The 57,671-nt window shown below is 42.0% G+C and carries 46 protein-coding genes, 1 pseudogene and 1 CRISPR repeat array (1 of these 48 running past the window's edge); of the genes and pseudogenes, 36 read left to right on the top strand and 11 right to left on the bottom strand.

Translation table 11 applies throughout. The features are described from left to right. Positions 1-465 carry the 3' portion of a UDP-N-acetylmuramate--L-alanine ligase gene (gene murC, locus H6G40_RS07130; protein ID WP_002736561.1) on the top strand. It extends 963 nt beyond the left edge of the window, so 465 of the gene's 1,428 nt are visible here — the last part of the coding sequence; its start codon lies off the left edge, out of view; the stop codon is at positions 463-465. A 99-nt stretch (positions 466-564) separates the two neighbouring features. Further along, entirely contained in the window at positions 565-1,443 is an 879-nt protein-coding gene (gene murB / locus H6G40_RS07125) for a UDP-N-acetylmuramate dehydrogenase (RefSeq protein ID WP_123230545.1), read from the top strand. Between the two features lie 216 nt (positions 1,444-1,659). On the opposite strand, the gene H6G40_RS07120 is transcribed toward murB, so the two are convergent. The 6 genes from H6G40_RS07120 to H6G40_RS07095 all read right to left on the bottom strand — a co-directional run bounded on the left by H6G40_RS07120 (position 1,660) and on the right by H6G40_RS07095 (position 4,272). Continuing rightward, positions 1,660-2,070 carry a type II toxin-antitoxin system VapC family toxin gene (locus H6G40_RS07120; RefSeq protein ID WP_002803249.1) on the bottom strand — a complete coding sequence of 137 codons (411 nt, stop codon included), beginning with the start codon at positions 2,068-2,070 and terminating at the stop codon, positions 1,660-1,662. Then, positions 2,067-2,327, bottom strand: a complete 261-nt coding sequence (locus H6G40_RS07115; protein WP_002736321.1) for a hypothetical protein — start codon at positions 2,325-2,327, stop codon at positions 2,067-2,069. The genes H6G40_RS07120 and H6G40_RS07115 overlap by 4 nt, the downstream gene beginning before the upstream one ends. Positions 2,328-2,645: 318 nt before the next feature. Further along, the gene (locus H6G40_RS07110) at positions 2,646-3,038 is read right to left on the bottom strand and encodes a hypothetical protein (protein ID WP_002791850.1); all 393 of its coding nucleotides are present in this window, start codon (positions 3,036-3,038) and stop codon (positions 2,646-2,648) included. Then, entirely contained in the window at positions 3,035-3,412 is a 378-nt protein-coding gene (locus H6G40_RS07105; protein ID WP_002778608.1) for a DUF433 domain-containing protein, read from the bottom strand. The genes H6G40_RS07110 and H6G40_RS07105 overlap by 4 nt, the downstream gene beginning before the upstream one ends. Before the next feature lie 213 nt (positions 3,413-3,625). After that, positions 3,626-4,003, bottom strand: coding sequence for a clan AA aspartic protease (locus tag H6G40_RS07100; protein ID WP_069474944.1), 378 nt, complete (start codon positions 4,001-4,003; stop codon positions 3,626-3,628). Beyond that, on the bottom strand, positions 4,000-4,272 hold the full coding sequence (locus H6G40_RS07095; protein WP_002736754.1) for a hypothetical protein: 273 nt from the start codon (positions 4,270-4,272) through the stop codon (positions 4,000-4,002). Before H6G40_RS07095 ends, H6G40_RS07100 begins: the two co-directional genes overlap by 4 nt. 411 nt (positions 4,273-4,683) lie before the next feature. On the opposite strand from H6G40_RS07095, the gene H6G40_RS07090 reads away from it, so the two are divergent. The 10 genes from H6G40_RS07090 to H6G40_RS07045 all read left to right on the top strand — a co-directional run bounded on the left by H6G40_RS07090 (position 4,684) and on the right by H6G40_RS07045 (position 14,547). Beyond that, a complete protein-coding gene (locus H6G40_RS07090) occupies positions 4,684-5,502 on the top strand; it encodes a hypothetical protein (RefSeq protein WP_002736154.1) in 819 nt (272 codons plus the stop codon). Between the two features lie 698 nt (positions 5,503-6,200). Beyond that, positions 6,201-7,934, top strand: a complete 1,734-nt coding sequence (locus H6G40_RS07085) for a peptide ABC transporter substrate-binding protein (RefSeq protein ID WP_069474943.1) — start codon at positions 6,201-6,203, stop codon at positions 7,932-7,934. Further along, positions 7,935-8,891: an ABC transporter permease gene (locus tag H6G40_RS07080; RefSeq protein ID WP_190537465.1), complete on the top strand. Its 957-nt coding sequence runs from the start codon at positions 7,935-7,937 to the stop codon at positions 8,889-8,891. A gap of 2 nt (positions 8,892-8,893) precedes the next feature. Beyond that, positions 8,894-9,256 (top strand): VOC family protein, encoded by a 363-nt coding sequence (locus tag H6G40_RS07075; RefSeq protein ID WP_002780396.1) that lies wholly within the window; start codon positions 8,894-8,896, stop codon positions 9,254-9,256. A gap of 18 nt (positions 9,257-9,274) precedes the next feature. Next, entirely contained in the window at positions 9,275-10,003 is a 729-nt protein-coding gene (locus H6G40_RS07070; protein ID WP_002757062.1) for a cytochrome c biogenesis protein CcdA, read from the top strand. Between the two features lie 50 nt (positions 10,004-10,053). Then, on the top strand, positions 10,054-11,397 hold the full coding sequence (locus H6G40_RS07065; protein WP_190537463.1) for a cytochrome c biogenesis protein: 1,344 nt from the start codon (positions 10,054-10,056) through the stop codon (positions 11,395-11,397). Between the two features lie 128 nt (positions 11,398-11,525). Further along, entirely contained in the window at positions 11,526-12,383 is an 858-nt protein-coding gene (locus tag H6G40_RS07060; RefSeq protein ID WP_190537461.1) for a DNA-formamidopyrimidine glycosylase, read from the top strand. A gap of 33 nt (positions 12,384-12,416) precedes the next feature. Continuing rightward, the gene (locus H6G40_RS07055) at positions 12,417-13,472 is read left to right on the top strand and encodes a potassium channel family protein (RefSeq protein WP_069474940.1); all 1,056 of its coding nucleotides are present in this window, start codon (positions 12,417-12,419) and stop codon (positions 13,470-13,472) included. Between the two features lie 93 nt (positions 13,473-13,565). After that, complete coding sequence (locus H6G40_RS07050; protein ID WP_069474939.1) at positions 13,566-13,787, top strand: DUF4278 domain-containing protein; 222 nt, start codon at positions 13,566-13,568, stop codon at positions 13,785-13,787. Positions 13,788-14,085: 298 nt separating this feature from the next. Continuing rightward, positions 14,086-14,547, top strand: a complete 462-nt coding sequence (locus H6G40_RS07045) for a PPC domain-containing protein (protein ID WP_002778638.1) — start codon at positions 14,086-14,088, stop codon at positions 14,545-14,547. Here H6G40_RS07045 and cobS read toward each other — a convergent pair. Further along, positions 14,544-15,302, bottom strand: a complete 759-nt coding sequence (gene cobS / locus H6G40_RS07040) for an adenosylcobinamide-GDP ribazoletransferase (RefSeq protein WP_004158958.1) — start codon at positions 15,300-15,302, stop codon at positions 14,544-14,546. The genes H6G40_RS07045 and cobS overlap by 4 nt on opposite strands. A 314-nt stretch (positions 15,303-15,616) precedes the next feature. Between cobS and H6G40_RS07035 the strand changes: the two genes are divergently transcribed. After that, entirely contained in the window at positions 15,617-15,997 is a 381-nt protein-coding gene (locus tag H6G40_RS07035) for a DUF4430 domain-containing protein (RefSeq protein WP_069474938.1), read from the top strand. A 109-nt stretch (positions 15,998-16,106) separates the two neighbouring features. Here the strand turns inward: H6G40_RS07035 and H6G40_RS07030 are convergent, their stop codons facing one another. Beyond that, positions 16,107-16,676 carry a PIN domain-containing protein gene (locus tag H6G40_RS07030; protein ID WP_256094060.1) on the bottom strand — a complete coding sequence of 190 codons (570 nt, stop codon included), beginning with the start codon at positions 16,674-16,676 and terminating at the stop codon, positions 16,107-16,109. Between the two features lie 2 nt (positions 16,677-16,678). Next, on the bottom strand, positions 16,679-17,281 hold the full coding sequence (locus H6G40_RS07025; protein WP_256094059.1) for a helix-turn-helix domain-containing protein: 603 nt from the start codon (positions 17,279-17,281) through the stop codon (positions 16,679-16,681). A gap of 235 nt (positions 17,282-17,516) precedes the next feature. Here H6G40_RS07025 and H6G40_RS07020 point away from each other — a divergent pair, with 235 nt between their 5' ends. The 3 genes from H6G40_RS07020 to H6G40_RS07010 all read left to right on the top strand — a co-directional run bounded on the left by H6G40_RS07020 (position 17,517) and on the right by H6G40_RS07010 (position 19,720). After that, complete coding sequence (locus tag H6G40_RS07020; RefSeq protein ID WP_002797897.1) at positions 17,517-18,002, top strand: type II toxin-antitoxin system VapC family toxin; 486 nt, start codon at positions 17,517-17,519, stop codon at positions 18,000-18,002. A gap of 2 nt (positions 18,003-18,004) precedes the next feature. Continuing rightward, the gene (locus H6G40_RS07015; RefSeq protein ID WP_069474937.1) at positions 18,005-18,190 is read left to right on the top strand and encodes a hypothetical protein; all 186 of its coding nucleotides are present in this window, start codon (positions 18,005-18,007) and stop codon (positions 18,188-18,190) included. 342 nt (positions 18,191-18,532) lie between these two features. Next, positions 18,533-19,720: an RNA-guided endonuclease InsQ/TnpB family protein gene (locus H6G40_RS07010; RefSeq protein WP_190537459.1), complete on the top strand. Its 1,188-nt coding sequence runs from the start codon at positions 18,533-18,535 to the stop codon at positions 19,718-19,720. Positions 19,721-20,028: 308 nt separating this feature from the next. Here the strand turns inward: H6G40_RS07010 and H6G40_RS07005 are convergent, their stop codons facing one another. Then, positions 20,029-20,892 (bottom strand): WYL domain-containing protein, encoded by an 864-nt coding sequence (locus H6G40_RS07005; protein ID WP_069474935.1) that lies wholly within the window; start codon positions 20,890-20,892, stop codon positions 20,029-20,031. A gap of 99 nt (positions 20,893-20,991) precedes the next feature. Between H6G40_RS07005 and cas3 (H6G40_RS07000) the strand changes: the two genes are divergently transcribed. The 8 genes from cas3 (H6G40_RS07000) (at position 20,992) to cas5d (H6G40_RS06970) (ending at position 29,824) form a co-directional block, all read left to right on the top strand. Next, positions 20,992-23,157, top strand: coding sequence for a type I-D CRISPR-associated helicase Cas3' (gene cas3, locus H6G40_RS07000; protein WP_190537458.1), 2,166 nt, complete (start codon positions 20,992-20,994; stop codon positions 23,155-23,157). 169 nt (positions 23,158-23,326) lie between these two features. Continuing rightward, positions 23,327-23,746: a type VII toxin-antitoxin system MntA family adenylyltransferase antitoxin gene (gene mntA / locus H6G40_RS06995; protein WP_072924215.1), complete on the top strand. Its 420-nt coding sequence runs from the start codon at positions 23,327-23,329 to the stop codon at positions 23,744-23,746. Between the two features lie 90 nt (positions 23,747-23,836). Next, the gene (locus tag H6G40_RS23645; protein ID WP_259679038.1) at positions 23,837-23,959 is read left to right on the top strand and encodes a hypothetical protein; all 123 of its coding nucleotides are present in this window, start codon (positions 23,837-23,839) and stop codon (positions 23,957-23,959) included. Further along, complete coding sequence (gene mntA / locus H6G40_RS06990; RefSeq protein ID WP_123230550.1) at positions 23,952-24,410, top strand: type VII toxin-antitoxin system MntA family adenylyltransferase antitoxin; 459 nt, start codon at positions 23,952-23,954, stop codon at positions 24,408-24,410. The genes H6G40_RS23645 and mntA (H6G40_RS06990) overlap by 8 nt, the downstream gene beginning before the upstream one ends. Positions 24,411-24,495: 85 nt before the next feature. Beyond that, a complete protein-coding gene (locus tag H6G40_RS06985; RefSeq protein WP_002797931.1) occupies positions 24,496-24,639 on the top strand; it encodes a HepT-like ribonuclease domain-containing protein in 144 nt (47 codons plus the stop codon). Next, positions 24,632-28,093 (top strand): type I-D CRISPR-associated protein Cas10d/Csc3, encoded by a 3,462-nt coding sequence (gene cas10d, locus H6G40_RS06980; RefSeq protein WP_190537456.1) that lies wholly within the window; start codon positions 24,632-24,634, stop codon positions 28,091-28,093. The genes H6G40_RS06985 and cas10d overlap by 8 nt, the downstream gene beginning before the upstream one ends. Before the next feature lie 17 nt (positions 28,094-28,110). Beyond that, positions 28,111-29,112, top strand: a complete 1,002-nt coding sequence (cas7d, locus tag H6G40_RS06975) for a type I-D CRISPR-associated protein Cas7/Csc2 (RefSeq protein ID WP_069474929.1) — start codon at positions 28,111-28,113, stop codon at positions 29,110-29,112. 37 nt (positions 29,113-29,149) lie between these two features. Next, the gene (cas5d, locus tag H6G40_RS06970) at positions 29,150-29,824 is read left to right on the top strand and encodes a type I-D CRISPR-associated protein Cas5/Csc1 (RefSeq protein ID WP_052277822.1); all 675 of its coding nucleotides are present in this window, start codon (positions 29,150-29,152) and stop codon (positions 29,822-29,824) included. A gap of 105 nt (positions 29,825-29,929) precedes the next feature. On the opposite strand, the gene H6G40_RS06965 is transcribed toward cas5d (H6G40_RS06970), so the two are convergent. Then, positions 29,930-30,781: a helix-turn-helix transcriptional regulator gene (locus H6G40_RS06965; RefSeq protein WP_069474928.1), complete on the bottom strand. Its 852-nt coding sequence runs from the start codon at positions 30,779-30,781 to the stop codon at positions 29,930-29,932. Positions 30,782-31,325: 544 nt separating this feature from the next. Between H6G40_RS06965 and H6G40_RS06960 the strand changes: the two genes are divergently transcribed. The 12 genes and pseudogenes from H6G40_RS06960 to H6G40_RS06905 form a co-directional block, all read left to right on the top strand. Further along, positions 31,326-31,514: a hypothetical protein gene (locus tag H6G40_RS06960; protein WP_069474927.1), complete on the top strand. Its 189-nt coding sequence runs from the start codon at positions 31,326-31,328 to the stop codon at positions 31,512-31,514. Between the two features lie 99 nt (positions 31,515-31,613). Then, positions 31,614-34,373 carry a hypothetical protein gene (locus tag H6G40_RS06955; protein WP_206755283.1) on the top strand — a complete coding sequence of 920 codons (2,760 nt, stop codon included), beginning with the start codon at positions 31,614-31,616 and terminating at the stop codon, positions 34,371-34,373. Positions 34,374-34,404: 31 nt separating this feature from the next. Beyond that, positions 34,405-35,433 carry a type I-D CRISPR-associated protein Cas7/Csc2 gene (cas7d, locus tag H6G40_RS06950; RefSeq protein ID WP_069474925.1) on the top strand — a complete coding sequence of 343 codons (1,029 nt, stop codon included), beginning with the start codon at positions 34,405-34,407 and terminating at the stop codon, positions 35,431-35,433. 60 nt (positions 35,434-35,493) lie between these two features. Beyond that, positions 35,494-36,273, top strand: a complete 780-nt coding sequence (gene cas5d, locus H6G40_RS06945) for a type I-D CRISPR-associated protein Cas5/Csc1 (RefSeq protein ID WP_069474924.1) — start codon at positions 35,494-35,496, stop codon at positions 36,271-36,273. 4 nt (positions 36,274-36,277) lie between these two features. Beyond that, the gene (gene cas3, locus H6G40_RS06940) at positions 36,278-38,563 is read left to right on the top strand and encodes a type I-D CRISPR-associated helicase Cas3' (RefSeq protein ID WP_069474923.1); all 2,286 of its coding nucleotides are present in this window, start codon (positions 36,278-36,280) and stop codon (positions 38,561-38,563) included. A gap of 40 nt (positions 38,564-38,603) precedes the next feature. Beyond that, the gene (locus tag H6G40_RS06935; protein ID WP_069474922.1) at positions 38,604-39,170 is read left to right on the top strand and encodes a Uma2 family endonuclease; all 567 of its coding nucleotides are present in this window, start codon (positions 38,604-38,606) and stop codon (positions 39,168-39,170) included. 83 nt (positions 39,171-39,253) lie between these two features. Beyond that, a complete protein-coding gene (locus H6G40_RS06930; RefSeq protein WP_069474921.1) occupies positions 39,254-39,820 on the top strand; it encodes a Uma2 family endonuclease in 567 nt (188 codons plus the stop codon). Continuing rightward, positions 39,820-40,653, top strand: coding sequence for a CRISPR-associated endoribonuclease Cas6 (gene cas6, locus H6G40_RS06925; protein WP_190537454.1), 834 nt, complete (start codon positions 39,820-39,822; stop codon positions 40,651-40,653). The genes H6G40_RS06930 and cas6 overlap by 1 nt, the downstream gene beginning before the upstream one ends. 2 nt (positions 40,654-40,655) lie before the next feature. Next, entirely contained in the window at positions 40,656-41,249 is a 594-nt protein-coding gene (gene cas4 / locus H6G40_RS06920) for a CRISPR-associated protein Cas4 (RefSeq protein WP_190537452.1), read from the top strand. Between the two features lie 5 nt (positions 41,250-41,254). After that, positions 41,255-42,259, top strand: a complete 1,005-nt coding sequence (gene cas1d / locus H6G40_RS06915; RefSeq protein ID WP_190537449.1) for a type I-D CRISPR-associated endonuclease Cas1d — start codon at positions 41,255-41,257, stop codon at positions 42,257-42,259. Positions 42,260-42,271: 12 nt separating this feature from the next. Continuing rightward, positions 42,272-42,544, top strand: coding sequence for a CRISPR-associated endonuclease Cas2 (cas2, locus tag H6G40_RS06910; protein ID WP_002742874.1), 273 nt, complete (start codon positions 42,272-42,274; stop codon positions 42,542-42,544). A 233-nt stretch (positions 42,545-42,777) separates the two neighbouring features. Then, a CRISPR array of direct repeats spans positions 42,778-56,932; the repeat unit is 37 nt; unit sequence GTTCCAATTAATCTTAAACCCTACTAGGGATTGAAAC. 131 nt (positions 56,933-57,063) lie between these two features. Continuing rightward, positions 57,064-57,671: pseudogene (locus H6G40_RS06905) on the top strand (IS30-like element ISMae39 family transposase); the annotation flags it as partial.

The following is a 57,671-nucleotide window of genomic DNA, read 5'->3' as shown; positions in this document are numbered from 1 at the left end:
CGTTTTGAACACAAGGGAGAAGCAAACGGCATCACCTTTATCGATGATTATGCCCACCATCCTAGCGAATTGTTGGCCACGTTAGCGGCTGCAAAATTGAAGGTAGAAGGCAAACAGTACCAACGTTCGATCGCCATTTTCCAACCCCATCGCTACAGTCGCACCACTGCCTTTTTGGAGGAATTCGGCTCCGCTTTCAGTTCCGCCGATGTGGTAGTCTTAACGGATATTTATAGTGCCGGGGAAGTGAATATCGATCACGTCACCGGGCAGCAAGTGGTCGAACAGGTGAGAAAACACCATAAAAATGCCTACTATCACCCTGAATTGAGTTCTTTAGGTCAATTCCTGCTAGAAATTCTCCAACCAGGGGATCTGGCTCTGTTCCTCGGCGCTGGCAATCTCAATCAAGTTATCCCCGAAATGCTCTCTCTTTACCGCGAACAATTAGCGGTTAGAGTATAGGATTCAGTTATCAGTAATCAGTAATCAGTAATCAGTTATTATGTTTACTGATTACTGATTACTGTTCACTGAAAATGCTCCCCAACCCCCTAAAACCCTATGATTAAAACCTCTGTTTCTCTAGCTGATTTCACTTCCTACCGGGTGGGGGGAAGAGCGCAATGGTATGCCGAACCAGTTAATCTAGAGGAATTAAGAGAAGTGTTCGCTTGGTGGCGATCGCAAGATTTACCCTTGACTGTTTTGGGGGCTGGTTCAAATTTACTAATCAGCGATCGAGGTTTACCCGGACTTGTCCTCAATACTCGCCATCTGCGATCGAGTTGTTTTGATGCCGAAACTGCTACGATTACAGCAGCGGCGGGGGAACCCCTGCCAAAAATAGCTTGGAGAGCGGCAAAACGGGGCTGGAGGGGCTTAGAATGGGCGGTGGGTATCCCCGGGACGGTGGGGGGGGCTGTGGTGATGAATGCGGGCGCACATACCTCCTGTGTGGCGGATCGATTAGTGCGGGCGCTGGTATTAAATCCCGATGGTCAGTTAGAAACTTTAAGCAAAGAAGATTTAAATTATAGTTATCGCAGTTCTTCTCTGCAAGGGGATCAACGTTTAGTTGTCGAAGCCACATTTCAGTTAGAAGCTACCGATAATCACGAGGAAATAATGGCAATTACTACCCATAATTTACGCCATCGCAAAAGTACCCAACCCTATGATCGTCCTAGTTGTGGTAGTGTTTTCCGCAATCCTAAACCGCAATATGCTGGGGCTTTAATTGAGGGAATGGGATTAAAAGGTTATCAAATTGGTGGGGCGCAAGTATCAGAATTACACGCTAATTTTATCCTGAATATTGGTTCAGCAAAAGCCTCGGATATTCTGCGTTTAATTCGTCATGTGCAGGAACAAGTGTTCGATCGCTGGTCCCTCTGGTTAGAACCAGAGGTGAAAGTTTTAGGGGAATTTGACGGGATTTAACTATTTTTCTCGATAACGGTTGAACTCAGCCACGATGGGATCGAGTGCGACGGCAAATATTTTTATAATCCTCTAGCATGGTGCGTTCCCCAAAAATCTATTGGTGGAGCGGTAGGAGCCACATTAGGGAACGCACCCTACAAGATTGCGATCATACTGACAGTGGGAGCAGTCTAACGGTGGAGTTATACGCCGTTGGAAGCAGGTCTTCGATCATTACACTTGAATGATATCAAAGCTTTCTTTGTTTGTAATCCGATAAAACAGGAAATCTGAATCGATTGTGAGAATTTGCCGATATCCTGTCTTTTCAGCTACCAAGACCAGGGTTGCATCCGCCAAGTCCATGGGGCGATCACGGTATTGCTCCATCAATGCCAACAAACGACTGTAATCACTTTCCTGAATATCGTAAACCACCAGCAGTTTGTCTAAAAGAAGCTGTCCCAGTTGTTTTTGCATTTGCCAACCACCCCGATGCAGCGCAAGGTACATGGCTTCGGTCAGGCATGACCAAGTTGTTAAAAGGGGCGTTTCTAATCGGAGGACTGCGTTTTTATAGGCGTTATGCTGAGACTGAGTTCGATCTACAAGACAAAGTAGGACTCCGGCATCGCACAGGATCATAGATCTAGTCCTTGTTGCCGATATTTTTTGAGCAGGAGTTGCTGATAGTTGCTGACTGGTTGAAGTGGCGTTACGTCTAAATGATCCACCGTCTCAAACCATTGTGACCATCTCTCGACAATTTTTTCAGCAGTTTGGCTGGTATCAGGTTTAGCTTGATGTTTGTGGATAATACAATCAATGAAGTCACTCACCTCTTGCAAGAGTGGCTCGGAGAGTTGGTGCAATTTGGCGATCGCAGTATCACGAGTTGTCATAGGAACTCCTCTATACAGTTTTCTTTATTGTGAGCGTAACGTTAATCGCGTTTAGTTCCTAAGCTATCACGATTTTAAATTGCTGGTTGATAGGAGAGAACAGTACAGGGATTGCCGGGGATTTAGCTAAACGGAAACTTTCCGTATATCGCGCCCAAAAGCGTGTTATCCAGATTAGCCTACTGCTAGTGGAGCGGTAGGAGCCACATTAGGGAACGCACTCTACAAGATCGGCGATCACACTGATTAGCTTTCGTCGGTCGGAGTGCATTGGGGTTGTTATGCTGTGTCACCAACAGATATGATGCGCCAATCACCTTATGGAATAAACAACCGACCAGCCCCCATATAGTCTTGGATATCGATCACAATTTCTACAAGCCTTTCAACGCAGCGTTCTCGATAGTCAGATTCATTGACCCTATCCGGATCGCCAATCGTAATGATCGGAAATGAAGTCGGTTGATTTTCTTCACGCATTACTTGTTCCAACGAGTCTTCACCCTTCGCATTCCGGTTTGCCGTAAGTAAGAGCATCCCGTTGGTTTGGGCAAATCTCCAAACTACTCGATCATTGCTGTCTGCGGGTAAGCCAACGTCTTCAAATGTCCTCAACCGAATTAGAGCGAGATCTAATAACCCGCTAACAACAAGACTTCCAGAGATCAGAATTGCCTGCCGATTCAAGTTGTAATCAGCCAGAACAATCATTGCTTCTTCGCTTCCCGCTTTGCTCTCCGTTCCTGAAGTTTAGCTCTAACCGCTTCATAGCCTGGACGAGGAGGAGTAGCAGCGATCCGAGCAAAACGTTCGCGATTCCTCTCTTCCCAAAATTGTTTAGTTTCTGCGGCAGTCTTTAAAACCTCCTGATACTCCGCTTCCACTTCTGTTCGATGTGTTTCAATGTAGGAAAGGGCAGCATGAATCTGAGCATCTGTAAGATTGAAGGCATCACGAATAAACTTGGGTGGATACTGAGCTTTGAGATAATCGATTACGTCATACAGAGTAATACGAGTATCCGCAATTGTAAGCCCTCGCTCTGTGCGGATTATAGCTGTTTGTCCATTCGATGCCAGTGCCATAGCAGTCTTAGCTTTTAATCATTTAATTCCATAGTAGCGCACAAAAAAAGCAAGGGGAGCCAACGCCCCAGTTCTCGAAACATCAACTGCTAATCATTCAGCCATAATAAACCTCCTTTGCGGTTTTGACGCGGCATAACGTTCTAATTGAGCCGCCGCAGACAATCTGTAATTTTTGCAGGTATTTTTTGTAAAGTCGGCTCCAACGCAGTGTTAGACGACACTTACTTTGCGGATTTCTACGCGGCCTTCTTCAAATACTTGAACTGTGAGTTGATAGCCTTCCATTAATGACATTCCAACTAGAGGTTCGGAATCAGCTTCATCAATTGGTATGGTTAAATAATCTCCGTCCCAAATTACGACGGCTTCATAGACATTAAAAACGCATTCGCTACCATCACCAAGAATAGCGCGTCCTCGTCTTTTCCATTTCAGGTTTAGCTGATCGATTAGGTCTGGTGGCAATGAAAGCCAACCATTAAAACCTGTATCAATGATCGCATCTTGCGCGTAAATATTTCCTTCAGAGTCACATATCGAAAGTGAAATAATCGCCTCAAAATCCGCGTTAACGATTCCTGCGATCATACTAATCTCTTTGTACGTCCACCAAATCGGCGAACATAGCGAGAACCGACTCGAACAATCCAGATTTGAGCATCTGGGTGACGGGCTTCGAGTCTATTGCAAGCAGGTATTTCACGCGCATCAATTTCAAAGTCGCCAGTTTCAAGGTCAATTGCTACAATTTTGCCCTGATTACCCAATTCGACTTGTGGACGTATTTGAGTTTGATAAATCAGATCGCCACGTTGGGCAAATTCTTCTTTGCTATAGCGGGGTTGATGGATTGTCATTGGCTTGACCCTGTGGCAACTTTTGCCCTCTATTTTAACCTAAACATCGGGAATCTTTGCTAACATTCCCCAACTGGTCCCACAAGAGCGGCATCGCACTTAAACCCACAGCTTTAATCAATGGGCATGGTGCGTTCCCCAAAATTGATCGCTGGATCAGTGGGACTTGCATTAGGGAACGCACCCTACAAGATCAGCGATCGCTCTATTGATTATGCGGAAACTTTCCGTATATCACGCCCAAAAGCGTGTTAGCCAGATTAGCCTACTGCTAGTGGAGCAGTGGGAGCCACATTAGGGAACGCACCCTACGGCTAACGTTCCCATTAGACCGCGCTGCTACGGCAATGCATTCTTATTAAGAGTTAGAATTGCTGTAAAAACTAACCCTTCTAATTCTAGAATCGTCTAATGGATATTCATTACATTAATCAAGGAAAGCGTGGAAAAGTAGGTCTTTGCAATATTTGTAAACAATCAGCTTCTCTAAGCTGGGATCACGTCCCACCAAAGAGAGGTTTTGATTTGAAGCCTGTTGAGCAGATCACGATTGTACAACGTTTGACTGTCCACCCTGAAGAACAGAAACGTCTTATTTCACAGAATGGTGTGAAGTATCGAACCCTTTGCGAACAATGTAATACACGCTTGGGGCGTCGCTACGACCCAGTTCTTAATAGCTTTGCTCTTGGAGTAGGCAGGATTCTTAAATCAATTGTGGAAGTTCCACCAATGATTCATTACAAGACGCAACCAGCAAAATTGATTAGAGCTATTCTTGGTCATTTAGTTGCAGCGAAGGGAGTTATAGACCATAATGTTGTTGATCAGAAAATACGCGAATTTCTGTTTGATGATCAAGCTCAGATCCCTGAAGAAATTAAAATTTTTTACTGGATTTATCCATATGAAGAAATTGTGGTTGTTCGTGATGTCATTATGCCTGCGGTCAGAGGAAACTTAAGTGAATTTAGTGAACTTGGAACCTTTAGCATCCTTAAATATTTTCCAGTAGCTTACGTGGTTTGCAATTTAGAACAATATGAAGGACTCGACGAATTAACAACCTATCGTGATCTCAAGCTAGAAGAGACTGCTGAGATTCCACTTCGCTTAACTGACATAAAACATTCTGAATGGCCAGAGATGATTGATGAGGGAAACTTTATGGCAGGCGGATTGAATCTAAACAGTTCTGTTCACGCTCGCCCAAAAAAACCAAAAGCATGACTTCCCCACAAACAACTTTTGCATACTGTCTCAACCGAGAATTGGCGGTCTAACTATTGATTATACGGAAAATTTCCGTATAACACTCCTGAAAGTAATGATATGGGTCAACTTTCGGCATCTCACCCCATTTAGGCGCGATCGCCAAAACTTTTCCGTATATCGCGCCCAAAAGCGTGTTAGCCAGATTAGCCTACTGCTAGTGGAGCGGTAGGAGCCACATTAGGGAACGCACCCTACGGCGATGGCAATCACACTAACTATATACTAGACGGATTTTTTCCATACAACACCCCAAATACGGATTTTCTGGCTCTTCGTTACTTTTTATGGTTCGATAGGGTGGCATAAATCGACTAAATCCTTATCTGGCAAGAGATTTAATTGATTAGTTCGCTCTAGATCAAAAACAATTGACAAAAATCGCCAAACGTCTTTCTCTATAAGAGTTCTGTCCCTTATAACCGCCGTACATTGCATAACACAAACCGAAGAACCCATTTCGTCGCCGTGCCTAGAATTTTATTGTCTAGTACAGGCCAGCTATCGTAGCACGATCGATTTAACTTGACTGGGAATGGATAAAGGCAAATAATCAATTAATCGATCGAGATCAAGACTCAATGTCTGATAACTTGTTATTGGTGGGGTAGGGAATCACCTAAGTCACCCTGTTGAATTATTGATTGTCACTAAAAATGTTTAAGCGATCGCTTTTCTTGCCCCTGTTAATTTTATCCCTTAGTTGTACGCTGCTTTTTAGTGCTTGTCGTCAACAAACAGCTAATAATCCCCCAGCAACGGAAAATAATAATCCAGAAACTTTAAAACTTTTATATTGGCAAGCACCGACGATTTTAAATCCCCATCTCTCCACGGGATTTAAAGACTCAGAAGCGAGTCGCATTACCTTAGAACCTTTGGCTAGTTTCGATGAAAAAGGGGAATTAGTTCCTTTTTTAGCGGCAGAAATTCCTACTCTTGAAAATGGGGGAGTTGCCCGGGATGGTAAATCGGTGACATGGAAGCTAAAAAAAGATATTAAATGGTCAGATGGTACTCCTTTTACTGCCAAAGATGTCATCGCTACCTATAATTTTATTACCAATCCGAAAACTGGTTCTACTAGCGCTGGCAATTATGAAATAGTTAAAAGTGTAGAAGCGATCGATCCCCATACAGTTAAAATAACTTTTAAGCAAGTTAATCCCGCGTGGTCATTAGTTTTTGTGGGGACAGAAGGGATGATTTTACCTGCTCATCTCTATGAAAAGTATAGCAATGAAACAGCACGTCAAGCCCCTGCTAATTTATTACCGGTGGGAACTGGCCCCTATAAAGTGGTAGAATTTAAACCGGGAGATACGGCAGTTTATGAACCAAATTCTTTCTTTCGAGAAGCGGATAAATTGGGTTTTCAAAGAATAGAATTAAAAGGAGGAGGTGATGCCACTTCTGCGGCAAGAGCGGTTTTACAGACACAGGAGGCGGATTATGCCTATAATTTGCAAGTAGAGGCCAAGGTTTTAAGTGATTTAGAAAAAGCGGGTCGGGGTCAGTTAATATCTAGTTTCGGTTCTTTGATTGAAAGAGTTTTATTTAATCTGAGCGATCCTAATCAAGCTACTCCTGAAGGTGAGAGGTCTAGTATTAAGTTTCCCCATCCTTTTTTGAGTGATGTGAAAGTAAGAGAAGCTTTGTCGTTAGCCGTTGATAGAGATACTATTGCCACGCAACTTTATGGTATTACTGGGAAAACAACTCCTAATTTTATTGTGATGCCATCGGAATATAATTCGCCCAATACTAGCTATGAATTTAATCTAGAAAAGGCTAAGAAATTACTAGATGATGCGGGATGGAAAGATAGTAATGGTGATGGCACTAGGGATAAAAATGGGGTAGAAATGAAATTAGTTTTTCAAACCACTGTCAATCCTCTCCGTCAGAAAACCCAAGAAATTATCAAACAAAGTTTACAAGCGATCGGGGTAGGAGTAGAATTAAAAACTGTTGATGCCAGTATTTTCTTTTCTAGCGATCCTGCTAACGATGACACGGTAGAAAAGTTTTATGCTGACCTACAAATGTACACTACCGGTAATAATAGTCCCGATCCGAAAGCCTATTTTAAAACCTTTACCTGTAGCGAAATTCCCCAAAAAGCTGATGGTTGGGCCGGGGATAATTATGCTCGTTATTGCAATCCTGAATACGATAAATTATGGCAAGCTTTTAGTCAAGAATTAAACCCAGAAAAACGGCGAGAAATAGCGATTAAAATGAATGATATGTTAATTAATGATTTTGTGATTATTCCCCTAGTTCATCGTGCCGATGTGGTGGCAATTAGCAATAGTTTGTCGGGGTTTAAATTAACTCCCTGGGATAGAAATACTTGGAACATCAAGGACTGGAAGCGTAGTAAATAAATGCTGAAATATTTTCTGAGAAGATTATTATTTTCGATTCCCACTCTTTTAGCCATTAGTATGGTGGTTTTTGGCATTTTGGCCCTAGCACCGGGGGACCCGATGGGGGAATTTGCCGCTAATCCTGCTATTACGGAAGCGGTGCGAGAAAATATTCGCAAAAGTCTCGGATTAGATCAACCGCTTCCCGTGCGTTACGTCAAGTGGTTGTTAGCATTTCTTCAAGGAGATATGGGCTATTCTTTCACCAGTCGCAGCCCAGTTTTTACCCTCATTTGGCAGCGTTTACCCACAACCCTCTGGATTGTTGGTATTGCCTATATTTTCGGGGTTTTAATCGCTTTTCCTTTGGGCATAATTTCAGCAGTCAAGCGCTATTCTTGGTTAGACAAAATCATCTCTACTTTTTCGCTACTTGGCTTTTCTTTACCCACTTTTGTAACGGGATTATTATTAATTATTATCTTTAGTGTGCAGTTAAACTGGCTACCATCTTTTTATAACAGTACCCTAGAAATCAGTGATTTTAATAGTTTGATCGAGCAGGTTAAACAGTCAATTATGCCCGTAACTGTATTAAGCTTATATCAAGGGGCGATGTTGATGCGTTTTGTGCGTTCTTCCGTAACTGAAGAAATTCACCAAGAGTACGTTAAAACTGCCTTAGCCAAGGGACTAACTAATTTTTCTGTCCTAACTAAGCATATAGTTCGCAATGCTTTAATCCCCGTTGTCACCCTGATTGCTCTCGATATTCCCTCAATTTTTACCGGTGCTTTAGTCACAGAACAAGTGTTTCGTGTACCGGGTATCGGTGCTTTATTAATTGATTCTATTTCCCGCAGTGATACCCCCGTAGTGATGGCGATTACCTTTATCTATGGGATTTTAATTGTTATCTTTAACTTAATTGCCGATTTAACCTATAGTTGGCTCGATCCGCGAGTCAGATATTAACTATGAACATCATGCGATCCTTACACACGGCGATTTTAGTCACCGATCTAGAAAAAGCTGTTAACTTTTACGAAAATGTTCTAGGATTGACTAGAATTGATCGCCCTTTTCAATACGATGGGGTTTGGTATCAAGTGGGAGATTATCAAATTCATTTAATTGTCGATACCAATTATCAAAACTACCGTCCCAATCCCCAAAAATGGGGACGCAATCCTCATATTGCCTTCGCTATTGATGACGTGACAGCCATGGGTAACTATCTAGAAAGTCAAGGTTATACAATTCAAATGAGTGCCTCGGGTAGAAAGGCATTATTTGTCAGCGATCCCGATGGTAATATCCTAGAAATGAGCCAAATTTAGCCTGAAAAATTCCCCAATATGTTAGACCAATTACAGACTCAACTCTATCACCTTGAACAATACGCCGATCGCTTAGTGACTTCCCAACTAACTCACCTTAGTTTTGTCAGTATTGCCGTGATTTTTCTAGCCGGTTTACTTACCAGTCTTACCCCCTGTATGCTGTCGATGTTGCCGATTACCGTCGCTTATATCGGGGGTTACGAAAATAAAGGTCGTTTAGCGGCTTTTTGGCAGTCCACATGGTTTTCCCTGGGATTAGCTACCACCTTAGCGGGATTGGGACTAATTGCCGCTACTTTAGGGAAAGTCTATGGACAGGTGGGGATCGGTTTACCAATTATCGTCAGTGCGATCGCTATTTTGATGGGGTTAAACCTCTTGGAATTATTACCCCTGCGCTTCCCCTCCCTTGGCGCTACCGATTGGATTACCGGCGATTTTCCCCCGATTTTGCGGTCCTATCTTCTCGGTTTAACATTTGGTTTAATCGCCTCTCCATGTAGTACACCTGTTCTAGCAACTCTATTGGCATGGGTGGCAAATACGGGGGATTTAAGCTTAGGAGGGGGATTATTGTTATCCTACACTGCCGGCTATGTTTTACCGCTAATTATCGTCGGTTCTTTTACTGCCTCGCTGAAAAGCTTTCTTTCCCTGCGTCAATGGTCCGGGTGGATTAATCCTGTCAGTGGGGTTTTATTAATCGGTTTTGGAGTTTTTTCTTTATTATCCCGTCTGCTGTGATGGTGGAGAGTTATGATGGATAATTGGCTAGAATTGTAAAACTTTTAACTATGACTATATCGGAAACTTCCTCAAATTTAAAGAATACACCGCCTCAATGGGGACGGAAATTTATCCAGACTATTGCCGATCTACGATTGGCAATTATCCTCTTACTTTTAATCGCTATTTTTAGCATTTCTGGGACGGTAATAGAACAGGGACAATCTCTATCTTTCTACCAAGTTAATTATCCTGAGAAACCCGCTTTATTTGGCTTTCTGACTTGGAAAGTTTTATTACTATTGGGATTAAATCATGTTTATAGCACTTGGTGGTATCTATCATTATTAATTCTCTTCGGTTCTAGTTTAACCGCTTGTACCTTCCGACGACAATTACCCGCTTTAAAAGCGGCCAGAAAATGGCAATTTTATCAACAATCTCGCCAATTTCAAAAACTGGCTTTAAGTGCTGAATTAGAAACTGGTTCCTTAGAATCTCTCACCCCTCTATTAGAAAAAAAAGGCTACAAAGTTTTTCTAGAAAATAACAGTCTTTATGCTCGTAAAGGTCTGATCGGTAAAATCGGTCCGATTATCGTTCATGCAGCCATGTTAATTATTTTAGCAGGAGCAATCTGGGGAGCGTTAACGGGGTTTTTCGCTCAAGAAATGGTAGCTAGTGGCGATAGTTTTCAGGTTAAAAATATTATTGAAGCTGGACCCTTATCTAAAAATTCTCTCCCTAAAGATTGGGGGATTAAAGTTAATCGTTTTTGGATTGATTATAGTCCTAAAGGTGATATAGAACAATTTTATTCTGATTTGTCGGTGATCGATAATCAAGGACAGGAGATCGATCGCAAAACTATTCAAGTTAACCAACCTTTGCACCATAAAGGGGTGACTTTTTATCAAACCAGTTGGGGAATTGCTGGGGTAAAAGTACAGGTGAATAATAGTCCGATCCTACAGCTACCGATGGCTAGTTTAGACACCAAAGGTAATGGACAAATCTGGGGAACGTGGATTCCGACTAAAACCGATCTTAGTGAGGGAGTTTCTCTTTTAACCAGAGATTTACAAGGTACGGTAATCGTCTATGATGCTAAGGGAGATTTAACCTCTGCGGTACGAGAAGGAATGACGATTCCTATCAATGGAGTTAATCTAAAAATAGTCGAATTAGTGGGCAGTACAGGTTTACAAATTAAGGCAGATCCGGGAGTACCGATTGTCTATTTAGGTTTTGCTTTATTGATGATGGGAGTGGTAATGAGTTACTTTTCCCATTCGCAAATTTGGGCTTTACAATCGGGCGATCGCTTTTATATTGGTGGTAAAACTAATCGCGCTCAAGTCAGTTTTGAACGGGAAATAATTGATACTATCGAAATGTTAAAGTTAAAGTAGAATTGACGTTAATTTGGTGTCGTTTCCCGATCAAAAGTTATGTTTATCTATACTATTGCCTATTGCCTATTGCCTTTTTTGCCTATTGCCTACCCTAACCAAGAACTTAATTTTGTTCAATTACTTATATGCCAGAATTGCCAGAAGTAGAAACGGTGTGTCGCGGATTAAATCAAGTTACCCAGGGCAAAAAAATTATCGGTGGGGAGGTATTATTACAGCGTACCCTAGCCTATCCTAATTGCGAGGTAACTTTTCTGCAAGGAATTGCTCAGACTACGATTACCAATTGGCAGCGCCGAGGCAAATATCTCCTCGCCAATTTAGATAATGGTAGCAGTATCGGGGTTCATCTGCGTATGACCGGACAATTGCTCTGGGTAAAAGATACCACTCCCCTGCCGATTCATACGCGCTTACGCTTCTTTTTTGCCAATCAGCAAGAATTGCGCTTCGTCGATACCCGCACTTTCGGGAAAATTTGGTGGATTGCCGCCGATAAAACCCCAGAAAGCGTGATTACTGCTCTCAAAAAACTGGGATTGGAACCCTTTGATCGCAATTTTACCCCCGATTACCTCTATAGTCACTGTCAAAAAAGTCGTCGTCCGATTAAAACTTTTCTCCTCGATCAAAATGTGGTGGCAGGAATTGGTAATATCTACGCGGATGAAGTTCTTTTTAAAAGTGGTATCCATCCCCAAACTGCCGCTAATCTCTTAAAAATTGAGCAAATAGACTTATTGACAAAAAACATTATTTCTGTACTGGAAACAGCGATCGCTGAAGGCGGCACCAGTTTTAGCGATTTTCTCCACGTTACGGGAGTTAATGGCAATTATGGCGCAATGGCCTGGGTTTATGGTCGTACTGGCGAAAATTGTCGCCTTTGCGGTGCAACTATTGCCAGAATTAAATTAAGTGGACGCTCCTCTCATTTTTGTCCCCAATGTCAAGTCTCAACAGTAATCAGTAAACAGTTGTAAGCTGATAGCTAGATGGTCAGGTCACGGAAATCGATGCAAAGTTCACTGAAAAGGATTATCATCGGTGCGAGTTTTTTTCTCGCTACGGTAGTCGGAGCAACTATCGGTTATATGGCCTACGGTTGGAGTTTTCTAGATGCCGTTTATATGGTGATTATCACCATATTTGGGGTAGGTTTCGGGGAAGTTAAACCGATTAACACTCCCAGTCTGAGAGCTTTTACCATGTTAGTTATCATCTGTGGGACTACCTCGGCCGTTTATGTGGTGGGAGGGTTTTTTCAGATGCTCACCGAGGGAGAAATTAACAAAGCCTTTAGCGATCGCCGGATGAATAAAGAGATGGAATGCTTAGAAAATCACGTCATAATCTGTGGTTTTGGGCGCATAGGACGCATCCTAACGACTAAATTGGCAAAAACAGCCCAATCCTTTATTATCGTCGATAATAACCCCGATCGCATTAGATTAGCTCAGGAAAAAGGTTACATAACTCTTAATGGTAACGCCACCGATGAAAGTATTCTCCAAAAAGCCGGCATCGACAAAGCGCGAGTTTTAGCGACTGTGTTACCCGATGATGCCTTAAATGTCTTCATCACTTTAACCGCAAGAGAACTCAGTCCGCAACTATACATAATCGCTAGGGGAGAATATCCCAGCACCGAGAAAAAATTAAAACTAGCCGGGGCCGATCAAGTGGTTTTACCTGCTACCATTGGAGCAGAGAGAATGGCCCATTTAATCACCCATCCAGCCGCGATTGATTTTTTACAGGAAGATGAAGGTAGGCGCAATCTTAACGAATTATTAGCCGATATCGACCTACAATTTGAAGAATACTCGATTTTAAGCAATTCTCCTTTTTTGGGACAACCCATCAGTCAGATGGAAGTGCGGGGACAGGGTGCTTTTATTATCGTTGCTGTGCGTCAATTTGATGGTGGTGTCATCGCCCATCCCGACAATTCCACCATTCTACAGCAAGGCGATACGGTCATTTTATTAGGTCATCGGGGCGATGTTCCTAATTTTGCCCGTCGTTATGCTCTGCGTCGAGAAATGCGCTATCGTGGGTCTTCTTGGTAGGATATTTACCTACAAAAAAGTTGAGATTTTCTGGAATTAATTTCGCTACCGATGGAGATAAAACTAACTCACTAATTATCTCCAGGGACAGCTATGAAATTAACCTATCGCGGCATTCCTTACGAGAAAAACCCCACTGCCACCGTTGTTTCCAGTCCGATGATTTTAGGCTATCGTGGTGTTCCCTATTTAAAAAACCTTGGTGTCGTTCAAACCATTCAGAAACAGGTAGCCGTTACCTATCGCGGTCAAGCCTATCATATCACTCAATCTTTAGCTTCTTTGCCCATGGAAAGACCCTCTTTAAGTTTTTAACTTCTAGTTCTTTTTTCAATCAATCTCTTTTAAAGATTGTCAATTAATGATTTTATCAATTACCTTAAACGGGTTGTATCTCCCCTCTTGCTCCCTCGCTCCAAGGCGGATTTTTTACTCGTTTTTGCCAACAAGAAATAAGTACCTAAGCAAAATTAATTACACATATTTTTCCCTTCCGCAGTTCCGCAGTTCCAGCGTTCCCCCGAAAGGGGGTGTGAATTTAATTTTGTCGAACTGCTGATAGTTATCAGTTTTTTGTAGAATAGGGAGATTGAGAAAACGAATACCTGCCCCTATGACAAGATTCCCTTTGACTGGTCGCTATTCTGGTTTATGCGTCTTGCTCACTTTATTCTGGTTAAGCGGTCAATCTTTACCAGTGCGAGCGGAAAAAATCTATAATCCCGTCCCCCTCATCCTCAATAAAGAAATTAACGATACTCTCACCGACAAGGATATTCCCACGGGTGAGGGGGGGTTTGCTAGGGATTATACCGTAGATTTGGAAAAGGACGATCAGGTGGCCATCGATCTCAAATCGGAAAACTTTGATGGAGTTTTAATTCTCCTGGCCGACGATGGTTCCACTGTAGCGGAAAATGATGATGGTCCCGATGGTGGCACTAATGCTCTCCTTTTTGCACGGATTACCGAGTCGGGTAAATATATTATTCGGGTGAGAGCTTTCGGAGAAACCGGTGGGGGAAAATTTACCCTGAAATTAACCCGTTTACGGGCTGTGGAGGGCAAAAATTAGCTAATTATTGTTAAAAAAACCAAGAATAGAGCCTCTGTCCACTCTACCACCGCACCGTAGGTATCGCCAGTGTGACCGCGAAGACGACGATATAACCAGTAACCAGTAAGCAGAGCGAGGGCGATTCCAGCACTAATGGCGATTATTCCCCACCTTAGACCACCAAATAGGGCGATTAACCCCCAAATTACTCCCCCACAGTCCCAGGGCAGACAAAAAGCCACTTTATGAAAGGCTCCCTTGCCGGTGGGTTTGAGGTAGGGATAAAGAGCGATCGCCATTACTTGCCCCCAACGTCCCCAAATTGGTGCTAAAATTAGAGCTAAGGCTCGATTATCGCTTAAATCAGTCAAAGCGGCGATTTTTAGCAGCAAAACCATAGTCACGGCCATGACTCCAAAGGCCCCGGTAACACTATCGGCCATGACCGCTAAACGACGCTGGGGGTCGGTGACAGCTAAACCATCGGCCGTGTCACTAACTCCATCAAGGTGTAGTCCTCCCGTTAGATAAACCCAAACCCCCACAAGGACAACTGCACGAGTCAGGGGTGGCATTCCCAGGCCAGCTAGAGTTATATCGAGCAAAACCAGAATTAGACCCAAAAATAAGCCCACTAAGGGAATCCATCGGGCAATTCTACCAAAATCCGGCCAAGCAATCGGAACCGGAATAATCGTGTAAAAAGCGATCGCACCTAAAAATGAGCGAATTTCTTGACAAATGAAGTTAAATATGGTAATCAATCCCCCCAATTCGCTCCCGGTATGTCATCGTTTCTCATAAAGATGAAGTATAACCTAATTTTGTATCGGCCACCCTGTGGGATTTTCAAAACATCTGAGAACACCTATAATAATTCGGCATAACAGACTTACTTGTAATTTTATAGGAAGAGTTCTTGTGATCGCTCTATAGGAGAGTAATATGCGGAAAGATTTTTTAAAAAATGTGTATTTAGTGTGAGATACGGAAAGTTTCCGTATATTATGTAGTTAGGCTTGTCAGTACGTCCCTCTGATAAGTCTATCTATAATCTCAACAGGGACTGCAAATGGAGAGAACAGTTATGTCCAATACAGCAAATTTGTTTATTGATTGGCAACAACAATGGCATACACCGCCATGGCAAGCTTGTGACTATCTTCCAATAGTTCCCAACAAATCGACAGTAAAAACACTGTTAGATGAAGCAAAATCATGTAATCCAAGCGTTACCTACACATCAAAGGGATCTGGTGATAGCGAATATCTAACCTCAATTGATGGGGTGGAAAATAATCAAGGGAATAACGGTTATTATTGGGTATATTTCGTCAACGGACAGATGCCTTCAGTTGGCTTTGCTGCATATAAACTAGATTCAGGTGATAGTGTATCTTGGGATTACAAACATTATAGCTCTGGCCTGAGACAGATGAATCAACCCGATCATCCTGCGAATAAATAATTAAGCCTAACAAGGGGTTCCAGTGGACGTCAAAAAGCTGCGCTCGTTTCTCGCTTTACTTTTTGACGCCCCTGAACCTAGGCGTTAGACAGATAAAGTTTTGAGAATTTCAAAGTAGTCCATCGTACACTCTGAGTTCTGCTACAGTCTGGGCTAGACCTTGCCTTTCATAAGCTGCCAGTAACTCATCAACACTTTGCGGGGGATTTCTTAAACTCATTCGCTGTTGCTTAGCAGCTTCACAGACCACTGAAGGAGCTAAATCAATCAGATGAATAATAAACTCATCGGGATGCTGAGCCTCGATACCATATTGCTCAAGAGTTGTAGCCGGAAAATCTGACAGATTGTATGTAACAATCACATCGGCTCCTGCACAAATGGCAGCCGCTAGTACATGACGGTCATTGGCATCTGGTAAGTTTAGCGATGGAATTAGATCTTTATAACCCTGAACGAGACAGTCACGTACATTACTGTTCATCAGAGCTTTTGTACGGTGAAGACGCTCCTCCGTGAGATCAGGTCTATTCTTCAAAACATTCCGAATCCACTCATCATGAATTTCATCAGTCCATTTGGCACGGAACAAATCTGTTATCGCTAAACGCATCAAAAAATCCCGTAGAGGAGCTGGATATAAAACACACGCATCGAATAATGCAGTGAAGTTGCTCACAATCAATAGCCCATGTCCAACTCTTGTGCTTCGCGTGTAAGTTCTTCAAGAGTTTGTAATCTTTTCTGGTCTATGTCATGCTTATAGGTCATGAGGTCGTCAAATCGAATCCGGCGATGAGTTCCCACTTTTCGGTATGGAATCTTGCCATCATCAATCAGACTGATCAGGAATGGACGTGATACATTTAAGATATCTGCTGCTTGTTGTGTCGTTAACTCAGCATATACAGGCATCAAAGTAACTGCATTGCCACGAGCCATTTGCGTCAGAATATCAGTTAAAAGGCGAAATGCAGACATCGGAATAACAACCACTTCTTCTGGCTCATTATCCGCCTGCACACGCAGTCTGAAGTCAGGCAAGGGGTTTCCAACAGGGCGTTTGCCTAGAAATCTTGAAAGCTGACGGCTTGACTCACGCGCAAGCTCTGTATCTGCCGCAGTCGGTGCAATTGTCTCTTGAAAATCAGCGATTCCAGTAGCCATTGTCTTGTGCCGCTCATACTGTTGATTGAACTCTTGTCCAGAGTACCACGGCCTAGTGTAGCCCAGATACGAAATAAATGCAACAAACGCAACAAACGAAAAGTATGTTTTTGCCACAACTTGCTCACCAGCCGTAGGGTGCGTTCCCTAATGAGGCTCCCACCGCTCCGGCGATCGATTTTGGGGAACGCACCATGCAGATTGATTGCAGCTGTGGGTTTAAGTGCGATGGCGAAGGCACTGCGTAGCAGTACGCTGATCTTGTCGGTTGGGTTGACGGCTGTTACCCAACACCCTCAAAACCAAGATTAAATAAGGTAGGATAGAGAGCGAAAAGATATTCTAGGTTGCCGTGAATGGAAGCGTCTATATTGAAACAAGTATTTTTGGGCATTTAACCGCCAGACCCACTGACAATCTGATCGTTGCTGCTAATATCAAGATCACCCAAGATTGGTGGAACGAACATAGTAGCTCATTTACGCTTTACGCATCAGAGATCGTTGAAGATGAGGCAGCTAAGGGAGATCCGATAATCGCCGCTCAACGGTTAAACTTGTTACAATCCCTAATGCTTCTCGAACTTACGGAAGATGCGTTTGAACTTTCGCAAGCGTTTCTGACTCAAAGCAATCTGCCACTAAAGGCATCTAATGACGCTTTACATATGGCATTAGCAACCGTCTATAACTTAGATTATTTGCTAACATGGAACTGCAAGCACATGGCAAATGCCCAAATTCAGCGTAAGCTGGCTCAGATTAGTTCTGATCTCGGATATATATTGCCAGTTATTTGCACTCCTTATGAGCTTATTGGATATAACCTAGAGGTCTAGTCATGTATAAAAATGAAATTCTCGATGAAATTCACAAGTATAGAGAAGAATACGCTCAATCGTTTCAATATGACTTAAGAGCTATTTTTAATGACTTAAAGCAGAAGCAACTGGCTCATAAAGATAGATTAGTTAGGTTGCCAATTAAGCGAGAGTCTAACAAATCACTGCACCCGACCGCCAGCTAAAGTATTCAATGAAACCGCTAAATCTATAGTGCGATGGCGAAGGCACTGCGCAGCAGTACGCTGATCCTGTCGGTTGGGTTGACAGACATTGACATCTGGTAAGTTTAGCGATGGAATTAGATATTTATAACCCTGAACGAGACAGTCACGTACATTACTGTTCATCAGAGCTTTTGTGAGGTGAAGACGCTCCTCCGTGAGCTCAGGTCTATTCTTCAAAACATTCCGAATCCACTCATCATGAATTTCATCGAAAATTTGGGTCTGAAACCCCGTCGTTCTACGACGGCTTTACTGTTAAATATGAGCATCGTTTACGAAATATATGCTAAAATGTGAGACATGGAAAAAGCCTATTCTTACCGATTTTACCCAACACCCGAACAAGAGTCGCTATTGCGGCGCACTTTGGGCTGTGTAAGATTAGTTTACAACAAAGCTCTCCACGAACGAACACAAGCTTGGTATGAAAGACAAGAAAGAGTAGGATATACTGAAACTTCTTCAATGCTAACCGACTGGAAAAAGCAAGAAGAATTAGAGTTTTTAAACGAAGTTAGCTGTGTACCTTTACAACAAGGGTTAAGACACCTACAAACAGCTTTCACTAACTTCTTTGCTGGTCGTACTAAGTATCCTAGCTTTAAGAAAAAACATCAGGGAGGAAGTGCCGAATTTACCAAATCTGCTTTTAAATTTAAAGACAAACAAATCTATTTAGCTAAATGCACAGAACCTTTACCTATTCGATGGTCAAGACAAATACCAGAAAGCTGTGACCCAAGTACAGTAACAGTCAGATTACATCCTTCTGGACGTTGGCATATCTCAATTAGATTTGATGACCCAACGATTAAGCCTTTACCAGTAACAGATAAAGCCATTGGAATTGACTTAGGAATTAGTAGCATTGTGATTACCAGCGATGGCGATAAAGTATCTAATCCCAAGCATTTTAAAAAGCATTATCGGAGGTTGCGAAAAGCGCAAAAAAATCTTTCTAGAAAACAGAAAGGGTCAAAAAATAGTGAAAAAGCAAGAATCAAAGTAGCCAGAATTCACGCCCAAATTACTGATAACAGAAAAGACCATTTACACAAGCTAACCACTCAATTAGTTCATGAAAACCAAACGATTATGGTTGAGAATTTAGCCGTCAAGAATATGGTCAAAAACCCCAAGTTATCTCAGGCAATATCTGATGTAAGCTGGGGAGAAATCACTCGACAATTAGCCTATAAATGCCTTTGGTATGGGAGAAATTACATCGAAATAGATAGATGGTTTCCTAGCTCTAAAAGGTGTAGTAATTGTGGGTATATTGCTGAGAAAATGCCGTTAAATATTCGAGAATGGGACTGTCCAGACTGTGGGACTCACTATGACCGAGATATTAACGCCAGTAAAAACATTTTGGCCGCAGGGCTTGCGGTGTCAGTCTGTAGAGCGACCATAAGACCAGAACAGAGTAAATCTGTTAAGGCAGGTGCGAAAAACCTTCGGGACCCCAAGCAGAAACCTAAATCGTGAGGTTTGGGAATCACCGTCCGTTTCACGGCGGCGAGGATGTCAATGAAAGTGTTTTACCCAATGAAGTAAAACCACCTAAAACGTTTCTGGAAACTGCTCAGTCTCTGCAATTACAGGGTGAATCTGATTGGTCAGAAAAAATGGCGTTGTCAAATTGAAAGATGCTCCGAATCAGCACCGGAACTGAAATGACTTTGATAGCAAGGATTGCATGGCATCTTTCCTATTCTGATCTGACAACGCCCACTTTCTTATATTTTAAACAGCATTTAGTATCGTATCTTGATTCAGCAGGGACGAAAATCTTTTCAGGACTCGTAGCGTCGATAAAGCCGCTGCACCTTGTCATAAAAACGCTTGCGGACTTTTTCTGGGGAGATCAACAAGCAATCTTCCCCGTAGGGGAGAATCTCGCGGAAAAACCAGAAGCTACTCGTTATCTGTCGGGTGATCTGCCGGATGGGGGGATCGTTCGAGATCAATTCGTCGGCGATATCGATAGCGGTTTTAGTCCGGTACGATCGAGCTAATCCATCGAACAGGTGAAACTCGGCCGACACACTATCAAGCTGATTGCGCCATTTGCCCCTAGGGATCGGGGTAATTAAGGAATCGTTGGGGATTCGATCGATCCTTAAACTCCAATTATGGTGTAGTTCGGAAATATCTTGATTTCCCTCGGTTTCCTCGCACCAACAATCGAGATATAAGCGATCCTCGTGACGATTGATAGCGGCATGGTAAAGATGGAATTCCCAGATTCGATCGCCGGCATCCTGATAGGATAACTGAAACGGTTGTTGTCGGAGAATGGAGCGATCGAGTTCCAGTCGCCATGGTGGGGGAGGATTATCGAGGTGGCGTTCTAGTTCTTTGCGTAAGGGGTCTGACAGTTCGCTCCGTTCTAATAGTAGTTTAGTTAGTTCTAGGGCGATGGGGATTTGTCCAGCATCGATGAGAAAATCGATCGCCTGTTGGAGCATCTGCAAGCGATCGGGCTTCCAGTCGTGATTAGGGGCGATTTTAAGTTTATTACGGGCAATTTCTTTGATTAACTTCGATATATTCGGTTTATCTCCCCAAAATAGCCCGAATTCACTGGCAAGGATTTCTAGGGCCTGTTTTTCTTTTTCACTGACCGATAAAGTGATTGATTGTCCTATCCGGCTCATAGTTTATAAATATACGGACACTTTTTCTGTTAAGGTACTTGTCCATCCCTATTATCGTGGTTATTATGGAAGATAGCAAGGAGTTACGGACAGAAATTCATGGTAAATTATCAAGTAACGCTCAGGCCAGTCTATTCCTGTCCCGCAGACGAGATCCCGGACGGGATCAAGGTTCCGCAAGGATGGCGGTTATCGTGGCATCAGGTGGAGACGTGGAAAGCACTCAACGATCCCGATATCGATGTGATTTTCAATACGGCCATGACGGGGGACGGGAAAAGTCTAGCGGCCTACCTGCGAACTTTGCAAGGATATTTCCCGATTATGGGACTCTACCCAACCAACGAACTAGCGCGGGATCAGCGGGGTCAGATCGAGGCATATATTCAACGATTTCAACCAACGGATCAACCCCGGGTCAATCTTTTAACCGGGCCCGAGTTGGAATTGTACGCCGAACGGGATGGGAAAACGAAAGCGATCGCTCTAGAGACTCGATCGAAACAGTCGGAAATTCTCTTAACTAACCCCGATATTTTCCATTATCTGCATCGGGGGGCCTATTTAACTCCCTACGATAACCCCGATCAGCTATGGAACCGGATCGATAAACATTTCGATCTCTTCCTATTCGATGAATTTCACGTTTTCGGCACGCCACAGGTCGCCAGTATTATCAATACCATGCTTCTAATCCGACGGGCCAATCGTGGGAAACGATACCTGTTTTTGTCCGCAACTCCCGACGAGGGTTTACTAAAACGATTGGATAAAGCGGGGTTTCGCTATCGATCGATCGACCCGGTAAGAGAAGGAAAATACCGGTTTCCCGATACCCCAGAAGAGGCCAATTCCCTCGCTCAACAGGGATGGCGACAAGTAACCTCGGAAATCGAGCTATCTTTTATTCCCTTACCGTCGAGTTTTCAAACTTCGGAAAATTGGTTGAAGGAAAATAAAGAGCGAATTTTAGACTATTTTAAGCGATACCCCGGCAGCAAGGGCGCGATTATTCTCAATTCGATCGCTTCGGTTAAACGTCTGCTGCCGATTTTCCGAGAATTATTGGCGACTATCGGTTTAACAGTGGGGGAAAATACGGGTCTTTCGGGAACGCGGGAGAAGTTGGCATCGTTAAATCGTGATCTGGTGATCGGAACGAGTACCATCGATGTGGGGGTGGACTTCAAGATTAATTTCCTCATTTTCGAGTCGTCGGATGCGGGAAATTTTATTCAACGTTTCGGCCGTTTAGGCCGTCACAGCGGCTACGATCGAAAGGGAACAGCGGTAAAATTTGCTAACTTCACAGCGATCGCTCTGGTTCCAAAATTTTTCCTAGAACGGTTATTCGAGAAGAAAGACGCACCGTTACAAGTCGGGGAACGGTATGACCGAATTCAGCTACAGGAGGCCATCAAGAGTAATTACCGTCATATCAATAATTTCGAGGGTTATTACCAACGTTGGGGAGCGGTACAATCATTTCAACTCTGGTGGAATTTAGGGAGTCCGAAGATCAAATCCCAATACGGGGAAAGTCGCCAGAAGTTTCAACAGGAATGCGAGGAGGTTTTCGATACCAGTTTAAAACGGGTCGCCGGTCGGGTGAAAGGATGGGCCGACGAATGGAAGGAGTTATCGGGGAAAAGCGGTAATCCGATTTTCGAGGATGCGTCTAGTTTTCGCGGGTCAAGTCCGTTACTATGCGGGTTATACGATTCGACGGAACCGGAGGAATGCGATCGCTTTAAAACCTACGATTTACCCAGTATTCTCGGTAATCTAGAGGTGGAGGTGTGGAGAAAAGGCGAGTTTAAGCGCCAGATCGAGGCCACGAAAACACCGATCGCGCGCAGACGTTTCGATTATTGTCTTGCGTTTCTGAATTTAAAGGGATATCGAGAGGAACGGTTAAACTGGCGCTTTACCTACGACGGCGATTTAGGCGAGATCGCCTCTGCGTGGAAAGTACAGGTTTTGACGGGAATCGGTGTTTGGCAACCAGATAATCCTTGGCTCGATCGAATTAGTCGGGAGTTACGGGATCTGGCTCTGGTTAGCTTCGTTTTTGCCTATCCCGTCGCTGCAGTTCGCCAACGCTTACAACTGCCGATGCACTTCGGTATTTATCCGATTAGTGACGAGAGTAGTCTTCATTCTCCCGTGTCACCCTATTCTATAGCGATCGGTCAATCGGCTTTGTTGTTGGATACTCTCGCTCATCGGTTCAAAGGTAAAGGGGGTGAGGTGTGGATCTGTTGATGCCGTTTGAGGCTACCAAGAGATGAGGGAGTCAAAGTGTACGGACACTTTTTCTGGGATTTAGTTGCTCTTTGCTTCCTCCGCGTTTGATAATAGACATAGACAGACGCTAGGGACATCGATCGATATATCCATCGGATTCTTGCCAATTTTTTGATGGGAGCTAAATATGAATAGGCTAGTAGAAAAAATTACGGCTATTGTCGAAAAACTACCGAATTTAAAACTATTAATTCTCTTCGGTTCTAGAGCGCGTGGAGAGCATAAACCTGATAGCGATTGGGATTTCGCTGTTTTATACGAGGAAAGAAGTGATCAAAAGGATATTTCGAGTCTATTGAAAATTTATACACTACTCGAACAAGCTTTAGAGATTCCCGAGGACAAAATTGATGTGATTGATTTAAAAGAATGTTCGCCGATCCTTGCTCATTATGTCGCGCGGGATGGTCAACTTCTATACGAACGGGAAACGGGACTATTCGAGGGATTTAAAGAAAAATTTCTCATGAATCCTGAAGAATCGAAAGCGTTATACCGTCAATTACGGAATAATCTAGAGATTTCTCTACGAGAAAAAGGAGTGTAAATGCTATTCAACCTCTGATTGCGATAGACGAATTAAACCTCATGAATCAATACCTCGCCGAACTTAGCGAGTACGGTTCGATCACTTTAATTGAGAGAAAAAATTGATCCTGATATCATTCATTCCTCGATCGCTAATATTTTACGAGATTATCCCCGCTACCAACGCTCGATCGTTCAATATCTAGATTCTTTGGAGGCAGAAAATGGTTAGAAATACGAAAGAATTGAAAATTATCAATACAGTCAATAGAATAACTACGACTGTGGAAAAACTACCGAATTTAAAACTATTAATTCTCTTCGGTTCTAGAGCGCGCAGAGAGCATAAACCTGATAGCGATTGGGATTTGGCAATTTCATACGATGAAGCAAACAGACAAACACATATTAAGGAAATCAGTAATGATTACTTAACTTCTCTCTCTATCTTGAGTGAATTGTTTGAGATAAACCGTGATTTGATCGATCTAATTGAACTCGATCGCTGTTCTCCATTAATGAAGTATCAAGTCGCACGAGATGGAAAACTTATCTATGAAAAAAATACGGGAGACTTTTTAAAATTTCGTGTACGCGCTTGGAAAGAGTACGCCGATACCGCTAAATTCCGAAAGATTCAAAAAGACAGTATCGATCTTTGGCTCAAACAATGGGGAGTTTAAACGATGGAAAGGGAGATAGTCACCGTTAGAATTCGTTTGATGATCAAATATCTTAATCGATTACGGGGGGGCGAAATCATCAGGAATGCGAAATCGTTTAGTGCATCAATACGAGGCGATCGATAATGAACTTGTTTTTAAGGCGATTCCGATCGCTTTATCTCAATTTCCGCTTTATCTCAAACAAATTACCGACTATTTAGACTCTCTAGAGGTGAAAGATGCCTAAAAAACAAAAAAAATTAGAGGAAACGGGACAGTTAAATCTATTCGATAACACTACAGAAATTGACGATGAAGATCTGGATTTTGAGTTCGAGGATATTGATTTAGAATCTCTTTCTGGCGAAGATTTAGGAATTAGCGAATCGGTAAGCGATCGCCGAGTCGAAACTGTTCGCCAACTGCTAACCCTAAAACTCCTACGGGAGGCGATTCGAGCCGAAAACCCCGACGATCGAGTTATGGCAGATTTTGCCGAAATGGTATTACCCAATTTACTCCGATTAGCGATCGGATCAACAGCTAAAGGAGGAAATTTTATTGAGGCAGTTGATCGCGGTCGTGAATTGAGAAACAAACCTAAAGCTAAACGGGATAACGCTGGTGATCAATCTCTAAATACTCATTTACTTAATGGGTTATTTCCTGCCAATCTCATCGAGAAACGCTTACAAAAGCTTAATACTACGGTGCGGCGGATAATTAAAGAGTTCGAAAGAAGATTGGCCATAGCAGGATTTCTTGTTCATGATTTCGAGAAATTCTCTTACGATCGCTTCCCGTCCATGTCAGAGAGATATATACAAATTCAGCGAGATTTCATTCAAGATCCGTTTAAAAATCAAGACCCTCGTAAATTATCTAGGGAAGAACATCGGGAGATTCTACAGGTACTAATTCCCGAATTGGGATTAGATCGTTTCTTATTTCCAGATAATCCCGAACGATGGTTAGAATATCTCGATGATCTACTATATATTGCCAAAAACACCCAACGCCGTAATGACACCGACCTTAACACTTCTGAGGATGGGTTAAATGTTCGTTTAAACGATCGCGTTATAGAGAGTCTATGCGATCTTGCCTGTCTAGCCGATCGCCTCGCATCCATTATTAAACACCCCCACGATGCGGAAAAAGCCTCGTTACAAGATCTTTTATACAGCCTCAGCTATGGGGAACTAAAATTCACTTACCACAGCATCGCCGAAAACCGCGGGGTACTGACGAACGTACTTAATAACGCGGTGATGGAAGCACATCAAGAACTAGACTATCAGCCTTTACTTTACTTGCCTACGGGAGTTGTCTATATCGCCCCCAAAAACGCGCCAGAAGTGTCCCTAGAAACCTTACCGAATCGAGTGGTGGACACGATTAAATCCCTCTGTAGCGGTGAATTACAGCGTAAACAAACGGGATTCGGCAGAGATGGCAAGGGGATGAAATACGCAGATTACTACAGCCAATTTTTCGACGATGCTGGGTTAATGCGCGCTGCCCTCAACGCCACCCTTCGCATCCTCGGTGATAATAAAGCGTCCGTGGCCCGAAGTCGCGGCGAAAACCTGATTAAATTTCAACAACAGGGCGTTTTACCGACGGATTACGATTTTCATTGTGAAGATGATATCCGCATCGATCGCCTAGCGGAATTCGGGGACGTGGTGACGCGGAAAATCTGGGGCGATCGCCTAGAAAAAATCGAACAGGCGCGAAAATTGCAGAAAAACTTACCCGCACCGCCGGATTTAGATTTAATTAGCGAGATCGCACATTATTGGAATCTAGAAAATTATCTGCCACAAATTCGAGCGATCAAGCGTATTAATGAATCGTTAAAAGAACTCAAACTGAAAGGCAATACGGGAGGGGTTCCCTACGAATGGTATTATCTAGCGGCGCGATACCTGAAACAGCATCCCGGAATCGAGGATATTAGACCGGTTGCAGAAGATTTAATCGCTTTTCTCGCCGCAAAAATCGCCGCCATAGTTGCGGGATATAACTTACCCGATGGTTGGGAGGATTTGCGAGAGTGGGTTAATCAAGTGGTGCAGTTACCCGGTCGGGAATTGGCCCACTCGATCAAAACCTTCCAGAAAGAATTAAACCACTACAACGCCGCTAAAAAACAAGGTCGCGGCCGTCAACTTCTCTGTTCGATCTCCCATTCTCCCTATAGTGTCAGCGAACAGATGGAATCGGCGGTTCTTTTTACTCCCCAAGTCTATACTAATAAACAAATGCTGGCAGGCTCGAACGCCAAACGAAACATTTCCAGTATCGCGGGAACGGAAATGATGTTGCGTCAGATTCTTATGAATCAAACCCAAGCGGTAGGAAAACGTTTCGAGGACGGCAAATATCGCTATCTGTACTTTTACCCGACCTATTATTTTACTCCCGAAACCAATAGTTTTTTACAAAAAGCCTACGCTAACATAGCTCAAACTCGTTTTGATAGCTCGATAAAGTTGCACTTTGTCGATAAGAATCTAGTCGCTAACTTCGATCGAACCCGTTATCAGAGTGTCGATAGTTTCCTGATCGATGAAAAATTAAGGCAGAAAAAGGAAACAATTAACGAGGAGGAAGATGGCAAAAAAGACCGCACTTTTAAACTATCCTATCCCGAAGATAAACCCCTAACCTTTTATTTTATGGCCCTACCTCCGGGCCGCGATCCCACCGATACGGAATCCTGGGTTATGCCGGCATGGTTAGGATTAGCTTTCCCGATGATTTTAGATGTCAAAACGGTGGTTTCTGAGTCTCCTATTCCTCCCTATCGCGACGGTGCGGAATTTGAAGAGACGGTATTTCTCGACAGTGCGCCCCAAGCGATCCGGTCTTTAACTCGACGCGATCGATTCCGTCTCGATCGAGTCTTGAACCCATGGCAAGATAATGACGGAAAAAAATATCCTGCCCCTCTAAATACCCTAACCGCAGCCTATTCTATTCATTTGGACGTGAACTCGAAGCAGGGTAAGACGGGTTATGATCCCAATTGGGGCAAATTAACGGAACTCGCTATCAATTTAGAAACCAGTCCTCTCTATGTTTTTCATTACCTTAAACAGTGGAAACGGGGCAAAGATGCCGATATACCGAGCGCTAATCGAATCGCTCTGTATCTCTACGATTTTTATCCTTGTTTCGATCCCTATGTACAAGCCAACCGAACCAATTTAACTATCGATATGACAGCAGAATCGCCCTTAAATCACCCGAAAAACTTAACCGAATTGTATCGTCAATTCTATCGAGCTAATAAACGATATAATCCGAAAGCGAACGCAGTTTTAAAACCGATCGATGTGGCCGCCGATACGATTCTCAAAGGAGGAATGTATCAGGGAGAAGCCCTAGTTTCTGTAGTAGCGGCGGAAGTGGCCAGCTTAATGAATCGGGTTCATGCTTCTACAGCAGAAGGTCGCTGGATTCTATCCGATCGAGAACAGGAAAGACAGAAAATATTGTCTTTTGCTCGTTATTTTGTGATCGATGTGTTCGAGGGTTCTTTTAAGGGCGATCGAGCGCGTCTAGCCGGCAGACAATTAAACCTTATTCGCGATACCTGCGAATTTCTTTACCGTCTCGAACAGGACAGAGAAAATCAAGAGTTAAAAGTCCAGGGTCAAACTGTGGATGAAGATTCTGAAAACAATAATTAATTCAAGGAGTACCTACCATGTCTTTACTGAAAACCCTCAATTCTAAATTCTTTCATAGCGAGATTCCCTACAAACCGATGGGAAAATACGTTCACTTTTTGACGATTCGAGTCACAGAATCTTATCCTTTATTTCAAACAGATGGAGAGCTAAATAAAGCTCGTGTTCGTGCGGGAATTGATAGCAAAAAAACGATTAGTCGTTTATCGATGTTTAAACGAAAACAGTCAACTCCAGAACGTTTAGTCGGACGAGAATTACTCCGTAAATACAACATTGTAACTGCCGAAGAATGTGAGTACAATGTAAAATTTGCCATGAATAACGCCGACTGTATTATTTATGGTTTTGCCATCGGTGATTCGGGTTCAGAAAAATCGAAAGTAGTAGTAGATACGGCTTTTTCGATCACACCCTTTGATGAATCCCATGAAAGTTTTACTTTAAACGCTCCCTACGAGAACGGTACCATGGCATCAAAGGGAGAAAATAACACAAAAGTAGGAGAAGTGACTAGCAGGATTAGCCAGCAGGATCACATCCGTCCGCAGGTGTTTTTCCCTAGTATTGTCACTTTAAAAGATCCGACAGAAGCGAGTTTTCTCTATGTTTTTAATAATATCCTGCGTACCCGTCACTACGGCGCACAAACCACCCGGACGGGACGGGTAAGAAATGAGCTTATCGGTGTTATTTTTGCTGATGGGGAAATTGTTAGTAATTTGCGCTGGACACAGGCAATATATGATCGCCTTCCCGATGAGGTATTACAATCGATCGATCCCTTAGATGAGGATTTAGTTATGGAAAAAGCCACCGAAGCAATACAAGCATTAATGGCGGAAGAATTTATCGTTCATACCGATTTTATCGGGGAAAATTTTCAACCTTTATTAACTGAGGTGAAAACTCTCACGGGTACGGAAGCAGGAATTTTATCGGTTCTAGATCAAGCAAATAAGGAGTCAAAAAAATACTTTAAACAATATATCGAGAAAAAGAAAGCCGAGAAAAAATAGCTAATTTCGTCGGGTGGGTGTCGCCCACCCTATCATTATGGTACATATTTATTCCTGTCAATTAGAACTGCACGATAGTCTTTATTACGCAACCCGTGAAATCGGCAGACTCTACGAAAGCGAACCCGTAATTCATAATTACGCGCTCTGTTATGCTTTGGGATTGGTAAATAGCGATAGTTATCGTTACTTCTGTTCCGAACAGATTCCACAGTACCAAGAACATTTAAATCCTCTTAACGAAGAGAAAATTTATGTCACTCCCGCACGGGCGATCGCTCATACGGCGGTTCTCAATACTTGGAAATATGCCAATAATAACTATCATGTGGAGATGGAAAAAACCCAGAAAAATATTCCCAGTTTTGGCAGGGCAAAAGAAATCGCTCCCGAAAGTGTTTTTGAATGTTTTATTATTTCCCATCACCCCCTACAACTTCCTAAATGGATTCGTTTGGGAAAATGGATGAGTAAAGCGGAAGTAAAACTGACAGAACTTTCCCTATCAAAACAAAAAGAGGATTTATTTATTTATCCCTATCCTTTAAATCCTCTCGATGTTATGTTTACCCATCAGGTGATTGGCTACGATGTGATTAATATGCCTCCCGTTAGTTTGATTCGTAATGTGAGAATGCGCGGGGAATATTACCAAATAAGCGATCGCCCCGATCTCAAAATTCCCGCTCGATTGTCCTATCGCTTCGGTTGAAAATTGACCATGACTCTTATCTCTTCTAAACCCCTCACTTTACCGGAATTTTTCTCACTAACCGCTCCCGAGGGCGATATTACCGTCGCATCGCACACCTTACTCCTATTCGTACTGTTGACGAGATTTAAATAAAATTTGTTTGATCCGGTTGCGTAATGGCTCTGGTGTAAGTACAATACAGCGATCTCCGTAGGGTAAAATCTCCCGAATTAACCAAAAAGGACTAGAGACTTTACGGGTTATAATCCTTTTTCCGTTTACCTCTCGGTCGTCGATATCCCTTGTGTTCCTTTCATAGGCCTTCACGAGGTCTTTTTCTAATTGTAATTGTACTTCTATAAAATCGAGACTGTCTCGCCATGGTTCTTCGATCGGGATCAGGCTTTGAATACGGGAGAATTTAAGACAGCGATTGTGAACAAGTTCGGGAAAGTCTCGCTGATCTTCTTCTGACAGATCGACCGTTTCTTCACACCAGATCTCTAGATAGAATTCTTTTTCCCGAAACATGATCTCGGCAGAGCGAACGGTAAATTCTAGGGTCTGTCCCTGAGAATTTTTGTACATTACCCGAAAAGCTTGCCGGTCATGGATATAGCGCTCCACCGTGAGCCGCCAATCGCGATCGTACTGACTCACCTGTTCGGAAATCTCCCGACGCTCTTGAGGGGAGAGATTTCCTCTCTCTAAAAGAAAATTAGAAAGAGTCTGGGCCGGTTCGATGTTACCCGATCGCACCAGACGGTCGATCGCTTCCTTGATCGCTTCGACCCGCTTTGCCGAGAGGGTAAAAGGTTCACCGATCTCCAGTTCTCCTTCGGCGATGGCGGCGATTAGACCTGACGGACTAGGACTTTTCCCCCAAAAGATGTCAAAGCGTCGGGCGATCGCCTCTAGCTTCTCCTTCGTGCCGGGAGGAATTGACAGTGTAATTGTTTCTTTTTTGCGATTCACCTGAAAAATGTACTTGTAACTTTAGAATATTTGTGCTACGATGCCTATATTGTAATGATAAATGAGGACAAAGGACTATGAGCAAAGGACAGTTGAGAAGGATAAGGAAGTGATCGGGGTTATTGCCGATTCCGCTATTCGTTTTAGGAAATCCCGAATCGGGGATGAGTTGACCGTTATGTTTTGCGATGGGTCGGTCAAAGTAAACAAAATTTAATCAAGCCTAAAGCTGATTAAAGGAGGAAAGTGCGATTATCAAGCTATCCCTATTAGGGAATTCCTTAAAAAAGACTATTTACAGTCTTGATTGCGATATTTTTTCAATTCCTTAGAGGCTTTTATCGCTGGACTATCATTTTAGCGGACAGTTGGGTGCTGATCAACCTCTCGATCTGTAAATTTTCTCTTTATTGCCATATTAACCTTTTAAAGTGATATAGTAATAAACGAACCAGACCTTACGCCTAGTCCGTCTATGTTGATTGACTACTTCATAGGTTATGACAAGGCTAGTCCGAGAGTCAACATATTGAGGTGAAAACCTATGAGTGATAACTTATCCGATCGTTTACTGAGATTGATGTCCGATGGAGGCTGGCACTCTAGCCAAGAACTAGCGGAAAAAATTAGCCATCGCTTTTCGGCAACGATGCACGTTCTGAAAAAACGAGGTCATCAATTCGAGCAACGTCATATCGAAAGAAAGCGCTACGAGTGGCGACTAAAAGCGTAGCTTAGAGCGACCGCTCCGTGAATCCATGCCGTATGGGGGATTGTCTCCCCCTATACTGATCACCTCTTGTATTCGATTGGGAGATGAGCGAACAATATGATGTTCATAACAGACGAGTGCCAACCAACCTTAGAAGAAAGGTATTTTCTAAAAATCCGTCCCCAGCTTTACAAGCTACACGCGTGCCATTACCAATATGGGGTTAGAAAGGGAACAAGCCTAGCCGAGCATTTAGATTCTGTCTGTCAATTTCTTTTAACCATCACCCGTATCGCAGGAGTGCCAGAAGAAAAACGAGGGATAATTTTAGCCGTCGGAGTGACCCATGATTTAAATAAATTAGATGAATCAGGACGTAGTGTTAAGAAACTGGCGAGAGATCGGGCTTTTTTAGAGGAACAGTTGGAGTTAGCCGGTGTATCGGCTCTGGTGAAAACCGAAGAGGATTACGAGCTAGTCAGAAGATTAATCGAGCGTCATTCCGGTCATAGTGCCAGCGATGGAATGAGATTTTTTCCAGAAGATGGAAATATTAAAAAATGGGCGGCCATGTTGATCGGGGCTGATCTATTCGACTTGGGGATAGGGGAAGAAAAACGTCTTCGTAAGGTCGAGAACGAATTAACGATCGCTCTCGGCCGTCCCTGTCAATTATTTCGTGTTTGCTTATCGGAGGATAAAGGGTATTTAACCTCGCTTTTGTTGGGAGCCTGCGAAGAAGTGTTGATGAAATACAGCCTACAGTCTTTAGCGATCTATCCCGACGGACAACTATTTTTAGGTGAGAAATTCCCTGATCGAGATCTGACGAAAGAGATAGCGATCGCTTGGCAAAATAGAATCGATCGGGTGTTCGGTAACAATATCGAACAGCTTGTCCATCCGACGAAAGACGGGATTAAAATCGAGCTTCAAGCGATCCAACAAAATCCAGAGGAAACCCTCGGTTGTGTTATTGCATTGTTAGAAAAAAAGAAAGCGGGCATCAAGTCCGATAAAATTCAACAAGATGTTAGCAAATACGCGGGAATGGCGGGAGAGAAAGCGGTTCGAGAAGCCGAAGCGATTGGATTATTACCGATTGCCACTGCCGACGATTTCGCCATTTCTGAAGGTCTGAAGGCCGCTTACCTGAGTTATCGAGGGGCTGGTATAAATCCGCAGGAAGCTTGGGAGAGGATTGGCGAGCGCACCGGACTATCGAAAGAACAAAGGATCGCACTCGAACCTTTTAATTCTCAATACGGCCGTTGTCTGTTCGCAGCTAAATCCGCAGAGAGGGGAATGGAAGGGATTCAAGAGGCTTTAAGGGAATCTTTTCAACTACGTTTGGCAACAAACCTCCAGGACTCGGATTTGGAAGTATCCGAAGAAATGATAGCGGTAGTTTCTCAATGGCTGAATTTCCCTAATGCGAGAACTTGGCGGGCAAAAGACGAGCTTGATGCTTATATCGAAGCAAATCCCCGACAACGTTCCTCCCTCGGTAGCACATCGAAACAGATTGAAGAACTAATGTCGAATAATATGCCCCCAGAGACAAAAGTTCAATCTTTTTCCAATCGTCTCCCTGGGGGAATGAGTGCGGAACCGAAAAGACAAGCAGATACAATGGCTTCTCTCGCCTATAAATTAATGGCTGTCGGCGCATCTTTTCCCGCCGCTACTAAGCAAGAACCGCTTTATCTTCATTTTGCTTTACCGAAAGGGTCTAGTCCCGATCTATTGAGCTTTTGGAGACGATTTTTAGAGGAGAAAGCGGCGATAGGCGAGGGAGGAACGGTCACAATCGATGAACTCAAGTTCTATAAAGTCGATAACGAACAGTTAATTTACAAACCTCGATCGATCAATGAATTGGGTATCGAGTTCAAATTGAACAAAGTAGTCGGTTTGGCTTTTCCTAAACGTCCTGAGTTTATCCAATCGACCGTAATTATCCCAATTTTATGGGGTGATGCGAATAATTCAATAGCCTTATTGAAAACAATTCACTTGGCCTTAGATTTGTCTCTTGCGACGGATTTCGGGTTTCCTTTTGTAGTCAGTAGTAATTTGGAGGTGGAATCATGGAATAATTTTTATGGAAGAGTTGAGGGGATTCCCTCTACTTTGCAACCGTTACTAGGAAACGGTCAATATCGGCGGAGCGGTCAGAGTAAGCCAAAAACTTTAAGACCCGAAGAAATCGCTGAGGAAATTTTAACTCGATTAAGATGTTTGGGTAAATTAGCGATAACAATTGCTAGTCTTCAAAAGAAAGATGATTGCCTTTACGACCTCTCCCGATCGCTAAGAAGACCGATCGAACTTTACTATGTTATTCTTCGTTGGTTATTACGAGAACATGATGATCCGAATTTAGAGTATTTTTGGCACCAGATTTCTCAACCCTTGAATATTTTACTGGAGAGTTGCATGAAGGATGAACATGATCTATTAAGTCGCTATCTTAAAGAAGCGGCTAGTATTGCCGAAGAAGCGGTCTTACGGGGGAGTTCTTTCCGTCGAACCTCGCAAGCGGAACCGTTTACCGAGTTTATCAACGCGATTCGTTCTCGCAAAGCCCATCTGTCCTGGGATGTGGTTTTCGGTGCGTTAGTGCAGAATTATCACAACCGACTTGATCGCATCCGCGAACACGGTGTCGGTGCAACTAAATACGAACAGATCAAGCGGTATTACGAGGTATTGAGACAACTTTTCGAGGAAGTTTATCAATCCCGCCCAGAAAGACTTCTAGCCGATAAAAAAACACTAGAAGCCGCATATCTTTTCTTCCTACAGGAAGCCAGGCAACGGATCAAGGAAGAATCGAAAAATCAACCCCCAACTGCCGCAGAAACTAACGAGCAATAAATAATCCACGAATATTCAGGAAAACGATTCTATGACTATCGAAAAATTAACCCCCTTTCTTGCGCCCGCTTACGAGAACTTCCCCAAAGGCAGAACGATCGGGCTAGTTGTTTTAAGAACTACTCGCTCCGAAACGATCTTCCGCACCGAAGGGTCTGGAGAGCCGATGTGTGGTGAATTCGTACAAGCGGGAATCAACGATCCGACAATTATCCCCCGTTTGGTTATGACAAAACGTAAACAGATCGCCCCAGAAAGACGGCGGGGACGGGAATTTTTAAGAGCAAATAACCTACTGTATAACGCGCCCAAGGGCGGCACAGTTTGTTCTTTAAACACGAACGCGCCCTGTGAATGCTGTATCGATTGTTTCCTGTACGGTTTCGCTGCGGGGGGTGAAGGCGCTCAGAAAAGTCGGGTTTGGACAGAAGACGCGTTTAGTGTTTTATCGAGTACCGAATTAATCGGGGAGCGGACGATCAACGCTATTTTCGAGAATGGCACGATGCGTGATGAAAAAGGAACCGCTTCTACCGCTTTGAACACGAGCGAGTACATTAAACCGGGGGTTCATTTCCTCGATATCGTCACTCTAAAAGATGTTACGGCCGACGAGTTACGCTACACGGTCGGAAATATTCTTATGACGACCCGTTACGGCGCGGTTTCAAGTCGATTAGGACGGATGGATAATGAAATTATCGGGGTTTTCGGCGGAATGGCGGAATTACCCAGTTCTCTAGAATTGGTGCAGTCTGTTTACGACTTGCTGGGAGCGCCTGAAAAGCTATTGGAACATCCTTTTAACACCGAGGAGCTAACTACCGCCGTCAAATCCGCGATCGCTCCGTGGACAAATAAGCGAGGTATTTCTATGCGGTTATCAGAGGAAGAGTTAACTGAGTTGATCTTGGATGTTGATCGCCATTGGTCTTTGGACGATCAGGAAACCTTTTTAAAACGTCTCGATGAATCCTATGCTTCTTTCCGTAAACCTCGTTCTGAAGACGTTGGCAAAAAAGGAAAAGGCAAAAAGGATGCTTCGTCCGTTTCGCTGTAAATCTTTCACGGGTTAGAGGATCGAAAATTTTTCTAACCCTTCATCTCAAAATCGAATTTTATGCAACAACTTGAATTACCTCTCCCGTCCCTAGCGGAACCGAAAAAGACAATTTACGAAAGTGCGAGGCTGATCGAGCTTTGGTGTGCCGAACCCGTTTTTTTCGCCTCTAGAGAGTTATCCGACACCTACTATACCGAGGGAGCGATCGGTAACTACGCACTCGCTTATGCGTTTGGTTGGGCGCGTTCTCCCTACCGTCTGACGGGAACCGCAACCTGTAGACCGAGATACCGGGAAGACCTATCGCCTTTAGATAGTTACATTTTGCCCGCGTGGCCGAAAAATGATCGGACATCTTTTCGATTTGAACGTTTTAACGCACTGTCCGATAGTTACTGGTATGCGATGACGAATAATCGTGTGGCGATCGCCCGTGAAGACTTACCGATCAAACGCTCCGGGAAAAAGCCGAATACCTTTCGACCGAGCAATTTTCCTCAAACGGGACGACTACGGATAATAGAACGAGGAAGTCGTTTTCAAACTTTAGTGTTCGGAAATAGAGAATTGCCCGAATATATTCGCTTAGGCAAATTCACCAGTAAAGTGAAAGTAACCATCCTTTCCGAAAATAGAGTTATTCTATTACCCAACGGGGAATATCGTAGTCATATCTACCTCAATACTGCTGATATACCCGCTAGTGTAAATTTTTTATCGTTCGATCTAATTGCAATTCCGCCAGTCTCCCTTTTCAAAAATCTTCACTTTCAAGGAGAAGCTTGGCAGATAGGTGAATCGATTGTTCCCGCTTATTTAAAATTCTGCGGAGGGTGAAATTATGGATAATCAATTTTTAAATATATGGCTAGAGCCAAAAAGTATTGCGGTTTGTGATTCTCTTCCTGATAAACTCCATTTTATGAAACCAGCCCTACAACATCAGGTAGAAGTGTATGAAAAATCCCGCAATCACGATTTAATTCTCGATCTAGCACCAACTGGAACTGGAAAAACAAAAGCGGGTTTTACGGTTCTTTTACATAATCCCAATCAAACTGCGATTTATATCGCTCCGACTAACGCGCTTGTCACCCAACAAGCGGAAGCGGCCGAGGCTTTTGTGAGGGATGCTAAATTAACGCACGTTGTCAAGGCCGCATCGGCCAAGGAAATTCAGGGATGGTCAGATGATCGGGTAGGCAAACGATCGGGAGAAAAGCTCTATAATCTCCTTCAGAATCCCGCTACGATTTTTCCCGAAGTAGGAGCAAATAGACCACTTTTCTTAGTTACAAACCCTGATATTTTTTATTATGCTACGTTTTGGGCTTATAATAGCTTAGATAAATCTAACATAGCTAGTGAGTTTTATAGCAGATTTTCTACAATTATATTTGATGAATTTCATCTGTATAGTGCTAAACAGTTAGTTAGTTTGCTATTTTTTATCGCTTATTCTAAGGTTTTAGACTATTTTCAGAACAATCGGAAAATTGTTATTCTGACGGCAACTCCTGAGAAAGCTTGTGATGAAGCTTTTAACACTTTAGAAAGAGCGGGAATCAGAATCGCGCGAATTGATGGGGAGGATAATAATAGCGATCAAGTTCCTTCGCAGACCAAAGTGGCTCTAGAAATTCGTTCGAAAATTGAACGAGACGAATATCTAGTACAAATCGCGGATGAAGTCAAGGAAAAATATCTAGCGAATCCCAATGACAATGGTGCAGTTATTCTCGACTCTAAAGATCACATTAATCGGTTGGCCGATTTGCTGACGGAACGAGGATTAAAAGAGGGTTACGGAAGAATACACGGATCGACACCTCAAAAGGATAGACTTTTAGCAGTTCAAAAACCGATTATTCTCGCAACCAGCACTGTAGATGTGGGTTTTAACTTCGAGAAAAATCCAGTCCCAACCCGACAAACTTTAGATTGGTTAATTTTTTCTGCGAAGGATCGTCATTCTTTCTGGCAAAGATTAGGAAGAGTTGGCAGAGTATTAGGGCGCAAGATTACAGATATCCCGTCGGAAGCGATCGCCTATATAGATCCGAAAGCTTGGGAAGAGGGAATTCTCGAACTAGATCGATCAGGTGGTCGAGAGTCATTGAGAAAGATGCTAGAAAGTTTATCTTGCTTAGATCGTCCTTTTTTAAGTATTTACTGGCGTTCCGAAGCTTCTTTAGAGATAGCTCGTCCTTTATCCGAGTTAGAAGATCTTTTGACAGATTTACCCCAAATTAGCGTTATTGAAGAGTTATATCAAACAATGCGGTGTATCTTAGGAGGCACAAAAGACTGGAGTTACTATCGGTCTCGAATGCGTGTTTTTACTGGTGCGGAGAAGATTAAAGATATTTCTATTAAAAAACTAAAAAGTGATTGGAAATTTACCAAGGGAGGTCAAGCGCTGATTAAAACTTTCTTTAAATGTTATTATCCTGAATATTTGAAAGAAATAGAAGCCGATCAGAATAAAATTAAACATTATGAAGATATGTTTAAAAAATACCCAGAAAATTTCGAGAGTTTGAAGGGTTTCGCTAGGATGTGGTATGCCACCTATCAGCCTATCTTTCAATTCCGAGATAGTCTTTTTGACAACATTAAGGTTGTTGATCGCTTTAATCTTTTGCTCGATGAATCCGAAGAAACTATTATCGATCCTATTCATTTACTTAGGTATTATGATTTCGCTACCGACGGAGAGAAAATTGAACTTAAGAGACGAGTAGATAAACCTTATGAGCTTAAATTTATTCTATATAATCAAGATTCATTGGAGAAATTTAAACAAAATAAGCTGAATCGATTAATGGCTTTTGAGGACTGTAACCTTGAAAGATGGCTAAGAGGCGCAAAAATTCCAACTCCCTCATTACAACAACTAAGGCAACAATTCGTATCGGGAGTAATTGTATCTACGCAAGAAAATCAGGGTACGATTATTCAGCTTAGAAAACAAGGGCTAACAATATTTCCGATGTACGTTCATTTTGCTGAACAACCTAGACCGAAGGAGTTTACTTTTTTTCCGAGTTTATCTGGTATATTAGCGATCGCTTCCAGTGGAAGAAGATTAAAACTACCAGATGGCGAGGACTTTTACATAGCTTAAAAATAGCGTAAAACTTACAGCAGGCTGGAGAATATTTGTTATGACTAGCGTTACATCTAAACCCCTCACTTTACCGGAATTTTTCTCACTAACCGCTCCCGAGGGCGATATTACCTATGAATTAGTCGATGGAGAAGCTATCCCAAAAATGTCACCGAAATTCTTTCATTCTCGTTTAACTCTGGCTTTATCTTCTATACTCGATCGCTGGAATCAAGGACGGGGAGAAGTGGGAATCGAATGGGCAATTATTCTAAGCAAAAACGATCGAGATTGGTGTCCCGTTCCCGATCTTCTCTACATTTCCCTGGAAAGGTTAGGAGATATTCCCCTCACCGATGAAGCTTGTCCCGTTCCCCCGGAATTAGTCATCGAAATTATCTCTCCGGAACAATCCTTCAGCAGCCTGAGCGAAAAAGCCGTGGACTACCTAAAAGCGGGAGTCAGTCGCGTCTGGATCGTCGATCCCCGGGCCAAGCAGATCACAATTTTCTATCCCGATGCACCCCCGGCGATTAAAAAAGGCGATGACGAGATTAGCGATATTCTCCTCCCCGATTTAACCCTAACCCCCAGACAAATTTTTGCCAAGGCCCGATTAAGTTAATGCCCTACAGTCTCGTTATAAGCGATCGCCCCGATCTGAAAATTCCCGCTCGATTGTCCTATCACTTCGGTTGAAAATTGACCATGACTCTTATATCTTCTAAATCCCTCACTTTACCGGAATTTTTCTCACTAACCGCTCCCGAGGGCGATATTACCTATGAATTAGTCGATGGAGAAGCTATCCAGAAAATGTCACCGAAATTCTTTCATTCTCGTTTAACTGGTGCTTTATTTCTCGTACTCGATCGCTGGAATCAAGGACGGGGAGAAGTGGGAATCGAATGGGCAATTATTCTAAGCAAAAACGATCGGGATTGGTGTCCCGTTCCCGATCTTCTCTACATTTCCCCGGAAAGGTTAGGAGATATTCCCCTCACCGATGAAGCTTGTCCCGTTCCCCCGGAATTAGTCATCGAAATTATTTCTCCGGAACAATCCTTCAGCAGCCTGAGCGAAAAAGCCGTGGACTACCTAAAAGCAGGAGTCAGTCGCGTCTGGATCGTCGATCCCCGGGCCAAGCAGATCACAATTTTCTATCCCGATGCACCCCCGGCGATTAAAAAAGGCGATGACGAAATTAGCGATATTCTCCTCCCCGATTTAACCCTAACCCCCAGACAAATTTTCGCCAAGGCCCGATTAAGTTAATGCCCTACAGTCTCGTTCTCAATCTCACACCTCGATCGCCGATCTATCCGAATTTTCTCACCGGACGACACCTTCACGCGCTATTCCTTACCCTTGTCAGTAGTGTCGATCAGGAATTAGGGAACATTCTACACGCAGCCGAGGCAGATAAAGCTTTTACCTTATCGCCACTACAGATGCAATCCGGTGGAAAAACGATAAATTCCCCGCAGTGGCGACACGAACGGCCAATCGCCCCCGAAACTCCCTGCTGGTGGCGGATTTCTCTGCTCGATGACCGATTATTCGGTAAATTAACCTCCCTCTGGTTGAATCTCAATCCAAAACACCCCTGGCATCTCGGTTCCGCCGATCTGGTTATCACTAGCGTCCTCGCCACCCCGCAATCGGTTCAACCCTGGGCGAACTCTTGTACTTATCAATACCTGTATGAAAACGCCTCGGAAACGAATCGGGAATTTGATTTCCTTTTCGCTACCCCCGTCACCTTCCGGCAGGGAAAATTCGATAGTGCCTTACCGACGCGGGAACTGGTGTTTAATAGCCTTCTCAATCGTTGGAATCGCTATAGCGCTATCCCCTTCGATTCTATTGCCCTAGAGTCGATTTTCCCTAGTTTCTTCGATATTCAAACGAAATTAGCCGACGAAGCCTATAAAAACCAGTCGTTCGGTTGTGTAGGCGAGATTCACTATCGTCTTTTGGGAGAGGTGGAACCCGCAAAGATTAAAGCGATTAATGTACTGGCGGATTTTGCCCTCTACGCGGGAGTGGGACGGAAAACCACCATGGGGATGGGGATGACTCGCAGAATTGCTAAGGAGAAAAGATAGCCATGGATGAATCTGATTACATACCGATCGCCGCTCTCAACCATTACGCCTACTGTCCCCACCGTTGTTGGAGAATGTTCGTCGCCGGGGAATTTCTCGATAATAGCTATACGATCGAGGGAACAAATTTACACGAGCGAGTTCACACCGTCGGGGCGGCAAACCGCGAGGAAATATGGCAAATTCGGGCGATCTGGCTTAAATCAGACAATTACCGTCTCATCGGTAAGGCCGATCTGATCGAGTCCCAGGATGGCGAATTTATCCCCGTGGAATACAAACGGGGCAGTAAAGGCGAATGGGATAACGACGAGTTGCAGGTGTGCGCTCAAGCTCTGTGTTTGGAAGAAATGACGGGAAAAAGGCTAGATACTGGCTATATCTACTATGCCAGTTCTCACCAGCGTCAACCGGTGGCGATCGATCTTGCTCTACGGCAACGGGCGATCGCTACGATCCGAGCAGTTGAAACCCTGATCCAGACGGGAAAAATGCCCCCGGCGGTCTATTCACCCCGCTGCAAGGGATGCAGTTTGTTCGATCGCTGTTTGCCCCGATTAACCGAAAAAGTCCAACGATATCGAGAGGAAGAATAAAAAATATGGGAACGGTATATGTGACAAGAGAAGACGCATTTCTCGGCAAAAATGACGAGCGTTTAACGGTCAAAGCATCCAAGGAAACGATACTCGATGTACCTCTATTGAACGTGGAAGGAGTGGTGATTTTCGGACGGGGTTCAGTTTCTCCCGCATTGGTGATCGAATTGTTGGAACGTCATATTCCCCTGAGTTTCGTCACATCCACCGGACGCTATCTCGGTAGATTGGAACCGGAGATGACCAAAAATATTTTCGTTCGTCGAGCGCAATGGCAGGCCGCCGGCGATTCTCCGAAAGCCATTCATTTAGTGCGGGGATTCGTCCGCGGCAAGCTGAAGAATTACCGCAACATTCTACTCCGTCGTCAACGCGATCGAAAGGAGTTGGATTTACAAACTGCGATCGCTTGTCTGGAAGCAGCGATCGGCTCGATCGAAACAATCTCGGCGATCGATTCTCTCCGGGGGTTAGAGGGAGCCGGAAGCGCAGCCTATTTCAGTTGTTTTGATTCCCTAATTCTCGGCGATACTTTTACCTTTACCTCGCGTAACCGTCGCCCCCCGCGAGATCCGGTCAATTCTCTTTTGAGTCTGGGTTATGCGTTATTGCGCCATGACGTGCAGAGTGCGATCAATTTGGTCGGTTTTGACCCCTATCTCGGTTATCTTCACTATCAACGCTACGGTCGCCCCTCGCTGGCACTGGATCTGATGGAAGAATTTAGAGCGATCGTCGTTGATGCCGTGGTTCTCAATGGGGTCAATCATCCTTATCTTACCCCCGAACATTTCACCACCGAACCCTTAAGCGGTGCGGTTTCCTTGACGAGAGAGGGATTACAGATTTTCCTGCGCTTGTACGAACAGAAGAAACAATCCAAGTTTAAGCATCCGGTAATGGGTAAACAGTGTACTTATCAAGAAGCTTTCGAGATTCAGGCCCGACTAATGGCGAAATATCTGATGGACGAGACGGATAAGTATCCACCTTTGATTTTAAAGTAGGTAGAGGCGGTCATGTATTTTGTTGTCAGTTACGATATTTCCGACGATAAGCGACGAACCAAAATTCACAATACGTTAAAGTCCTACGGCCAACGGGTGCAGTATAGTGTTTTTGAGTGCGATCTAACCGATACCCAGTACGCTAAGCTGCGCGGGCGCTTGAGTAAGTTGATCAAACCCGATACCGATAGCATCCGCTTTTATTTTCTCTGCGCCTGTTGTCGGGGTAAAGTGGAACGTATCGGTGGTGAGTTACCCCGGGATAATACAATTTTTTTTGTTTAGCTCGGTTGCGCTTCCGGGTAGCTGTAAAAATCCTTAACTATTATCTGGTGGCTGAAAAGCTTATGGAATATAGATTCGAGATGATTTTCCTTTCCAACGCGGGGCGCACCTTATCCCGTAAGGTTTTGCGGGGTCTTGAAGAACTGGGTCACTTGCTGTATGATTGGTTTATTGCGGGTGCGGCGCATACGAACCTTGAAAATCCCATAGCGTATAGCTTTTACCACTGGGCGGTTCCAATTAATCTTAAACCCTACTAGGGATTGAAACAAAATCACTATAAATGACCATAAGTAACCATAAACGGTTCCAATTAATCTTAAACCCTACTAGGGATTGAAACATTGATGTAAAATCCACGGTTGTTACTGCTAATCAAGTTCCAATTAATCTTAAACCCTACTAGGGATTGAAACCTGGGATTTTTTGACTTGTATGCAGAGTGCATACAGTTCCAATTAATCTTAAACCCTACTAGGGATTGAAACAGCATTGATTAAATCTTCTGGTTCATCTTCACTCGTTCCAATTAATCTTAAACCCTACTAGGGATTGAAACACTTCAATACACTTGATCCACCCTAGAGCAGGAAAGGTTCCAATTAATCTTAAACCCTACTAGGGATTGAAACATCCTGTAATAGCAAATGCAGCTTTTCAGACACCTGTTCCAATTAATCTTAAACCCTACTAGGGATTGAAACCTCGACTAAAAACAGTTTGCATACCACAGCGAATGCAGGTTCCAATTAATCTTAAACCCTACTAGGGATTGAAACTCTTATTGAGGCTTTGCTAGAGGTGTATTTAGAGGTGTTCCAATTAATCTTAAACCCTACTAGGGATTGAAACCCTCTCTTGTAGAGGGGTTTTTTTAGTACAAACAGTTCCAATTAATCTTAAACCCTACTAGGGATTGAAACTTTCAACCAATCGGCCACATCAAAACCTTTTTTGTTCCAATTAATCTTAAACCCTACTAGGGATTGAAACTAGAGGATTGGTTGCTGGGGATGGCGATGTTTATTGTTCCAATTAATCTTAAACCCTACTAGGGATTGAAACAAAGTTAGTCGCGCATTCGCGATCACGTGCTTGAGTTCCAATTAATCTTAAACCCTACTAGGGATTGAAACTTTCTCTTTAGCCCAGGAGCTTATTGAATCATTGCGTTCCAATTAATCTTAAACCCTACTAGGGATTGAAACCTGACTGTTTTAGACGGCAAAACGGGGCGAAGAAAAGTTCCAATTAATCTTAAACCCTACTAGGGATTGAAACATAAAAAAAGCGGCGGAGGAAACCGCCTAATGAACCAGGTTCCAATTAATCTTAAACCCTACTAGGGATTGAAACGATTGGGCGGGCTGGGGGCCGGGCTGGTGGCTGGTTCGTTCCAATTAATCTTAAACCCTACTAGGGATTGAAACTTTGAAAAATATTTTTAGAAATTTTTTCAAAACCCCTTGTTCCAATTAATCTTAAACCCTACTAGGGATTGAAACTCCTCGGTAAATTCTTGGATTCGCGCCGCTCGCTCAGGTTCCAATTAATCTTAAACCCTACTAGGGATTGAAACATTCGCTTAAAACCCGCCGCCGCACCCGTATTAAGGTTCCAATTAATCTTAAACCCTACTAGGGATTGAAACTTTATTGTGGCTGTAGGATTAGTGAGGCCTTGTGTTCCAATTAATCTTAAACCCTACTAGGGATTGAAACCTATACTCGATACCGTACCTAGTAAATTTAGTGAGGTTCCAATTAATCTTAAACCCTACTAGGGATTGAAACACTATTTATTATACTGCTCCGCCCGTTAATAGAATTGTTCCAATTAATCTTAAACCCTACTAGGGATTGAAACGGGGACAAGCCATGAAGCGATCGATAGATCACTCGTTCCAATTAATCTTAAACCCTACTAGGGATTGAAACCAAAAGTCGGGCATTCAGGTTAATAATCGGTGGTACGTTCCAATTAATCTTAAACCCTACTAGGGATTGAAACTTACTCCTAATTGTTTTGATTTCTTGACTGACAACGTTCCAATTAATCTTAAACCCTACTAGGGATTGAAACGAAAATATGGGATTTAGCCCTAGCCTTGTTTGCGTTCCAATTAATCTTAAACCCTACTAGGGATTGAAACTCAGAAATATTACTGCAACGGCCACTATAAAGCGAGTTCCAATTAATCTTAAACCCTACTAGGGATTGAAACGATCTTCCTGCTTCGTTTCCCCGGTGAGCAGTTGTTCCAATTAATCTTAAACCCTACTAGGGATTGAAACAAAACCGGCATTTTCCTAAAAATGTCCAAAATTGAGCTGTTCCAATTAATCTTAAACCCTACTAGGGATTGAAACTTAGTCTTGCCATTTTTGTCACACCTTGTCACACTCTTGTTCCAATTAATCTTAAACCCTACTAGGGATTGAAACTTATGTCTCGCCCCGCGAGGAGTGCCGGGAAGCGAGTTCCAATTAATCTTAAACCCTACTAGGGATTGAAACTCCCTTGTAGGATAAGAGCGTTGTCGAATTTAGCACCCGTTCCAATTAATCTTAAACCCTACTAGGGATTGAAACGTTGGACGAACTCTTTTAATTCCTTACTGACCTGTAGTTCCAATTAATCTTAAACCCTACTAGGGATTGAAACTCTATTGAATTATGGCTAATTGTGTATTTCGAGGTCCAAGTTCCAATTAATCTTAAACCCTACTAGGGATTGAAACGATAAATGCTCAATTATTGCTAATGTGAACATGATTTGTTCCAATTAATCTTAAACCCTACTAGGGATTGAAACCCAAACCGGCAAGATCGGCAATCTTGCAGTAAGCTAAGGTTCCAATTAATCTTAAACCCTACTAGGGATTGAAACAAGGCCATGAGCCTAAAAAAATACCTCAACAATTGGTTCCAATTAATCTTAAACCCTACTAGGGATTGAAACTCAATAGTTGAATTTTTGCCGATAAAAGAGATCGAGTTCCAATTAATCTTAAACCCTACTAGGGATTGAAACTTTTGGGCGGCCCCGATGGACTCTATCGCATTCTCAGGTTCCAATTAATCTTAAACCCTACTAGGGATTGAAACGTCTATATGAAGGCTATAGCGAGATTTTCATTGATGTTCCAATTAATCTTAAACCCTACTAGGGATTGAAACTTTTCGGTGGCCTCTGGGCGCTTTGGCTCCGGGCGTTCCAATTAATCTTAAACCCTACTAGGGATTGAAACATAAAAATAGTGTACATTTTTCAATCGATCAACTAGTTCCAATTAATCTTAAACCCTACTAGGGATTGAAACCTTTTGTACTATGCTCGGCTTTTTCTGCCGGGCATTGTTCCAATTAATCTTAAACCCTACTAGGGATTGAAACGTAGTCCAGAACCCAGTCCCAGCAAGGGCGACAGTTCCAATTAATCTTAAACCCTACTAGGGATTGAAACATTCGATTTTCTGATAAGCAAGAAATTTCCCCGAGTTCCAATTAATCTTAAACCCTACTAGGGATTGAAACATGCTTTGGGTGGGAAGGGTCTGCTAGGGGAATATGTTCCAATTAATCTTAAACCCTACTAGGGATTGAAACCAAGATGCCCAAAAACAGGCAGAAGAAACAGTTAAGGTTCCAATTAATCTTAAACCCTACTAGGGATTGAAACTTTCTGCGTGACCAGTTGGGAGCAGTGAACGAACTGTTCCAATTAATCTTAAACCCTACTAGGGATTGAAACAGAGGAGTGGATAGCTAGAGTGGGGCCCACCCCATGTTCCAATTAATCTTAAACCCTACTAGGGATTGAAACAAAGATTTTTGGTGTAAATATGGCTGGCAAAGGAGGTTCCAATTAATCTTAAACCCTACTAGGGATTGAAACGATATTCCAGGACAAGCAACGGCGGCGACTTCTTGTTCCAATTAATCTTAAACCCTACTAGGGATTGAAACCCAAGGGTAAGCATAGCCAAAGTTTCAGCGAGAAATAGTTCCAATTAATCTTAAACCCTACTAGGGATTGAAACTAAGTGTCGATTAGGTATGAGCGATTTTCGGGATACGTTCCAATTAATCTTAAACCCTACTAGGGATTGAAACAAAATTCTCCCAATCCCAGCGAAATTATCAGAGCGTTCCAATTAATCTTAAACCCTACTAGGGATTGAAACGCGCTATAGCGATCTGATATTCGTATTCTCTCTGGTTCCAATTAATCTTAAACCCTACTAGGGATTGAAACACTTATCATTTACCGATAAAATTTGCAGATTTAGTGTTCCAATTAATCTTAAACCCTACTAGGGATTGAAACGAAAAAATCTTAAAGATAGAAGCCGCTATCGAAAAGTTCCAATTAATCTTAAACCCTACTAGGGATTGAAACCAACTTTACGCGGCAAACTAAAAAGTAATTCAAGTTCCAATTAATCTTAAACCCTACTAGGGATTGAAACTTTCTTTTTTTTCCTCTATAGTCCATCGACATTATCGTTCCAATTAATCTTAAACCCTACTAGGGATTGAAACTTGGCTATTATCCATCCTTGATCATCACCATCATCGTTCCAATTAATCTTAAACCCTACTAGGGATTGAAACGCTTCCAAGTTTCTATTTCTGAAAGAAATAGATCAGGTTCCAATTAATCTTAAACCCTACTAGGGATTGAAACTTCCATTGCTACGATGAAGCAACTACTCAAAGAACCGTTCCAATTAATCTTAAACCCTACTAGGGATTGAAACATTTAACCCTGATGGTGGTGGTGTACCAGTTAAGAATTCTGTGTTCCAATTAATCTTAAACCCTACTAGGGATTGAAACAAAAGCTGGCGCGGGCGCAGTAGCGGTAACGGGAGTTCCAATTAATCTTAAACCCTACTAGGGATTGAAACTTCCCCTACAACGAACCTACATCGGAGGTAAAGGTTCCAATTAATCTTAAACCCTACTAGGGATTGAAACAGAGAATCAGTGGCAAAATTTTGCCACACGAGGAGTTCCAATTAATCTTAAACCCTACTAGGGATTGAAACTATGATTGAACTTCCAAGTCTTTAGGAGTAACTTGTTCCAATTAATCTTAAACCCTACTAGGGATTGAAACAAGCGAGTTAGAGACCGTAAACATAAGAGTAAACAGGTTCCAATTAATCTTAAACCCTACTAGGGATTGAAACTTGTCACGCCTAACTCGGCTGCTACATCATCCTGGTTCCAATTAATCTTAAACCCTACTAGGGATTGAAACCAGCTTTTGAATCAGCTCCCCTTTTGATTCCGATAGTTCCAATTAATCTTAAACCCTACTAGGGATTGAAACTAGTCTCGTTTCGTTTCTTCAAGATAAAGAGCGATCGTTCCAATTAATCTTAAACCCTACTAGGGATTGAAACAACGCATAAGTAGTATTAATAATATTAGGGTAAGGGTTCCAATTAATCTTAAACCCTACTAGGGATTGAAACTGATGATAGCTTTGGCTCTAATCTAGAGTCTGCAAAGTTCCAATTAATCTTAAACCCTACTAGGGATTGAAACAACCAGACTGGACTACGCGGCAAAATTTGGGAGAACGGCAAAGTTCCAATTAATCTTAAACCCTACTAGGGATTGAAACTTGCCCTCGGACTCGGCCTTTGCGCGGATTCGCGTTCCAATTAATCTTAAACCCTACTAGGGATTGAAACTTGCGTTTTCCTTTTAGCACCAATTCAATTCGATGTTCCAATTAATCTTAAACCCTACTAGGGATTGAAACGCTTTTGTAGCAAGGGGTAGAGCCACTCCTGCTCGTTCCAATTAATCTTAAACCCTACTAGGGATTGAAACGATCACATTGCCACTAATAGTTAGTGTGATATTCGTTCGTTCCAATTAATCTTAAACCCTACTAGGGATTGAAACTTAGACTTTGTAGATATTGTCAATGCCTTATAGAGTTCCAATTAATCTTAAACCCTACTAGGGATTGAAACACAACGCCATTATTATGCGATTAAACCGGCTATTGTTCCAATTAATCTTAAACCCTACTAGGGATTGAAACGGATGTTCCGCCGATGGTAAAGCTGAAATCGCTCGTTCCAATTAATCTTAAACCCTACTAGGGATTGAAACATGGTTGATGCCCTTGACGGGGTAAAATCTGACAGTTCCAATTAATCTTAAACCCTACTAGGGATTGAAACAAAGCCGCAGAGCAAAAAGGTGCGCGAATTTATCGTTCCAATTAATCTTAAACCCTACTAGGGATTGAAACCAATACAGGGTACAGGCTATCGAACGATCCGACTCATGTTCCAATTAATCTTAAACCCTACTAGGGATTGAAACGAATTTGATCGGATAGCCCGCTTTATCAAGCCGAGTTCCAATTAATCTTAAACCCTACTAGGGATTGAAACACTACCGCAAGCTTCTAAGGATTGCATCCATGCAATAAAAAGTTCCAATTAATCTTAAACCCTACTAGGGATTGAAACCTTTTTATTTGATAAAAATTGCTCCTAGCTATTGTGAAGTTCCAATTAATCTTAAACCCTACTAGGGATTGAAACTTTGTGTGCCACATCTCGCAGTGGCAATGGGATTGTTCCAATTAATCTTAAACCCTACTAGGGATTGAAACTTCGATCGCTTCCCCCCTTCCCCCTTCCCCTTCCCTTGTTCCAATTAATCTTAAACCCTACTAGGGATTGAAACTTAAAACCCTTGCTATATCTTGATTACAGGCATTCAGGTTCCAATTAATCTTAAACCCTACTAGGGATTGAAACTTGAGTATCGGACGGCCTCCACTTCTTAGATCCGCGTTCCAATTAATCTTAAACCCTACTAGGGATTGAAACACTACACACAGCCGAACTGCAAGTGATAATTTATCTGATCTGTTCCAATTAATCTTAAACCCTACTAGGGATTGAAACTTTCAAGGACCAAAAGGCGATCCCGGTCAGCCCGGGTTCCAATTAATCTTAAACCCTACTAGGGATTGAAACTTTTCTGTGTTCCGCCCCAAAGGATTTACAAAAGGGTTCCAATTAATCTTAAACCCTACTAGGGATTGAAACAAATCACGAACTACTAGGGGATGCTTGACTAAGTAGTTCCAATTAATCTTAAACCCTACTAGGGATTGAAACTCAATCCTTACCCCATGATAACACATAAAAAGGTGTTCCAATTAATCTTAAACCCTACTAGGGATTGAAACAATAGTTTAATTTTGGCTATCAGTTATCAGCAATAATTAGTTCCAATTAATCTTAAACCCTACTAGGGATTGAAACCCGTATCTTTCTTTATAATCACCCTCTACTACAAAGTTCCAATTAATCTTAAACCCTACTAGGGATTGAAACTGACTCGTTCTTTCCCTATCCCTAATTCTTCGGTAGTGTTCCAATTAATCTTAAACCCTACTAGGGATTGAAACAGAATCGCAATTATTCCCCGCAATTACTGAGGAGAGTTCCAATTAATCTTAAACCCTACTAGGGATTGAAACATGCCAATAGTTAATGGTACTAGCAGGAATATCCGTGTTCCAATTAATCTTAAACCCTACTAGGGATTGAAACAACTTCGGTGACTGGCAGTGCCGAAGCCGGAGCTAGTTCCAATTAATCTTAAACCCTACTAGGGATTGAAACATGTTGGCGACTCGAATCTCATTATTAGAATCGGAGTTCCAATTAATCTTAAACCCTACTAGGGATTGAAACAGGGGATTGGAGCCAACCAGACGAGATTATATTTAGTTCCAATTAATCTTAAACCCTACTAGGGATTGAAACTTCCGGGGAAATTGATCTGGCTACTTATGAATACGTTCCAATTAATCTTAAACCCTACTAGGGATTGAAACTACAAGAACTGGGGGAATTTATACCCCTGAAGAGATGCTCCAATTAATCTTAAACCCTATTAGGGATTGAAACATAAGTTTTACTCCTATTGAGTTTCATGCTTTTATTGCTCCAATTAATCTTAAACCCTATTAGGGATTGAAACTTTGACCAATCCCGACAAAGCAGGGGAATCCCTCGCTCCAATTAATCTTAAACCCTATTAGGGATTGAAACAAAGGATTAGCGATTAAGGGGCTATCTTTATTTAGCTCCAATTAATCTTAAACCCTATTAGGGATTGAAACCAATCATCGAAGCGATTTTCTATTTTTTCTATTCGCTCCAATTAATCTTAAACCCTATTAGGGATTGAAACCTGGCGATCCTACTGTCGCCAAGGCGATCCTAGGGCTCCAATTAATCTTAAACCCTATTAGGGATTGAAACAAGCTCTTCAATTCTTTGGATTCCTCCGAGTTTGCAGCACTAGCTCCAATTAATCTTAAACCCTATTAGGGATTGAAACAAGCTCTTCTGTATTTTTTCGGTATCTAAAGCTTGCTCCAATTAATCTTAAACCCTATTAGGGATTGAAACCGGATACCAGATAAGGTTAGAGAATGTCAGCGATTGCTCCAATTAATCTTAAACCCTATTAGGGATTGAAACACCCTTGAGTCACCCCAAGACTCCGATCACCCAGGCTCCAATTAATCTTAAACCCTATTAGGGATTGAAACCGGTTGAATCTTTATAGAATACTTCTAAGTATTTTGCTCCAATTAATCTTAAACCCTATTAGGGATTGAAACAGGAAAATACTCTATATGGATTAAAGGAAAAGTGCTCCAATTAATCTTAAACCCTATTAGGGATTGAAACAAAAAGTTTGGAATCTAGATAATTAGCAAATGGGGCTCCAATTAATCTTAAACCCTATTAGGGATTGAAACAAGGCAAAGCTTGTAATTAAAGAAGTTGAGTCTCGCTCCAATTAATCTTAAACCCTATTAGGGATTGAAACCTTCTAACTCACGAATACGGATGGATAGTCGAGTTGCTCCAATTAATCTTAAACCCTATTAGGGATTGAAACATATTACCGATGGATTTAATCGGGCTATCGCTCCTGCTCCAATTAATCTTAAACCCTATTAGGGATTGAAACTATTTACTTGATCTTATCTTATGACATTCTCCCATAGCTCCAATTAATCTTAAACCCTATTAGGGATTGAAACGAGTCTCTTTACTTAAGACTGGATGAACTCCAAAAAATGGCTCCAATTAATCTTAAACCCTATTAGGGATTGAAACGTGGATGATAGTCCCTTGAGATGCTAAAAGTAACCAAGCTCCAATTAATCTTAAACCCTATTAGGGATTGAAACTTTTGTAAAGTAGTGTAAGATAAGAGTATCTTATCAGGCTCCAATTAATCTTAAACCCTATTAGGGATTGAAACTTCAGCAAATTGAGGATTCTTTTTTATAAAATCAGGCTCCAATTAATCTTAAACCCTATTAGGGATTGAAACATTCTTATATACCAGTCTAAAACCCTTGCTATATCGTTCCAATTAATCTTAAACCCTATTAGGGATTGAAACGTCAATGCTTGACGATTTATACCTCGATATCTCAGGTTCCAATTAATCTTAAACCCTATTAGGGATTGAAACGATTTTAGACTCATAGCAGTAACTCGTTAACAGGTTCCAATTAATCTTAAACCCTATTAGGGATTGAAACCAATTAGGCGCGATCGATGAGGCGATCGATACCCGTTCCAATTAATCTTAAACCCTATTAGGGATTGAAACTGCTTTTGTCCCTCCCCCCCCACCATTAGCTCCCGTTCCAATTAATCTTAAACCCTATTAGGGATTGAAACTACCGATACAGCTTCTGCAATTAAGGAAGTAGAAGGTTCCAATTAATCTTAAACCCTATTAGGGATTGAAACAATTACTTGCATACTAACTTAGCAAGACTTTTCGTTCCAATTAATCTTAAACCCTATTAGGGATTGAAACAGGATTGCCATTCAGCCATAAATCTTTGAGTTTGTTCCAATTAATCTTAAACCCTATTAGGGATTGAAACAAAGATGATATTGCCTTAATCACACCATTAAAAATAGTTCCAATTAATCTTAAACCCTATTAGGGATTGAAACAATAATATTTGTATTAATTACATCAATCTTAGGAGTTCCAATTAATCTTAAACCCTATTAGGGATTGAAACAGAAAATTTTCATTTTTCAAATTTTAAGGGCGAAAGTTCCAATTAATCTTAAACCCTATTAGGGATTGAAACAACTGATAAACCAGTTTTCGCAATTCGTCAACTGTTCCAATTAATCTTAAACCCTATTAGGGATTGAAACCGATTTCCTCAGTAATTGCGGGGAATAATTGCGAGTTCCAATTAATCTTAAACCCTATTAGGGATTGAAACTGTACCAAGAGGTAACAATAATTGCCGAATCCCAGTTCCAATTAATCTTAAACCCTATTAGGGATTGAAACGCTAGGCTAATTCGATTTGGCCACTCCTGGCAAGAGTTCCAATTAATCTTAAACCCTATTAGGGATTGAAACACGCAGAAAAACTATCCTTGCCTCTAAGGTATTTGTTCCAATTAATCTTAAACCCTATTAGGGATTGAAACAACATTAACTGGCTAAATCCCAGCCAATCAGGATTGTTCCAATTGTTCCAATTAATCTTAAACCCTATTAGGGATTGAAACAGCTACGCTTAGTTTTGAGCCAATAATTTTGGCTGATAGTTCCAATTAATCTTAAACCCTATTAGGGATTGAAACAAAATTTGCTAAATACCTAGCAGTTTTGGTGACTGTTCCAATTAATCTTAAACCCTATTAGGGATTGAAACTCCCGATAAAACAATAACCATTCTCTCCATCATCACGTTCCAATTAATCTTAAACCCTATTAGGGATTGAAACAGTACCCTGTACTATTCATGACTGGTACAAAAATGTTCCAATTAATCTTAAACCCTATTAGGGATTGAAACAGATTTACCCCCCGTGGCTCGATTGAATTTCGAGCAGTTCCAATTAATCTTAAACCCTATTAGGGATTGAAACTTCCTGATTCTCCATTGTGGAATCACTTGCCAGAATGTTCCAATTAATCTTAAACCCTATTAGGGATTGAAACAAAACCCTTACCCTGATTGGGTTAGGGGAAAAGAGTTCCAATTAATCTTAAACCCTATTAGGGATTGAAACTAAAGGAATCAGTACCCACAGCTTCCGGCGAACTGTTCCAATTAATCTTAAACCCTATTAGGGATTGAAACGTGATTTTTGGGAACTTCACAAAAGTTTAACATAAGTTCCAATTAATCTTAAACCCTATTAGGGATTGAAACCTAATTCGCGCTTTAGATATAGATATTCTGATTCATTGTTCCAATTAATCTTAAACCCTATTAGGGATTGAAACAATTAATCGATTAGCTAATGAATCGGAATATAGTGGTTCCAATTAATCTTAAACCCTATTAGGGATTGAAACAACCAAAGTTCCTGTGATCACCAAAAAAGGGCGTGTTCCAATTAATCTTAAACCCTATTAGGGATTGAAACAAGGGGAATTTAACTATGCGATTTAATTTTGATGGCGTTCCAATTAATCTTAAACCCTATTAGGGATTGAAACCAAATAATCAATCTATCTCCTTGATTCCTTCGAGTTCCAATTAATCTTAAACCCTATTAGGGATTGAAACTTTTTCGGGGATTACTGATATAAATAAAAGAGAGGGTTCCAATTAATCTTAAACCCTATTAGGGATTGAAACAACCCCGTTGATTTTAAGAGAGAAATAACCTGCTTATGTTCCAATTAATCTTAAACCCTATTAGGGATTGAAACAGGTTTTAGAGAGAGGCGATCGCACTAAGTGGTATTGTTCCAATTAATCTTAAACCCTATTAGGGATTGAAACGGATAGCCAACAGCTAGACAGTATAGACACAGATGTTCCAATTAATCTTAAACCCTATTAGGGATTGAAACTTTCCATCTTTTTTTCCTCCTATTTAGGAGGGGAGTTCCAATTAATCTTAAACCCTATTAGGGATTGAAACGATGTAATCATTGAGAATTATTTCAAGTCTAGGGGTTCCAATTAATCTTAAACCCTATTAGGGATTGAAACATCGATCCCGCGCCATATAGGAAAAGTCTCACCGGTGTTCCAATTAATCTTAAACCCTATTAGGGATTGAAACACTGCAAAGATGAAGGGGATGAGACAAGCCTATGCGTTCCAATTAATCTTAAACCCTATTAGGGATTGAAACAATCGGCGGGATTGGCCCGAAAGCTGCCGACAAAGTTCCAATTAATCTTAAACCCTATTAGGGATTGAAACAATCCAGCGCAATTAAGTGAAATGATGAGCGATGGTTCCAATTAATCTTAAACCCTATTAGGGATTGAAACATGGGCAAGGTTAGCTATTCTGATGGACAGTTTGTTCCAATTAATCTTAAACCCTATTAGGGATTGAAACAAAGTGGCATTCTGAAAGTCTAGAATTTCTGAACGTTCCAATTAATCTTAAACCCTATTAGGGATTGAAACAGCACCCATAGCTTCCGGCGAACTGCTCTAACCCGTTCCAATTAATCTTAAACCCTATTAGGGATTGAAACTTTGCTCTTTCCTTTCTTCTTTTTTGCCAAACGGCCACCACGGTTCCAATTAATCTTAAACCCTATTAGGGATTGAAACCGGCGTTCGATGGGGAAGGCCAGGCGATCGGATACGTTCCAATTAATCTTAAACCCTATTAGGGATTGAAACAGAATTTTATCATTTACAGTCTGAAAAGGAATTATCGTTCCAATTAATCTTAAACCCTATTAGGGATTGAAACACCCGTCTAATCATCGATGGTTTACCATGCCCTAGTTCCAATTAATCTTAAACCCTATTAGGGATTGAAACGAGCTAAAATGTTGAAAGTAAAGTACGAAGGATTGTTCCAATTAATCTTAAACCCTATTAGGGATTGAAACTAATATGGGTGTACCACCGAATTTTTTAGGAGCCAAGTTCCAATTAATCTTAAACCCTATTAGGGATTGAAACAGCCTTGGCTTTTTTGCCCCTTAAAATTCTGGCAAGTTCCAATTAATCTTAAACCCTATTAGGGATTGAAACTAGATGACAGTTTAGATTATAAACTGCGAATAATAGTTCCAATTAATCTTAAACCCTATTAGGGATTGAAACACTTTATAATCGGATCTATTAACAACTGGCATATTTGTTCCAATTAATCTTAAACCCTATTAGGGATTGAAACCCCTCAGTTGCCTCGCTATCCCACTTGTAGAAATGTTCCAATTAATCTTAAACCCTATTAGGGATTGAAACTGTGGAGTACGCGGCTTATGTTCACGAAGGTTATGTGTTCCAATTAATCTTAAACCCTATTAGGGATTGAAACCTTTTTCTCCTCTGGATTTTTTGACTTTTTAGCGTTCCAATTAATCTTAAACCCTATTAGGGATTGAAACCGCAATCTGAAATTAGGATTATTGCCGTAGATCGCCCGTGTTCCAATTAATCTTAAACCCTATTAGGGATTGAAACACAAGCAGGCTTTTTTGAGGGCTGGTCGCTGGGTTGCCACGTTCCAATTAATCTTAAACCCTATTAGGGATTGAAACCAGCATAAGCTCGCCCGCTTTCTGTGATTTTAAAAGTGTTCCAATTAATCTTAAACCCTATTAGGGATTGAAACATCAGAAAAAATCAATATAGGGAATTAAAAATGCACACAGTTCCAATTAATCTTAAACCCTATTAGGGATTGAAACATCTGCCAAATACTCAAACTAGAAGCAAAAATCAAGTTCCAATTAATCTTAAACCCTATTAGGGATTGAAACTGATCGCTGATTCTGAGTTGGCAGATTCAGTCAATGTTCCAATTAATCTTAAACCCTATTAGGGATTGAAACTTCATTGTTTTTACCTCCTAATTAAAATTCACCTTGTTCCAATTAATCTTAAACCCTATTAGGGATTGAAACGTGTAAAGGCTTTTTAGCCCTAAATTTATCTCTTTGTTCCAATTAATCTTAAACCCTATTAGGGATTGAAACAGAATTGGAGCTTATTCAGGCACTTAAGGGGCTTGTTCCAATTAATCTTAAACCCTATTAGGGATTGAAACTTTCGCCTTGGGCGATCGCTTGCTCTAGTTGGTCGTTCCAATTAATCTTAAACCCTATTAGGGATTGAAACAGAACGGCAATTCAATCAATCATGACCAACGGGCGTTCCAATTAATCTTAAACCCTATTAGGGATTGAAACCCGCCATCAGCAAAACCAGGAATCGGCAACTTCAACGTTCCAATTAATCTTAAACCCTATTAGGGATTGAAACTTAGTTTAGCGGCAGCGGCTGCCACTAAACCAGAAAGTTCCAATTAATCTTAAACCCTATTAGGGATTGAAACAGACACAATAACGACATTTTTAAACGCTATAATTCGCCAATTCAAAAATGAAACGCATCAACCTCAAGAGTTGACAAAGAAAGGCTCATCAGGTACTGTCTGATCATTAACAAAAACAAATCAGACCCAAAATGAGCCACCAACATCTTAACATAGAACAAAGAAACTTGCTCTACCAACTTAGTCAGGAGGGAAATTTATCTCAACGGCAAATGGCCGTCTGGCTCGGATGTCATCAAAGCACAATATCACGGGAATTAAAAAGGAATCAAAGTTCCCTTGGCTGCTATCTACCTGACACAGCACAAGCTGAAAGCGAGACAAGGCGAAAAAATGCCAAACAACCCTTTAAAAATGTCAGCGAGTCAGCCTTAGAGTTGGTCAAAGAAGGATTGAAAGATTATCATAGTCCCGAACAAATAGCAGGTCGTCTGAAAAGAGCCAGTCAAGAATCTCTCAGTCACGAAACCATCTATCAAATGATCTATCAGAACTATCACGGATGTGGAGAGTACCAGAAATATTTACGCCGGGGGCTTTGTCAAAGAAAGAGTCGAGGCGGAGCAAAAAGTAAGCGTGGAGGGATTCCAGGGCGTGTAGATATCAGCGAGCGACCAGTAATTGCTGACCAGAAAACTGAAATCGGTCATTGGGAAAGTGACACAATGATTGGAGGCAATCATCTAGGAGTTCTCGTTACTCATGTAGATAAAGCCTCGAAATTTTTAGTAGCAGGATT

The organism is Microcystis viridis FACHB-1342 (assembly GCF_014698335.1).
Lineage (GTDB): Bacteria > Cyanobacteriota > Cyanobacteriia > Cyanobacteriales > Microcystaceae > Microcystis > Microcystis ichthyoblabe_A.
Note: the sequence above shows the minus strand (reverse complement) of the source record. Positions and strands in the feature narration are given on the sequence as shown.

Excerpts from the sequence above, each read along its gene's own strand:
- H6G40_RS07050 (WP_069474939.1), top strand. The coding sequence starts at position 13,566 with ATGAAATTAACCTATCGCGGCATTCCTTACGAGAAAAACCCCACTGCC.
- H6G40_RS07010 (WP_190537459.1), top strand. The coding sequence starts at position 18,533 with ATGGAAAAAGCCTATTCTTACCGATTTTACCCAACACCCGAACAAGAG.
- H6G40_RS07120 (WP_002803249.1), bottom strand. The coding sequence starts at position 2,070 with ATGATCCTGTGCGATGCCGGAGTCCTACTTTGTCTTGTAGATCGAACT.
- H6G40_RS06960 (WP_069474927.1), top strand. The coding sequence starts at position 31,326 with ATGAGTGATAACTTATCCGATCGTTTACTGAGATTGATGTCCGATGGA.
- H6G40_RS07055 (WP_069474940.1), top strand. The coding sequence starts at position 12,417 with ATGCAAAGTTCACTGAAAAGGATTATCATCGGTGCGAGTTTTTTTCTC.
- H6G40_RS07100 (WP_069474944.1), bottom strand. The coding sequence starts at position 4,003 with ATGATCGCAGGAATCGTTAACGCGGATTTTGAGGCGATTATTTCACTT.
- H6G40_RS07065 (WP_190537463.1), top strand. The coding sequence starts at position 10,054 with ATGACTATATCGGAAACTTCCTCAAATTTAAAGAATACACCGCCTCAA.
- H6G40_RS07105 (WP_002778608.1), bottom strand. The coding sequence starts at position 3,412 with ATGGCACTGGCATCGAATGGACAAACAGCTATAATCCGCACAGAGCGA.
- H6G40_RS06930 (WP_069474921.1), top strand. The coding sequence starts at position 39,254 with ATGACTCTTATATCTTCTAAATCCCTCACTTTACCGGAATTTTTCTCA.
- cas5d (WP_052277822.1), top strand. The coding sequence starts at position 29,150 with ATGGTACATATTTATTCCTGTCAATTAGAACTGCACGATAGTCTTTAT.
- H6G40_RS07080 (WP_190537465.1), top strand. The coding sequence starts at position 7,935 with ATGCTGAAATATTTTCTGAGAAGATTATTATTTTCGATTCCCACTCTT.
- H6G40_RS07035 (WP_069474938.1), top strand. The coding sequence starts at position 15,617 with ATGTCCAATACAGCAAATTTGTTTATTGATTGGCAACAACAATGGCAT.
- H6G40_RS06955 (WP_206755283.1), top strand. The coding sequence starts at position 31,614 with ATGTTCATAACAGACGAGTGCCAACCAACCTTAGAAGAAAGGTATTTT.
- H6G40_RS07110 (WP_002791850.1), bottom strand. The coding sequence starts at position 3,038 with ATGATTGTTCTGGCTGATTACAACTTGAATCGGCAGGCAATTCTGATC.
- H6G40_RS07090 (WP_002736154.1), top strand. The coding sequence starts at position 4,684 with ATGGATATTCATTACATTAATCAAGGAAAGCGTGGAAAAGTAGGTCTT.
- H6G40_RS07095 (WP_002736754.1), bottom strand. The coding sequence starts at position 4,272 with ATGACAATCCATCAACCCCGCTATAGCAAAGAAGAATTTGCCCAACGT.
- H6G40_RS07115 (WP_002736321.1), bottom strand. The coding sequence starts at position 2,327 with ATGACAACTCGTGATACTGCGATCGCCAAATTGCACCAACTCTCCGAG.
- H6G40_RS07015 (WP_069474937.1), top strand. The coding sequence starts at position 18,005 with ATGTATAAAAATGAAATTCTCGATGAAATTCACAAGTATAGAGAAGAA.
- H6G40_RS07060 (WP_190537461.1), top strand. The coding sequence starts at position 11,526 with ATGCCAGAATTGCCAGAAGTAGAAACGGTGTGTCGCGGATTAAATCAA.
- H6G40_RS06985 (WP_002797931.1), top strand. The coding sequence starts at position 24,496 with ATGCGAAATCGTTTAGTGCATCAATACGAGGCGATCGATAATGAACTT.
- murB (WP_123230545.1), top strand. The coding sequence starts at position 565 with ATGATTAAAACCTCTGTTTCTCTAGCTGATTTCACTTCCTACCGGGTG.
- cas1d (WP_190537449.1), top strand. The coding sequence starts at position 41,255 with ATGGGAACGGTATATGTGACAAGAGAAGACGCATTTCTCGGCAAAAAT.
- mntA (WP_123230550.1), top strand. The coding sequence starts at position 23,952 with ATGGTTAGAAATACGAAAGAATTGAAAATTATCAATACAGTCAATAGA.
- mntA (WP_072924215.1), top strand. The coding sequence starts at position 23,327 with ATGAATAGGCTAGTAGAAAAAATTACGGCTATTGTCGAAAAACTACCG.
- cas2 (WP_002742874.1), top strand. The coding sequence starts at position 42,272 with ATGTATTTTGTTGTCAGTTACGATATTTCCGACGATAAGCGACGAACC.
- cas10d (WP_190537456.1), top strand. The coding sequence starts at position 24,632 with ATGCCTAAAAAACAAAAAAAATTAGAGGAAACGGGACAGTTAAATCTA.
- H6G40_RS06935 (WP_069474922.1), top strand. The coding sequence starts at position 38,604 with ATGACTAGCGTTACATCTAAACCCCTCACTTTACCGGAATTTTTCTCA.
- cas5d (WP_069474924.1), top strand. The coding sequence starts at position 35,494 with ATGCAACAACTTGAATTACCTCTCCCGTCCCTAGCGGAACCGAAAAAG.
- cas7d (WP_069474929.1), top strand. The coding sequence starts at position 28,111 with ATGTCTTTACTGAAAACCCTCAATTCTAAATTCTTTCATAGCGAGATT.
- H6G40_RS07045 (WP_002778638.1), top strand. The coding sequence starts at position 14,086 with ATGACAAGATTCCCTTTGACTGGTCGCTATTCTGGTTTATGCGTCTTG.
- cas3 (WP_069474923.1), top strand. The coding sequence starts at position 36,278 with ATGGATAATCAATTTTTAAATATATGGCTAGAGCCAAAAAGTATTGCG.
- cas3 (WP_190537458.1), top strand. The coding sequence starts at position 20,992 with ATGGTAAATTATCAAGTAACGCTCAGGCCAGTCTATTCCTGTCCCGCA.
- H6G40_RS07075 (WP_002780396.1), top strand. The coding sequence starts at position 8,894 with ATGAACATCATGCGATCCTTACACACGGCGATTTTAGTCACCGATCTA.
- H6G40_RS07005 (WP_069474935.1), bottom strand. The coding sequence starts at position 20,892 with ATGAGCCGGATAGGACAATCAATCACTTTATCGGTCAGTGAAAAAGAA.
- cas4 (WP_190537452.1), top strand. The coding sequence starts at position 40,656 with ATGGATGAATCTGATTACATACCGATCGCCGCTCTCAACCATTACGCC.
- cas6 (WP_190537454.1), top strand. The coding sequence starts at position 39,820 with ATGCCCTACAGTCTCGTTCTCAATCTCACACCTCGATCGCCGATCTAT.
- H6G40_RS07085 (WP_069474943.1), top strand. The coding sequence starts at position 6,201 with ATGTTTAAGCGATCGCTTTTCTTGCCCCTGTTAATTTTATCCCTTAGT.
- H6G40_RS07070 (WP_002757062.1), top strand. The coding sequence starts at position 9,275 with ATGTTAGACCAATTACAGACTCAACTCTATCACCTTGAACAATACGCC.
- cas7d (WP_069474925.1), top strand. The coding sequence starts at position 34,405 with ATGACTATCGAAAAATTAACCCCCTTTCTTGCGCCCGCTTACGAGAAC.